We start from the raw sequence: 56,635 nt of genomic DNA, 5'->3' as shown, positions 1-56,635 counted from the left end.
TCGTTAAGTGAACTGGTAGACTCTCATTAAAGCGACAACGGTTCAAAGGTCGTTGAAAAACGACCTTTGATGCCATTCTTGAGCTTCAAACCAAACTCTGGGCTGCTGCAGCAAATTCGAGATGGAACGATGGTTCCGTTGATCTCGGGCTTGGCCCGAGATCAACGCGATGCGTCGGCATCTCGCCGGAGCACTTCACGATTTCGATACCGTCGCGAAGATCTGCCGGCCTTTGACTTCACTGCATTGCCCGACGAACTGGTAGCCCTTCGTCGGACCACGCTATATTGGTGACTATGCACAAGGTCGTAGGCCATCGGCACAATAGTTGTGTCGCGACCTAAATCCCTGGCGTGTCGGCCGCCTCCAATCGTCCTGCCGCAATGGCCTCCCTGAACAGCCGGTGATCCTCCGCATTCCGATCGCCATAGGCCCGCGCCCAATCGGCCAGCGCTTCGCGGAGGTCGTCGTGACGGTCGCGGCCGCAATAGCCGGCGATCGCCGCGGCGTCGCCGGTTCGGGCATGGGCCCGGGCCAGCAGCGCGCCGTAGGCCCAGGAGAAATAGACGAGCGGCTGCCCGCGCATGCAGCTGAGCGGGATCTCGCCCTTCATGTTCTTCATCTGGCGGACGTAGAACGGGCGGTCGTCGATGGTGGTCCAGCCGAGGAGCGGGTCGCCGACCGCCTGGAGCAGGCGCTGGCCGTAGATCACCCGCTCGCCCTCGTGCGAGGCATAGGGCTCGGGCATGCCGGAGACATAAGGGGCGTGGGCGGGGCGCACCGCCTCCTTGACCTGGAGGAAGAGCACGTCCTGGTCGGAGTTGCCGCAGAGCAGCGCGACATAGGCCCGGGTGCCGACGCTGCCGACCCCGACGACCCGGTGGGCGACGTCGACGACGTGGTAGCGGCTCAGCATGAACCGGCGCTCCCGCGGCAGGGTCTCGGCGTAGCGCTCCAAGCCGGCGGTCACCGCCTCGCGGGTCTCGTCGTCGACCCAGGTCAGGATCGGCGGGTCGTTGCGGAACCGCCAGCCGCCATCGACCCGCCGCTCGCCGATCCGGGCGAGCAGGCTCTTGTTGTGCCGCTTGCGCGCCTTCTCGACGGCGCGATGCACCACGTCGCGGGATTCGTCGTCGATCGTGATGCCGCTGAATTCCAGGTCCTCGGCCCGCGCCGCCCGGTGCCAGACGTCGAGGGGACCCTGCGGCGCCAGTTCGGTCATGGTGTGCTGGTAGCCGAAGGCCGCCGCGATCACCGCCTCGCGGCGCTCGGGCGCCGGCACGTCGAGATCGCGCGAGGCGACCTCGATGCTGGCGCAGAGCCGTTTCAGGTCCCATTCCCACGGGCCGATCGTGACTTCGTCGAAGTCGTTCAGATCGAGGACGATGTCGCGCTGGGGCGTGCCGAACAGGCCGAAATTCGAGATGTGGGCGTCGCCGTTCATCACCACGTCGATGCCGCTCGTCGGCGTGCGCGCGAGGTCCCAGGCCATCACGGTGGCGGCACCCCGCAGGAAGGCGAAGGGCGAACTCGCCATCCGGGCGACGCGCAGGGGGATCAGCCGCTCCTGGCGCCCGGCTTGCGCCTCCTCGATCAGCCGCACGGGATCAGGCCGGTCCTCCGGCACGGGGACCGGGCCGTGGCTGCCATGCGGGACCTTGGCCCGCAGGCCCTTGCCGGCGGCGCGACGCTTCTCCCACGGCTCGCCGGGCGTGCGCAGGTCGATATGCGGGAAGTCGGCCAGCGGCTCCAGCACGATGGCCTCGGACGGCACCTCGTCCTGGTCGCTCTCGTACGGTCTGTCGGAGGTGGGTCTGTCCATGGGGCGCGGCTCGTCGGCGGACCTTGATCCGGTCGTGGAAGTCAAACCTTGGCCGTGGGCGATCGTTCCGGGCGCCGGATGAAAACCCGGCGCCGCACGTGCTGTTAGCCCTGATGGTCCCGGGCCTCCTGAATCCGGTGCAGGAACTCGGCCGCCATCTCGCCGCGCCGGTCCGGATCGTCGCAGGGCCGGCGCAGGATCAGCCTTCCGTCCCGGGCGGTCAGGTCGTCGCCGAGCGGCATCGCGGCCGGTGCGCAGCCGGGGCGGAAATCGACCGCGAGGCCTTGCGGCCCGCCGGTGAGCCGGGCGATGCCCAGCGACAGGCAGGCGACCCGCAGATGGCCCAGCGTGACCAACGCCCGCACGCCGGAGGGAAGCGGCCCGAACCGATCCTCGACCTCGCCGCGCAGGGCCTCGACCTCCTCTGCGCTGCCGAGACGCAGGAGGCGGGTATGGAGGCTCAGGCGCAGCTCCGGCTCTGGCACGTAGTCTTCGGGCACGTCGCCCGCGAGGCCGAGGCGGATCTCCGGGGCCCAATCCTCCGCCGGCTCGCCCTTGGCGGCGCGCAGCGCCAGCTGGAGCAGGTGCTGGTAGAGGCCCAGGCCGATCAGCTTGACGTGGCCGGCCTGGTTCTCGCCGACGAGGTCGCCGGCACCGCGCAAGTCCAGGTCGCGGGCGCTGATGGCGAAGCCCGCGCCGAGGCGGTCGAGGGCCTCCAGCGTGCGCAGGCGCTTCTCGGCCGCGGGCGGCAGCTCGCGGTCGGGCCGGGTCAGCAGGTAGGCGACGCCCCGGCGCTGGCCGCGCCCGACCCGGCCGCGGAGCTGGTGCAGCTGGGCGAGGCCGAAGCGCTCGGCGTCGACGACCAGCATGGTGTTGGCCCGCGGCACGTCGAGCCCGCTCTCGATGATCGAGGTGGCGAGCAGCACGTCGCCCTCGCCGTCGGCGAAGCGCACCATGATCTCGTCGAGGTCCGACGGCTTCATCTCGCCATGGGCGACCACGGTATCGAGTTCCGGCACCAGCCGTTTCAGGCGCTCGGCCATCGGGCCGATCTCCTCGATCCGCGGGCAGACGACGAAGCTCTGGCCGCCGCGGCCCTTCTCGCGCATCAGCGCCGCCCGCAGGGTATCGTCGTGGAGCGGGGTGAGAAGGGTGCGGATCGGCTGGCGCACCGCCGGCGGCGTCGCGATGACGCTGAGCGACTTGAGGCCGACTAGGGCCGATTGCAGGGTGCGGGGGATCGGCGTCGCGGTGAGCGTCAGGACGTGGGCATCGCCCGCCATGGTGCGCAGGCGCTCCTTCAGTGCCGCGCCGAAGCGCTGCTCCTCGTCGATCACCACGAGGCCGAGATCCGCGAAGGCGACGCCGCGCCCGGCGAGCGCATGGGTACCGACGACGAGGCGGATCGAGCCGTCGGCGAGGCCCTGGCGCACCCGCTTGGCCTCCGCCGGGCCGGCGAGCCGCGAGAGCTGCGCCACCCCGATGCCGAAGCGGGCAAACCGCCGCTCGAAGGTGCGCAGGTGCTGGCGCACCAGCACCGTCGTCGGGGCGACGACGGCGACCTGCTTGCCGGCGAGCAGAGCCGCGGCGGCGGCGCGTAGGCCCACCTCGGTCTTGCCGAAACCGACATCGCCGCAGACCAGCCGGTCCATCGGCCGCGTGCCGGCGAGATCGGCGAGCGCCCCGTCGACGGCCTTCGCCTGGTCGGGGGTGAGCGGGAAGCCGAAGCCGGCGCCGAACCGCTCCATCTCGCGCTCCGGGGGCACCAGGGCGGGGGCACGCGCCTGCCGGCGCTCCTCCGCCGCCGCCAGCATGGCGCGGGCGGCCCGCGCGAGACCCGCCTCGGTGGTCAGCCGGCGCTTGGCCCAGGTGCCGCCCTCGAGGGTGTCGAGGGTGACGGCGTCCTCTTCCGAGCCGTAGCGCCAGATCCGGTCGGCCTGCGCCATCGGCACCATCAGGATCGCCTCGTGGGCGAAGCGCAGGCGCAGGGCCTCGGTGCGGCCGCCGTCGCCGGTGGCGATGCGCTCCAGCCCCTCGAAGACGCACAGCCCGTGGTCGCGGTCCACCGCCACGTCGCCGACGCGCAGGTCGACCTCGCCCATCGGCAGGATCACCGGCTGGCCGGCGCTCGGGCGGACCGAGGTGCCGCCATAGACGTCGGGCGCGGCGATCACCGTGACGCCGAGATCCGGCACCCGGAACCCCGCATCGAGGGGAGCGGGCAGGGCGAGGATCTCGCCGGGCTTGGCGGCGACCGCCTCCGACCAGTCGGCGACCGGGCGGACGCTGCGCTCCGCCGCCCGCGCGGCCTGGCGCGCCAGGCGCTTGAGCCCGGCGCCGTCGCCGCCGAGCACCACCCGCTCGCCGGCCTTCAGCCGCTCGCGCAGGTAGGCCGAGAAGGCCGTGCCCGGCCGGCGCTCGCGCAGGAAGGCCGGAACGGCGACCGACTCGGCATCCGCGTCGCTCGCCACCGCGATCTCGCGGGTCTCCCGCACCGTCTGCCACTCGGCGGCCGTCAGGTAGAGCGACACCGCCTTGCCGCGGGTCGCGGCTTCCGATGCGCGACCCTCGGCGATCTGCTCGAAGAAGGCCTCGGCGCGGGCCTCCGCCCCGGCCTCGACCACCAGGCGGGCCTCCGGCACGTAGTCGAGCACCGTGGTGAGGCGGCCGTAGAGGGTGGGCAGCTGGTGCTCCTGGCCGGTGAAGGGCCGCAGGCGCACCGGCGAATCCGGCGCCAGGACGATCTCGGTCGCGGGATCGACCACCAGGGTCCCGATCTCGTCGAGGGAGCGCTGCGATACCGGATCGTAGGTGCGGATCGCCGTGACCCTGCCCTCCGCATGCTCGATGCGGCAGGGGCGGGGGGCGGCGGCGGGAAACACGTCGATGGTCCGGCCGCGCAAAGCGACCTCGCCGGGCTCGTCGACCCGGTCGTCCAGGATGTAGCCGAGGCGCTGCATCTCCGCCGTGAGGCGGCCGGCCTCCAGGGCGTCGCCGGCCCGGATCTCGACCCGGGCCTCGGCCCAGGTCTCGGGGAGGGGCACCCGCTGGATCAGGGCCGGGGCGGTGGTGAGCAGGATGTCGGGCAGGTTGTCGGCGTCGGTGAGCCAGCGCAGCACGCCGGCCCGGGCCCCCATCGTGCCGCGGGAGGGCGAGGCGCGATCGAAGGGCAGGCAATCCCATTCCGGATAGATCGCGACGCCCAGCCCCGGCGCCAGGCCGCGCAGCAGGGCGGCGATCTCCTCGAGCCGGCGGGCGTCGCGGGCGACGTGGACGAGGGGCCGGCCCCGCTCGCGCAAGGAGAGCAACGCCACCGCGAGGGCGCCCGGCGGCACCAGCGGCGCTACGGCCTCCTCGACTGCCGCCGTCGCGCGCTGACGTACCTTGCGCTGTGCCATCGTTCCCCCGCTCCCGTTCTCTGGATCGGGAAACGCCCGGCGGCTGCGCTGGGTCCGGGCCGAGGCTGTCGCATGCACAGGAATGCGGTGGGGGAGTGCGGGGCCACCGGCCGATCCGAATGAGGCACCGCCTCCGTCCGAAAAAGAAGAAGCGCGGGCTCTCCCACAAGAGAGGCCCGCGCTTGATCGTTGAAAGATCGTGTCTCGGACGGTCTCGTTGCCGCCGGCGCCCGTGACGCGGCGGGGACGTATCCGCCCGCGACAGCGATCCGATCGCCCGGATCAGTACGTCCGGCCGGGCCGGGGGCGGGAGCCGCGCCGGCCGAGATAGGCGATCAGCTTCGGCAGGACGAAGAGCGTGAAGATCTTGCGCAGCATGGCGTGGTCTCCCTTCGGGTGGATGGGGTGAGTGTCAGCGCGATCGGCGGACGAGCCAGCCCGCCGCGAAGGCGAGGGCGGCGAGGCCGATGAGCGTGTTGGTCGGGTGCCCTTCGGCGTAACGCCGGGCGCGCTGGCCATAGGCCTCGCCGCGGCGACGAACCGCATGAGCGGCGTGGCGCCCGTCCTCGACGAGATGGTCGGCGCGCTCGCGGGCGGTGTGGGCGAAATCCTCGGCGCGCTCGCGCGCCTCGTCGGTGAAGTTGACGGCGCGCTCGCGCGCCTCACGGGCGAGATGGCGCCCGTCATCGACGAGGTCGTCCGCCCGGTCGCGGGCACGGCCATAGGCGTATTGCGCGCCGCCGGCCACCTGGTTGGCGGCGCCGCGGACCTGGCGGACGGGGTCGCCGGCAAGGCCGCCGAGCGCGGTCTGGACGCGGCCCTTCAGGTGACGGGACGCGCCGTTGAACTGGTCGCGGTTCATGCTGTCCTCCTGAGTGTCGGGTTGGCGGGGTGGCGGGACGATCCCACCACCCTGTGGAACACGGTCGGCGTTACTTGCGGCCGAGGAGGCTGTCGGCGGCGTTCTTCACGCCGTCCTTGACCTCGCCGACGGTGCGCTGGGCCTCGCCTTTCAGCTCCTGGGCCTTGCCCTCGGCGACGAGATGGTCGTCGCCCGTGACTTTGCCGATGCCCTGCTTGACGTTGCCGACGGCCTCGTTGGCCAGGCCCTTGAGCTTGTCGGTGGTGCTGCTCATCGAAAACTCTCCTGCTGCTGGAAGGTGAGGGGGGAGGGCTCCCGCCGTGGGCGGGAGCCGGGGAGGGATCAGACGCGGCGGGCGTCGTAGGTGGTCACCAGCTTCGGGGCGCCGAGGCGGCCACCGAAGAAGGCGGCGGCTGCGCCGAGCAGCAGCGCGATGGCGGCGTAGAAGGCGCCCTGCGTCGCGGCCGACTTGGCGGCGACGGCCGTGGCTTCGGCCTTCTGCTTGGCGGTGGCGACCGCCTGCTCGTACTGCTTCTGGTAGTCGTCGATCTGCGCCTTGGCCTGGTCGGGCGAGATGTTCTGCGCCTTGGCGAGCGCATCGGCGGCGCGGGTCTTGGCCTGCTCCTTCTGGGCGGCGTCGCCGGTCAGCACGGCGCGCACGGCGGCCACGGCGGCGTCACGGGCGGCCTGGGGGTCCTGGCCGGCGGCCTGCTGGCGCACCTTGTCCTCGATGCCCTCGAGCGGGTTCTGGACCTTCGACAGCGACGGGGCCGCGGCCTGGGCGGCGGTCTGCACCGTGCCGCCGACGAGGTTGCCGGCGCCGCCGAGCGCGCTCGACACGGTGCTCAGCGTGCCGCCGACGAGGCCGCTCGCCGCCGAGGTCACGAGATAGATCACCACCAGCGTCGTCACCGCCCAGGAGACGAGGCCGTGCAGGGCGGCCGCGCCCGGCAGCGGCTTGCCGGAGAGCCGGCCCGCGATGGCGCCGCCGACGAGCGAAGCGGCGATGCCCGAGACCACGAACCACAGGCCCGCGCCCATCGAGACGGTCGAGGCGGCCGGGTTGTCGGCGGCGTTCACGCCGACCGAGGACAGGCCGACGCCGACGCCCACGAGGTTGAGGATCACCTGCGTCACGAGCGCGGTCACGGCGCCGGCGAAGATGGCGCCCCAGGAGACCTGGTTGAGCAGGACCGCGCGGGTATCGGCCTGCGCCGCCGTGGCGAGGGGGGAGACGGGGGTCTGGATGGTCACGCTTCTACTCCGAGTCGTTCAATCGTCGTGGTTCAGGCATCGCGGGGGTGGCCCCGTGCGGTCTCGCCGCTCCGGGGCCCACTGCTCGCGAGGCGGTCGGGCCGCGATCAGTCGCGGTTGGCGTTGACGAGGAGGCCGAGGCCGAAGCCCACGAAGCCGGCGATCACCAGCGAGGCGAGCGGATACTCGGCGACCTGGTGGCCGACCTGCCGGGCGCCGTGGCGGAGGGAGCGGCTGCCGCGCTCGTAGACCTCCTCGGCGTAGCCCTGGGCCTCGTCGGCGTAACCCTGCGCGTTGCCGGCGAAGTCCCGCGCCCGGTCCCGGGCCCGGTCGGCGAGATCCTCGGCCCGATCCGCGGCGTGGCGGACGGTGTCCCGCGTCCGATCGGCCGCGTCGCCGGCATAATCCTGCGCACGGTCGGCGGCGTGGCGGACGCTGTCCCTGGCCTGGCCGTAGGCGTCCTCCGCCGCGCCCTGCGCCTCGCGGAAGCGGCCTTCGGCCGAGTCGCGGTGCGAGCCGGTCAGGTCGCCGACGACGCCCTGGATCTTGCCGCCGAGTTCCTTGGCGGCGCCGGTGATGCGGTTGGTATCGACCATGGGATTCTCCTCTGGTGTTCTCGGGGAAACGCGGCGCCCCGACGGGGCGCCGGATGACGGGTGTCGTCAGTCCTTGCGGGGCCCAGTCCCCTTCGGGGTGGGCTCCTCGTCCTTCTGACGCCGGCCCTCGGCCTCGATCCGGACATCGCCGGTGAGCTTGCCGATGGCCTCCTTCACCGAACCCTTGACCTTCTCGGTGCAAGGCTGGTCGGTGGAAGTCTTCGATGCGCGATCGGCCATGAGCACCTCGATGATGTGAGAAAACTCCGACCGGCCTGGAGATGTAGGCGCGTCGCGCATCGTCAATGGTAGGAAAGTACCAGTAGCCTGAACTTTAGCTACTGGATGCCTGGAGCGGGAAGCCGTGTTCGCGGCCCCACAGGATCACCTCCGTCCGGCGATGAACGCCGAGCTTGCGGTAGAGCGCGGCGCCGTGGTTGCGCACGGTGTTGCGCGACAGACCGAGCTTGCGGGCGATGCCGTCGTCGTCGAGGCCGCTGCAGATCAGGTTCAGGATCTGCCGCTCGCGCAAGGTGAGGTCCGGGATCGCGTCGTTCGGCGCCTCGCGGCCCGGGCGGCGCAGGTTGGCGAGCTTCTCGATCAGCCCGCGGCTGAACCAGGAGGTGTCGGCCATCACCGTCTCGATCGCGTCGAACAGCTCGCGCTCGGTGTGCTTGCGCTCGGTGATGTCCTGCAGGACCATCAGCACGAACCCCGCCTCGCCGATGGTCACCCGCTCGGCCGAGATCAGGCAATCGAGGTCGGCGCCGTTCTCGTGGCGCAGGCATACTTCCAGCCCCAGCGCGTAGCCGGTCCGCGCCAGCCCCTCCTCGAAGCGCCGGCGCTGCTCGGCCGAGACCCACAGCCCGAATTCCCCCGGAGCCCGTCCGACCACCCGGTCCTCGCCGAAGCCGAAGACCCGGGTGAAGGCCTCGTTGATGCTGGTGACGTGGAAATCCTCGGCGCGGGCGAGCAGGGTCGGCACCGGCGTCAGGCGGAACGCCTTGGCGAAGCGCTCCTCGCTCTGCCGCAGGGCCGTCTCGGCCTTCCGCCGTAGCTCCAGGTCGGCGAAGGTGAACAGCATGCAGGGCTCGTCGCCCATCTCGATCGGCTGGCCGGCCACGATCACGAACCGGCCGCCGCCATCGGGCAGTTCCAGCCGCGCCTCCATCTGGGGAATCGTGCCGCCCTGGTCGAGCCGCGAGACCGCGAGGTCGCGGTTGCGGGCATTGGCGCCAGCACGTCGACCTCGTAGACGCTGCGGCCGATCACGGCGTCGCGGGTATAGCCGGTCATCTCCAGGAAGCCGGCATTCACCTTGACGTGGCGCAGGTCGGACAGCCGCGTGATGACGGCCGGGGCCGGGTTGGCGTTGAAGGTGCGCTCGAAGCGGTCCTCGGCCTCGAACTGGTCCGACACGTCCTTGAGGATCAGCGCCAGGCAGCTCGGATTGCCCTCCCGGTCGGTCGCGACGAGGCTGCGCAGGGAATGCACGAAGCCGACATCCGGCTTGTCGGTGCGGGTCACCTCGACCACCACGTCGTGGAAGCTCTCACCGGCCACGACGCGCTCGATCGGGTAGCTCTCCGGGGCGCGGTGGTTGCGGTAGCGTAGGGCGAAGCGCTCCCGGTAGGCATCGACCGTCGGACCGATCTCGTCCAGGCTCTCGGCGCCGTGCATCGCGAGCGCGGCCTCGTTGGCGTAGGCGATGGTCTGGTCGGGCTCGACCAGAATCACGCCCTCGCTGAGGCCGGCGATGATCTGCCGGAGTTCATGCCTGTCGACGCCTGCGGTCACGGCTCGCTCGATCCTTCATGCTCGTGTCGCTGCCTTGCGAGGCAACGGAGCACAAACGGATCGCGCACCAGCCGGTTCCCGCAGGTAAGCGAGATTCACCGGTAAAATCGTATCATTGACGTAATTGCCGGCGATCAGAAATAAGTCCCATCATCACCGGACCGGCATGCTGCCCCACGGGACTAGGCCGCAGGGACACCCGGTCTAGTCCGATCTGCAGCTGGTTGACGGGCCCTACTCCGTGCAGACAGACCACGAGACGAGCGCAACGGTTGCCGCACCAGAGGCTGCGATCGCGGTGATCCCATCGCATCTCGGCGGCCTGCTGCGGGAGCATTATCCCGAGATCGTCGCGCTCGATGCCGGCTCGCGCCTTGGCGAGATGCTGGCGCGCCTGACCCGGGCGCTGGCGGCGGCCGACGAAGTGCCGGCGGCGTTCGGGCGCGAGCTCCTCGGCGCGGTGCCGCGCCTGCGCCGCTACGCCCTGTCCCTGACCCAGCACGGGGCCGACGCCGACGACATGGTGCAGCACACCCTGCTCAAGGCCTGGGAGCACCGGCGTCAGTTCGTCCCCGGCACCAGCCTGTCGGCCTGGCTGTTCGCGATCCTGCGCAACGGCTTCTTCAACGGCCGCCGCAAGTACCGCCTCGAAGTGGCGGATCCCGACGGGGCCCATGCCGCCACCCTGGCGAGCGCCGCCGAGCAGGAGCACCGGGCGTCCCTGCGCGACCTCCAGGGCGCCCTCGACCGGCTCGAGCCGGCGCAGCGCGAGGCGCTGCTCCTCGTGGCGGTCGAGGGCCTGTCCTACGAGGCCGCCGCCGGCATCATCGGCTGCCCGGCCGGCACGGTGAAGAGTCGCGTCAGCCGGGCGCGCGACCGGCTCGGCCAGGATCTCGGCCAAGATCTCGGCCAAAATCTCGGCCGGGATCTCGGTCGGGAGGCGGACCGACCGGTCCGGAGCCCGTCCGGCGCCGCCTGAGGGGCCTTGGCCCACCCACCGGTTTCGCCCGACGGGGCGTTCCCCATCGTTCCCGCGCTATCCCCCGAGGCGTGCGGAGCGGTCGCGGGCCGGGCACGGCATGGTTCCCCCGTCCGTGTCCGGTCCGTCGCGATCCATGCGTGCCGGGACTGCCCGGCCACCCCGACCAGAGGAGATCATGACCCCGTTCGCCCGCCCGTCCTCCGCACAGGCCCTGGTCCTCGCCGTCGCCGCATCGGTCCTCGCCGCTCCGGCCACGGCCGCGCCCAACCGCTTCGACGGCGCCTGGTCGGTCGTCGCCACCGCCGAGACCGGGAACTGCACCGGGCCGTACCGCTACCCGATCGTGATCCGGGGCGGCATCGTGGACGATGCCGGCGGCCACGGCGTCGATGCGTCCGGGCGCGCCACCGCCGACGGCCGCATCACCGGCACGATCTGCAGCGGGCTCGCCAGCGTCGCGGTCACCGGCACCCTGCGCGGCTCCGCCGGCAGCGGGCGCTGGACCCTCGCCGGGATCAGTCCCTGCACCGGGCGCTGGACGGCGCGGCGCACCGGGTGAGCGCCCGGCAGCGCCGATGCGCCGCACCCCGCCCGGTCCTTGATGCGATCCGGTCCCGCCCAAGAACGGGAGCAGCCTGCCCTTCGAGGGCGGGCGATCGAACGGGGCACGATCGAGGAGCGAGCGGGCGGATGCCGGGCTACCGACTGCGCGGGGCTTTCCGCGCCCCGGACGGGGCGATCGGAGCCCCGCTGATCGACGAGATCATCACCGCCGCGGACCGGCAGGAGGCCATCCGCCTCGCCAACGCCCGGGAGAGCCTGCCCGAGGACGAGCCGGTGAACGCCCTGTGGCTGGTCGATGAGCATGAGACCCTGATCTGGTCGTTGCGCCGCGCCGAACGGGAAGGCTGACCACGGTCCACGACAGTGGCGTGGGATCCGCCGGCATGGATTTTCCCATCCTCCCACCTCGTCCTGAGAGGCTGTTTGAGCCGGATCGTCTTCCATGAAGCCGGACGCAGAAGGGCATATCCTGCCCACGACCTCATCCTGAGGTGTCAGTTGATCGGAGACGGACTGACCTCGAAGGAGGGCTCCAGGGATCGCTGAGGTTTCCGGAGGGCTCCTTCGCGGTCAGCCGAGACTTCTGGAGCCCTCCTTCGAGGCTCCTGTCAGTCCTACCTCCGGACGAGGCCGCAGGTGGGACGGACGACCTGTGCCGGCGGATCGTCCCGCCGTGCTGGCTGAGGCCTCTCTGCACGGGAATGTGATTCACGCATGGTCGGACATCGTCCGTAGCTTCCGATGCACGGGCCGGGGGAGGGTGTCGTGGCGATGCGGCGCTTGATGAAGTTCCTGCACACGATGGGGGCGATCGGCCTGATGGGCGCGATGGCCTGCCTGATCGTGCTGCTGGGTCTCGCGCCTCCGCCATCCGCGCTGCCCGGCTATGCCCTGATGCGCGGTGCCATGGCGGCGGTGGCGACGTGGGTCTTCCTGCCGTCGCTGGCGCTAATGCTGGTCGCCGGATTGCTGGCGATCGCGCTCAACCGGGCGTTCCACCAGGCCGGATGGGCCTGGGTGAAGCTCGCGACCGGAATCCTGATGTTCGAGTACGGCTTCGTCGGCGTCCAGGGGCCGATGCAGCGGGAGGCGGAGCGCAGCGCGCAGGCCCTCGCGGGTCGGGTCGATCCCGCGACTTTGGCCGAATCGCTCGGCGCCGAGCGGGGGACCCTTTGGGTGCTCCTCGCCATCGCGACGGCGAACGTGGTCCTCGGGATCTGGCGACCCCGGATCCTGATCCGCGTCCGCTGACCCGCGGATCGTCAGCGGGTCGGCACCGGCTCCGCGCCGCGATAATCGTAGAAGCCGCGCTTGGTCTTGCGGCCGAGCCAGCCGGCCTCGACGTACTTCACCAGGAGCGGGCAGGGGCGGTACTTCGAATCGGCCAGGCCCTCGTAGAGCACCTGCATGACCGAGAGGCAGGTATCGAGGCCGATGAAGTCGGCGAGCTGGAGCGGGCCCATCGGGTGGTTGGCGCCGAGCCGCATCGCGGTGTCGATCGAATCGACCGAGCCGACGCCCTCGTAGAGGGTGTAGATCGCCTCGTTGATCATCGGCAGCAGGATGCGGTTGACGATGAAGGCCGGGAAATCCTCCGACACCGTCACGATCTTGCCGAGGCGCCTCACGAAGGCCTTGGCCGATTCGTAGGTCGGGTCCTCGGTGGCGATGCCGCGGATCAGCTCGACGAGCTGCATCACCGGCACCGGGTTCATGAAGTGGATGCCGATGAAGCGCTCCGGCCGGTCGGTCGAGGCGGCGAGCCGCGTGATCGAGATCGACGAGGTGTTGGTCGCCACCATCGTCTCGGGCCGCAGGGCCGGACACAGCGCGCTGAAGATGCTGCGCTTGATCGCCTCGTCCTCGGTCGCGGCCTCGATCACGAGGTCGCAGGGACCGAAATCGTCGAACGAATCGACCGCGAGGATGTGCTCGATCGCGGCGCGGCGCTGGTCCTCGGTGATCGCGCCCTTCGAGACCTGGCGCTGCAGGTTGCCGTTGACGGTGGCGAGCCCGTTCTTCAGGCGCTCGGGATCGCGGTCGTTCATCCGCACGTCGAGCCCGGCCAGGGAGCAGACATGGGCGATGCCGCTGCCCATCTGACCGGCCCCGATGATGCCGACCGTCTTGATCTCGATGCCCATCACACCCTGCCTTCCGCCACGCCGCGCCGAGCGTTCATATCACCGTGCCTTCGCAGATGCGAAGGGTTCCGAAGACGCTGCCCGGTTCCTGTCCCGCCCCCCGCGCGGCCTCGCGCGGGGGACGTATCCCCTCAGCCCTTGGCCTTGGCGATTTCCTGCTGGAGGTCCGGCACCACCTGGAACAGGTCGCCGACGAGGCCGTAATCGGCGACCTGGAAGATCGGCGCCTCCTCGTCCTTGTTGATCGCGACGATGACCTTCGAGTCCTTCATGCCGGCGAGGTGCTGGATCGCCCCCGAGATGCCGACCGCGACGTAGAGGTCCGGCGCCACGACCTTGCCGGTCTGGCCGACCTGCCAGTCGTTCGGGGCGTAGCCCGCATCCACCGCCGCGCGCGAGGCGCCGACCGCGGCACCGAGCGAATCGGCCAGCGGCTCGATCAGCTCCTTGAACTTGTCCGCCGAGCCGAGCGAGCGGCCGCCCGACACGATGATCCGGGCGCCGGCCAGTTCCGGACGATCGGACTTGGCGATCTCCTCGCCCTTGAACGACGATTTCGCCTCCGGCGCCGCGGCGGCGGCAGCCGCCTCGACCGGGGCCGCCGCGCCACCCTCGGGGGTGGCCTGGAAGGCGGCGGTGCGCACCGTGATCACCCGCTTGGCGTCGGTCGTCTGCACGGTCTGGATCGCGTTGCCGGCATAGATCGGCCGCTCGAAGGTGTCGGGGCCGACCACCTTGATGATGTCCGAGACCTGGGCGACGTCGAGGAGGGCGGCGACGCGCGGCAGCACGTTCTTGCCCTCGGTCGAGGCGGCGGCGATCACGGTGTCGTAGGCGGCCGCGAGTTCCGCCACCAGGGCGGCGGTCGGCTCGGCGAGCAGGTGGTCGAAGGCGGCGTCGGCCGCCACCAGCACCTTCTCGACGCCGTCGAGCTTGGCGACGGCCTCGGCCGCGCCTTGCGCATCGGCGCCGACCACGAGGGCGTGGACCGGGGCGCCGAGCTGCTTGGCCGCCGTCAGGGCCTTGGTGCTGGCGTCCTTCACGGCGCCGCCGGCATGCTCGACCAGCAGGAGAGTGGTCATGGCGTGTCGTTCCTTCTTATCGAGGGAAGCTCGTGAGTCCTCAGAGGACGCCGGCCTCGACCTTCAGCTTGTTGACGAGCTCGGCGGCGCTGGCGACCTTGACGCCGGCCTTGCGGCCGCCCGGCTCGACGGTCTTGAGCACCTTCAGCCGCGGGCCCACGTCGACGCCGAGCGCCTCCGGCTCGACGGTGTCGAGGGGCTTCTTCTTCGCCTTCATGATGTTGGGGAGCGACGCGTAGCGCGGCTCGTTGAGGCGAAGATCGGTGGTGACGATCGCCGGGAGCTTCAGGTTCAGGGTCTGCAACCCGCCGTCAATCTCGCGCACCACGTCGATGTTGCCCTCGCCGATCTCGAGCTTGAACGCGAAGGTGCCCTGCGGCCAGCCGAGAAGCGCCGCGAGCATCTGGCCGGTCTGGTTCGAATCGTCGTCGATCGCCTGCTTGCCGAGGATGACGAGATCCGGGCTCTCCTTCTCGACCAGCGCCTTGAGGAGCTTGGCCACGGCGAGCGGCTCGACGGCGGCGTCGGTCTTGACCAGGATGCCGCGGTCGGCGCCCATGGCGAGCGCGGTGCGGATCGTTTCCTGCGCCTGCTGCGGACCGATCGAGACGGCGACGATCTCGGTGACCTTGCCCTTCTCCTTGAGGCGGATCGCCTCCTCGACGGCGATCTCGTCGAAGGGGTTCATCGACATCTTGACGTTGGCGAGTTCGACGCCCGAGCCGTCCGGCTTGACCCGGATCTTCACGTTGTAGTCGACCACCCGCTTGACGGGCACCAGGACCTTCATGATCGTCGCATCCTTCAGGATGAAGGGGCGATCGTGGTCGGGCCCTCCCTCTGGCCGGCCCGCGATCATCCCCGATGGAGCAAGGTGGCGCGGACCGTAGCGGCCGATTTTCCGAATTGTCAACGCGCCCTGGAGGCCCGCCGCCCCACCGTTAAGTGCAGGTCTTACGCGCGGGTTTTTCCCGGGACCCACAGCACGTCGGCAGCACCGCCATCGTTGGCGACCCGGGCGGCAACGAACAGGAAATCCGACAGCCGGTTCAGGTACTGGATCGCCACCGGCGAGACGGTCTCGCCCGGCGTTCCCGCCAGGGCCACCGCCAGGCGCTCGGCCCGGCGGCAGACCGTGCGGGCGAGGTGGAGCGCCGCCGCGGCGGGCGAGCCGCCGGGCAGCACGAAGGAGCGCAAGGGGGTGAGGCCGGCATTCAGCGCATCGATCTCGCGCTCCACCCGCTCGACCTGGGCGGCGACGATCCGCAGCGGCTCGTAGGCGAGGGGCTCGCCGGTTTCCGGCGTCGCGAGGTCGGCACCGAGATCGAACAGGTCGTTCTGCATCCGGCCGAGCATCGCATCGAGGTCGCCGGTCGTGTGCAGGCGAGCCAACCCTAAGCAGGCATTGGTCTCGTCGACGGTGCCGTAGGTCTCGACGCGCAGGTCCGCCTTCGAGCGGCGCTCGCCGCTGGCGAGCGCGGTGGTGCCGGAATCGCCGGTGCGGGTGTAGATGCGGTTGAGGACGACCACGACAGGCTCCCTTCGGCGGGCGTACCCGCTCTCAGGCAGCGATTTCTAGCGCTCTCCCGTCGGAGCGCCAGCCCCGTCCCTGTGGAGGACAGTCGCCAGAAGGTATGGGCGCTCAGAGCATCTTCCGACGAAGCGGATACCGGTTCGCCACGGAAAATGCGGCAAACTCAAAGACCTAGAGAGCTTCGCGATGGCGACGCGATCGTGAGGCGCTCTAGAAGGTATAGGCGATCTTGCCGCCGAAATTGGTCAGGCCGCGATTCGTGACGCACAAGCCCGCATTCGACATGTGCTCGATCGTCGCCATGATGCTCCAGTGCTCGGTGAGCCGGAAGCCGACGCCTGCCGCCTCGCGGAACAGCGGGTTGCAGCCGAGCGCGTTGTAGGTCTTCGGCACGTCGGCCTTCGGGCCGGTATAGCCGTCATGGAAGCCGGCGCCGAAGAAGCCCTCGACGAAGATCCGGTCGGTGATGTCGAAGGTCCAGGTCGCGCCGAGATAGGCGTAGCTGGTGCGGCCATCGACGTTGTAGCTGCCGCCGACGGTCGGGCGCGGCACGAAGGCGGCCCAGAACCGGTCGAGCCCGGTGACCGGCTTGGCGAACAGCAACTCGCCGTTAATGTTGCTGGTGTTCTTCTCGTTGCTGCCCGGATCCTGGGCGGCGCCGCCGATGCGGAACTCCGAGACGATGCTGAGGGGCTGGACCGGGGGGCGGTAGACGGGCACCAGGGCAGACGGGTCTGCGGCCTGGGCGGCCGGAGCCGCGAGGACGACCGTCGTGGCGACCGCCGCGGCGAGGCTCGGAAGGGTTACGCGCATCTGTCGAACGGGTCCACCGCCCCGTTGCTGGGGCGACGGTCACCTTAACCAGGGGGCTGTGTCTCGTCTCGCCGCACAATCCGTCTCACCGTGGTTTTCCACCCCGTGCGACCACCCCGCCACAGTGTCCCAGGGTCAGCCGCCGCGCCACCACAGCACCCCCATGATGACCAGGATGGCGACGAGCTGGAGCACCACCCGCAGGCGCATGAGGCGCTGCGAGAGATTGGCGCTGCCGCCGCGCAGCATGTTGGCGAGCCCCAACAGCAGCACCACGGCGACCGCGAGGCAGGGGATGAGAACGAGGGTGTTGCCGGACATTCGGGTGAGGCTCGCGAGGTGGAACGGCCTGATAGGGCGGATCGGGGCCGTCCGGGGAGGCGGCTCCGCGACGCAGGAGCGCGAGACGGCGCCGGGACGCGTCCGCCGGGCCCCGGTCCGGCCATCGGTGCAATGATCTGTCCAGGCTCCCGAGCCGGCCTGGCGCTTCGTCCAAAAGTCATCGTCACAATTGTGGCGAGCGATGCTGCATCTCCTGTTCGTCGATCGCGGGCTTTGGTGTTGCGCAAATGCGATAGCCTCGAACAAGCCATCATGTTTGTGTGCCGCCACTGAGCCGATCCGGCGCGACCCTGCGTCCGACCGGCACGACATCCTAACCGGGCGGCGACCGCATGATCGGGCCGGCCCGACGATCCATGGGGGTTGTCCACGTGAAGTCCTACCTGCTCGCCGCCACGGGCGTCGTCGCGCTCGCGGGTGCCGCCCAGGCCGCCGACCTGCCGCGCCGCGTCGCGCCGCCGCCGGTCTACCCGGTGGCCCCGCCGGCCTTCACCTGGACCGGGTTCTATGCCGGCGTGAATGCGGGCGGCGCCGTCGGCGGCGACTTCAGCGCCTCGACGACCTCGCCGCGTCCGGCCGCCCTTCCGGCCTCCCGCGCCGAGGCCTCGGCCGCCGGCTTCGTGGCGGGCGGCACCGTGGGCTACAACTACCAGTTCACGCCCAACAACGGCTTCGTGGTCGGCGTCGAGGTCGATGCCAACTACGCCGACATCCACAACGAGTTCCGCGCCTCGGCCGGTGGCGCGAGCGCCAGCGGCGGCCTGAAGACCGACACCTACTTCGTCACCGTCCGCGGTCGCGTCGGCTACGCCTGGGGGCCGCTGCTGGCCTACGCCACCGGCGGCTGGGCCTTCACCGAGATCGGCCTGCGCGGCATCGCCACGGGACCGGGCCTCGTGCTGCCGGCCTCCATCAACGCGTCGGTCCCGGTCGACGGCTACACCGTCGGCGCCGGCCTCGAATACATGATCAGCCCGAACCTCTCGGTGAAGGGCGAATACCTCTACGCCGATCTCGGGCGCGACGTCCGCTTCCGTGCCTTCGGCACCCAGTTCGGCGCCCGCACCGGCCTCGACACCCACCTCCTGAAGGTCGGCATCAACTACCACTTCAACCTGTTCAACTGAGCCTACGGGGCCGCCGCGGCGGCTCCCTTTCGCTTCCTGGAACGATCACACGAAGAAGCGGCGCGGTCCCGGGAGGACCGAGCCGCTTCCTCGTTCCGGCTCCTCGTTCAGTTCCGCCGCAGCAGGCGCTCGAAGTAATCGAGCTCTTCCGCCGGGCGGCTCGGGTCGCCGAGCTTGCGGCGCAGCTCCTCGAGGATGCGCCGGGCCCGCTCGACGCCGGATTCCTCGGCGGTCGGCACGCGCACGCGGCCGTCGGAGAAGTCGCGGTTGCGGGTCGGGCGGCCGAGGGGGTCGTTGTCGCGGGCGCCCTGCCGGCCGGGCTGGTTGGGGTTGCCCTGGCCCTGCTGCTGCCCGTCGGCCTGCTGGCCCTCGCCGTCCTGGCCCATCTGCTGCATCTGCTGGGCCATGCCCTGCGCGCCGCGCTGCAGGCCTTCGAGGGCGCGGCCCTGCGCGTCGACGGCGGACCCGTCCTGGCCCTGGCCGAGGGAGTTCTCGGCCTCGCGCATCGCCTGCTCGGCATCGGACAGGCCCTGCTCGCCCTGCATGCCGAGTTCCTTCATCCGCTTCTGCAGGTCCTCGAGACGCTGTCGCAGGGCCTGCTGGCGGTCGCCGAGCCCCCCCTGCTTCTCGCCTCCCGGCTTCTGGCCCTGCTGGCCGGGCTGCTGGCCATCCTGGCCCTGGGGCTCGCCCCCGCGCGGGCCCTGCTGCCCGCGCTGGCCCTGCTGGCGCTGTCCCTGCTGGCCGGGCTGCTGCGGCTGGCCGCGATTGCCGAAGCGGCGCTCCTGGCCCTGGCGGAAGGTCTCGTCGCGCAGGCCCTGCTGCTCGCGCGCCATCGCCTCCAGGTCCTGCATCTGGCGGTTCATCTCGCGGGCGGCAGGATCGCTCATGCGCGAGTTGGGCTGGGCGGTCTGCAGGTTCTCCAGGATGCCGCGGAGCTGGTCGAGCAGGCGCTGGGCCTCCGCCACGTCGCCGCGCTTCATCGCCTCCTGCATCTGGTCGAGCATCTTGGAGAGGTCGTCCGGCGTCACCGTGCGGTCGGCCTGCTGGTTCGGCTGTCCGGGATTCTGCGGGTTCTGCTGCTGGCGCTGGGCGAATTCCTTCAGGAAGCGGTCCATCGCCTGGCGCAGATCCTCGGTGAGCTTGGCGATCTCCTGGTCGGAGGCGCCGCGCTCCATCGCGTCCTTGAGCCGCTCCTGGGCGGCGCGGAGGGCCTTCTCGGCATCCGAGAGGTCGCCCTCCTCGATCTGCAAAGCCATGGTCCAGAGGAGGTCGGCGACCTCCGTCAGCGCCTCGTCGGTCTTCGCCGCGCGCAGGCGCTGCACCGCCTCCCGGAGGCCGAGGAAGACGCCCCATTGCGGCGTGAACCGCTCGGGCGCGATCAGGAGCGCGTCGAGGGAGGTCTCGACCCGGGCCCGGCTGCCGTCCGGATCGAGGACGAGGCGGCGGCGCTCCTCGGCGAGGGAGCGTGCCAGCGGCTTGGTGAAGAACCGCCCCGGCAGGGTCATGGCGAGGGGGGCGGAGCGCCCCTCCTGGCCGGCCTCGTCCTTCGCCACCAGGGTCAGCAGCACCTTGGCGCCGGCCCACGGGTTGTCGGTGAGGTCGATCAGCGTGCGGGTGTCGCTGGTCCCCTGCGCGTCGGCCGGCAGGCTCAAGGCGAGGCGCGGCGGCGGCACCAGGCTGCGCCCCTTCGTCTGCGGCTCGACGAGCCCTTCCGCCGAGGCGATGCCGTAATCGTCCTTGGCCCGGTAGGCGAGGGTGAAGGTGCCGCGCCCGTTGGTTTCCGGCTGGCCCGCGAAGGCGATCTCCGGCGGCCGGTCGGGGATGGTCTCGATGGTCAGGCGGTGGGTGCTGGCAAAGCCCGTCTGCACCGCCACCTCGGCAGTGCCGCCGGTGAGGGTGAAGCGCTCCTCGCGCAGGTCGGGCCGGGCCGGAGCGGAGGCGGGCAGGGCCTTGAGGCCGGCGCCCGGCGTCACCGTCGCGTCGCCGGCCCCGGCGATGCGCACCACCAGCGTCGAGTTCACCGGCGCCCGCAGGCGCTGGCCCGCCTCCGCCAGGGTGACGATGAGCGGCGGCGTCCGGGTGTAGAGCGGCGGGTCGATCCAGCCGTCGACCCGGAACGACGGCGCGGCCGCGACCGGCCCGCGCCAGTCGAAGGCCGCGCGCAGGCGCTCGCCGGCCTCCGGCCCCGCCACGAAGGCGGCGGCGGCGGCGGCCAAGATCGCGCCGGCACGCAGCGCGAAGGGATCGCGCCGGGCCATCCCGGGCCGCGGGCCGGAGACCTTCAGCCGCGCCAGGGTCGCGGCGGCGCGGCTCCGGTGCAGGGCCCAGAGCGCGCGGGTGCCGGGATCGTCCTGGCCGAGCGCCAGATTGTCCTCGAGCGTCCGGGCCGGGCGGTGGCTGAGGCCCGCATCGCGGTCGATCCGGGCCAGCGCCTGATTCCGGGCGATCCGGCGCAGCCGCACGAGCGGCAGCAGCGCGGCGAGGAGGGCGAGGCCGAAGAGGGCCACCCCGGCCATGCGCCAGGCCGGCCCGGCATCGAGCCACAGCCCGAGCCACGAGACGGCGAGGAACACCAGCAGGACGGCGAGGCCGCGCCACAGGATCGGCCAGGCCTGCTCCCACAGGGTGACCCGCCCGGCCCGCACCACCAGCCGATCGAGCCCGGCGCGCACCGGATCGGCCCGGCCCTCCGGGGCGGGGCTGCGTTGCGCGCTGTCCGGCTCGGCCTTCATCATGCCCTGCTTCCCGCTGGTCCCGTCGGGGACGGGCGAAGGGGGCAGGCTAGCATGCCGGCGACGAGGGGCCAGCGGGTCAAATCGGCTCAGGCTGGCCCTTGCGCGCCCTGTCCGCCTCGGGGGCGTGCGGCACGCCCCCGCTCTGCCGCGCCGCCGCCTCGCGCAGGGGCTGCGCGGCGGAGCGGGCCTCGGCCAGGGTCGCCTGGTGCTCCGCGGCGACGCGGAACGCGCGGGCGACCACGGCCTCCGCGCGGGTGAGAAGTGTGCCTTGGCGATGTCCTTGGGGTGCCATGTCGTCAGCTCCTCCCGGATGACAGGCCGGGACGTTAGCCGGAGAGGACTGGCCGCCCCGTTCGGAAATTCTCTCGCATTTTAGCGATCGCCGCCGCCCGGGGGCGGGGACGGGCGTTCCGAGATTCCCTGCCCGCACGGGACAAGGAAAAGGGACAAGGGAGACGCCGCTCCTCGGACCGGGCAGCCCGAACCGTCACGGATGCAACACCGCCCCCTTCGTCGCCTTGTCGACATCCTTCTTCGGACCGTGGAGGGCGAGGCCGACGAGGTCCGGCGCGTCGGCGGGCTCACGGGCGAACACCTCGCGGTTGGCGGCGTCGTGCCCGGTCTCGAACATTGCCCGGACATAGGCGCTGCGGATGAGGTCGCGCTGGATCGCCTGCTGCCAAGCCCGCCGGAGCATCTCGGCGTCGGCGGCGAAGACGAGGATCGGCTGGCCGAGCAGGCGAGCGTGGCAGCGGCCCGCGGCGTCCCTGTATGGCTCGCCCATCGCCTCGGGCACGGCGCCGGCGATCCCGGTCGCCAGGAAGGCGGTCACGTTGAGCTTCTGCCACACGGCCAGGTCGTCGCGGACCAGGATGGCCACCTTGGTGTCGAACATCGGGCTCTCCCTGCGGGTGATGGCGGGCAGGGCTAGCCGAGGGTGGGGACGGCGTCTGGAACGTTCGTGCGCCCGCTCCGGTAGACCGACGGCGTGAGGCCGTAGGCACGGCGAAACCAGCGGCCGAGATGACTCTGGTCGGAGAAGCCGGCGGCGGCCGCGGCCTCGGCCGGCGGCGTTCCGGCGCGCAGGAGCGCCCGGGCCCGGGCGAGGCGGATCTCGACCAGGCAGGCATGCGGCGAGGTGCCGAAGCGCCGCCGGAAGGCGCGGGCGAGCTGGAACCGGTCCGCGGCGCCGGCGGCCTGCGCGAGGGCGTCGAGGCCGAAGGTCGCCGCGGCATGCGCGCGGATGAAGTCCATCGCCCGCTCGGCGATCACCGGATCGCCGTCGGGCGGGGGCGGGGCGGCCCCGGCACCGAGATGGCGGCGCAGGTGCCCGGCGAGATCGTCCAGGACGGCATCGGTCGCCAGCGGAGAGTCGGTGCCGAAGACCGCGCGGCAGGCCCGGGCGATGGCGCCGCCGAGATGCCGGTCGTCGGCGAGCGTGCGACGAAAGCCGATTCCGGCGTCGCTGCCGCCCATCCGGCCGCGCAGCCAGTCTTGCGGCAGGTACAGCATGCTGTAGCGGAAGCCCGGCTCCCGCAACGCCTGGCCGTCATGGCGCTCGCCGGGCTCGATCAGAATCACCCGCCCGGCGACGCTCTGCCGGCGCGCGCCGCGGCAGTAGAAATCCTGGATGCCCTCATGCGTCACCCCGACCAGCCACTCGTCGTGGTGGTGCATGTCGTAGGCATGGCCGAGGAACCGCGCCGTCACCGCCTCGATGCCGCTCGCCGCGTCGCGCCGGAGATGGAGAAAGTCGCGGGGCGGCGCACCCTTCGCACCCTCGCTCACGCCGCCTCCATCCGCACCGCCCGCCCGACCGCGAGCGCCAGCACCAGCCCGACCCCGATCACCGGGATCACCAGCGCCTCGAGCCCGTAGCCGCGATAAACGAAGCCCCCGACGACGGCGCCGCCGACCAGCGCCAGCCAGGTGCAGGCATCCGGCACCCAGCCGAGGGCCGGGCCGATCCGCGTCGCGGCCTGGGCCAGGGTGTGGCTGAGGCTGAACAAGGTGCCGGTCACGAAGGTGACGCCGGGGCGGAAGCCCGCGCTCCGGCGCAAGGCCGCGTTCTGCGCCCCCATGGCGGCGGCGAGCAGCGGCGCCACCGGACCCTGCGCCGGGCCGAAGGCGAGGGACAGCGCGACGACCAGGAGCGCGGCCTCGACGCCGAGCACGGCCGCCGGCCCCCAGCGCCCGGGCATCCGCAGCGAGACCAGGCTGCCGCAGAAGCCCCCGATGAGGAAGCACGCGAAGAGGAGAGCGATCTCCCAGGCGACCGGGTGGCCGGCCTGGGACAGCGAGACCGCGAACTGGGTCGAGTTGCCGCTCATGAACGAGGTGTAGAGCCCGTCGAGCCGCAGGAAGCCGACGGCATCGACGTAGCCGGCGGCGGCGGTGAGCAGCAGGCCGCCGGCGATGTCGAGGGGAGGGGTGTCGCGCATCGGGAGGGGGGTGTCAGGTTGCGGGGCCGGCACTCTCCTCCGTCAGGGCGCGCCGCACCAGCATCAGGTCGGGGTCGGAGGGGTCCGTCCTTACCGTAAAGCCGAGCTTGCGGCACATCGCCAGCATGGTGGTGTTCTCGCGCAAGACCTGGCCCTCGACGTGGCGAAGGCCCTCGGCCCGGGCCCAGTCGAGCATCAGCCCCATCAGCGACCAGCCGAGGCCGAGGCCCTTGAGGTCGGAGCGGACCAGGATCGCGTATTCCCCGGTCTCGTGGTTGGCATCGGCGTGCAGGCGCACCGCCCCCATCATCGTGCCGGTCGCCTCCTCGATCGCCACGAAGGCGATGGCGCGGGCGTAGTCGAGCTGGGTCAGGCGCGCGAGGAAGGCGTGGCTGAAGTCGCGCACCGGCGCGAAGAAGCGCAGGCGCAGGTCCTCGGCGCTGACTTGGCGGAAGAAGGCCTCGAACAGCCCCTCGTCCTCGGCGCGCACCGGCCGCACCAGGATGTTCTGGTCGTCGAGGGTGATGCGGCGCTCCCAGGCGCCCGGATAGGGCCGCACGGCGAAGCGCGCATGGCTCGGGCCGGCTCCCGCATCCCGCCGCCGCTCCGGCGGCAGGGGGGCGACCGCCGCGCGGGCATCGAGCGCGATGACGCCGTCGCGGTCGGCCAGCAGCGGGTTGATGTCGAGCTCGCGCAGTTCCGGCAGGTCGGCGGCGAGCTGGCCGAGCTTGACCAGCACCAGGGCGACCGCGGCCTCATCCGCCGCCGCCACGTCGCGATAGGCCTTGAGCCGGCGCGCCACCCGGGTCCGGCCGATGAGGTCGGCGGCGAGCCGCCGGTCGAGGGGCGGGAGCGCCAGCGCCCGGTCGTCGATCACCTCGACGGCGGTGCCGCCGCGGCCGAACACCACCACGGGGCCGAAGACCGGGTCGTCGACGAGGCCGGCGATCAGTTCGCGGCCTTGCGTCCGGCGCAGCATCGCCTGGACGACGAAGCCGGTGACCCGGGTTCCGGGCCGCTCCTGCGCCACCCGCGCCAGGATCTCGGCCGCCGCCTCCCGCACCGCCGCCTCGCTTGTCAGCCCCAGCCGCACGCCGCCGACATCGGATTTGTGCAGCACGTCCGGCGAGGCGAGCTTGAGCGCCACCGTGCCGCCCGCCGCGATGATCGGCCAGGCGGCCTCGGCGGCCGCGTCCGCGTCGGCGGCGAGGGTCACCGGCTGGGCCGGGATACCGTAGGCGGCGAGAAGGTCCGTCATCTCGCGCGGGTCGAGCCAGGTCCGCCCCTCGGCCAGCACGCCATCGACGATCATCCGGGCCGCGCCGGCATCCGGCACCAGGTCGGCGGGAAGCATCGCCGGGGTGGTGGTGAGGTCGTCCTGCGCCTCGCGGTAGCGCACCAGGTGGGTGAAGCCCTCGACCGCGTCGGCATCGGTGGCGAAGCGCGGGATGCCGGCCTGGCTCAGGATCTCGCCGGCCGCCTCGTCGCCGACGGTGACGGCAAAGACCGGGCGGGCGCGAAAGCTCTCCTTGCGGCCGTGCTTCACCGCCTCGACGATCGCCTCCGCCACCGCGGCGCCGCCCGACAGGGCCGTGGGCACGTTGATGACGAGCACGGCGTCGTTGTCGCGATCGGCGATCAGCGCCTCCAGGGCGGCGGCGTAGCGCGGCCCGTCGGCATCGGCGCCGATATCGACCGGGTTGCGCCAAGCCTCCGGGCGCGTCCCCGGCACTCCTGCGGCGAGCCGCGTCCGGGTCTCGTCCGACAGGCCCGCCAGGGTGCCGCCGAGATCCATCAGCCGGTCGACCGCGATCGCGCCGACGCCGCGGCCATTGGCCAGGATGGCGAGGCGCCGGCCCGGGAAGGGGCGCTGGCGCCCCAGCGTCTCGACCGCCGAGAACATCTCGTCGAGGTCCTGCACCCGCAGGAGGCCCGCCCGCCGGAAGGCGGCGTCGTAGACCGCATCCTTGCGGGCGAGGATGCCCGTATGGGTGGCGGCCCGGCCGTCGATCGATCGCGCCGTGTCGTGCCGGCCGGAGCGCAGGACCACCACGGGCTTCGCCCGCGCCGCGGCCCGCGCCGCCGACATGAATTTCGGCGCGTCGGCCACGCTGTCGATCGAGAGCAGGATCGCCCGGGTGCGGATGCAGGTGGCGAAGTGGTCGAGGCAATCGGCGATGTCGACGTCGATCGCGTTACCGAGCGACACGATGCCCGAGAAGCCGGTGCCGCGCGCTTGCGCCCAGGCGACGATGCCCGCCGCCACCGTGCGCGACTGCGAGATCAGCGCGAGGTCGCCGGGAAGCGGCGCCCGGGCGAGCAGGCTGGCATTGAGGGCCGCATGCGGCACCGCGAGCCCCATGCTGTCGGGCCCGACGAGGCGAAGGGAATGCCGCCGCGCCGCCGCCCGCGCGGCCTCCGCCAGTGAATCCGGCCCGCTGCCGAGGCCGGTGGTGATGATGACGGCCGCGCCGCAGCCCCGGCGGCCTGCCGCCTCCACCACCTCCGGCACGGTCTCGGGCGGCGTGACGATCACCACGAGGTCGGCGGGCTCGGGCAGATCGGCGAGGTCGGCGAAGGCCTGCACGCCGTCGACGCTGTCGTGGCGCGGGTTCACCGGCCAGATCGGGCCGGCAAAGCCCGCCTCGCGCAGGTTGCGCAGGATCGCGGCGCCGAACGCGTTCGGCCGCGCGCTCGCGCCGACGAGCGCCACGGAGCGGGGGCTGAGGAGCCTGTCGAAGCGATAGGTGCTCATGAACGTCCAGGTTCCGGGTCGGCGACGGCGGGCGGCGCGGATCGGCCAGTGGCCCGTCACAGGTAGGGCGGGGCGGTCCGCAGGTCACGGGAGGCTCCCGTCGCAGGGTTGTCCGGGGAGGGCCACGACCCCCCCGTACGAGGTCGCCCATGACGGGCATGAGGGCGGGCGCGAGGGCGTGCATGGACTATGGTGCAATGCAATATGTTTCTATTGCGCCGCATCATAACGGGTGTTCTACTGCGGTCTCCCGGCAGATCCCGGCTTTCCGGATGCGCTTCCCGCGCCGGACAGAAAACCTGGACCACCGATGCGATTCCTCACCTTCACCGCGCTCGGTCTCGTTCTCGCGACGGCGGCCGGCGCCTCCGAGCTGAACCCGCGCCAGTCCCACAGCCTCGATCTCGGCCCGGTGCGCGGCTCGGCCTACTACACCGTCGAGAAGGACGGCCTGCGGGTCGTCGCCACCCTGGCGCCGGCGGAGGCCGGTGCCGCGACCCCGCTGCGGGTCATCACCACGCTGGCCTCCGACCAGGTCGTCAGCTTCTCGGTGCCCGGCACCCAGGACGGCGCCGCCGCCTCGGTGGCCTTCGCGCGCCGCGGCAACCGGGTCGAGGTCGCCTCGACCGGCTACTGAGCCCGATCGGCATCCCCGCGGACCGTCGGATCCGCGGGGAGCGCCCCTGCCGCTGCGGCGCGCGCGCCGCTTGTCTTGTCCGCCGATCTTTGCCACCTGTCCGCCGGTCTTTCAGACCGACTTCGCGCACGGGCCCCAAGGATCACGCCATGCCGACCCTCTCCCCCTTCTGGCGCAACGGCGCGCTCGCCCTCGGGCTCATGCTGCCCGGCACCGCGCTCGCCCAGGCGCCGGCCGCGGCGCCCGCGGCCACCCCGGCCCCCGCCCAGTCGCCCGACACGGTCGTCGCCAAGGTCAACGGCGCCCCCATCACCGCCGGCGACCTCGCGGTGGCCGCGGACGACCCGGCCCTGTCCCTGCCCGGCGTCGACGAGGCCCAGAAGAAGGGCCTCCTCGTCGACTACATGGTCGACCTGAAGATCGGCGCCCAAGCAGCCGAGAAGGCCAAGATCGCCGACAACCCGGACTTCGTCCGCAAGCTCGCCTACTTCCGCGACAAGCTCCTCCTCGACGAGTACCTGGAGCGCGAGGCCAAGAAGGCGGTGACGCCGCAGGCCGAGCGGGCGCTCTATGACGAGACCGTCAAGGCGATGAAGCCCGAGGAGGAGGTTCACGCCCGCCACATCCTCGTCGAGAACGAGGCCGAGGCCAAGAAGATCGCCGCGCGCCTGAAGGCCGGCGAGGACTTCGCCAAGGTGGCGGCCGAGACCTCGAAGGACCCGGGCTCGAAGGCCGAGGGCGGCGATCTCGGCTGGTTCACCAAGGAGCGGATGGTCGCGCCCTTCGCCGATGCGGCGTTCAAGATGGAGGCCGGCAAGATCTCCGATCCGGTCAAGACCCAGTTCGGCTGGCACGTCATCAAGGTCGAGGAGAAGCGCACCAAGCCGGTGCCGAGCTTCGACGAGATGAAGGAGCAGGTCGAGGCCTACCTGACCCGCAAGACGCAGCAGGATCTGATCACCAAGCTGCGCGAGGGCGCCAAGATCGAAAAGACCGCGGCGGCCCCGGCGGCTCCGGCGACGGCGCCGAAGGCGGACGAGAAGAAGTAAGAGATTCGATCTCGGTTGAAAGAAAGCCCCCGAGCGCGCAGCGTCCGGGGGCTTTTCTATTGGGCTCACCCTGCTGACGATAATCGAGCGACGGATTTCTCATCCTCCACGTCATCCCGGGGCTCGTCGAAGACGAGAACCCGGGATCCATAACCGCTGGCGTGAAAGAAAAGAACTGAAAACGTCCCGCTTCATCCTGACGCGTCAGCGGTTATGGATCCCGGGTTCCGCTTGCGCGGCCCCGGGATGACGTAGTGGATATCAATTGCGTCGAGCGGATCGAGCAGGTTTCTATCCGTGTGATCCGTCCATTAGGGGCGGAAGTCTCCGCCCCCCAAAAAACCTACCGCAGCACCTGCGACAGGTTCGGCCCGCGCAACGCCGCCAAAGCCGCCATCCGCACCGGCGCGTTCGGCGCGCCGTACAGGTCGTACCCGCCCTTCCGCTGCACGATCTCGAAGTAGAAGCGCTCCTCGAACGGCGTCGTATAGAATTGCAGGAACTCGCCCTCGCCGACGCGGTCGTAGAGGATGCTTAAGGCCTGCATGCGGGCGATGGTCGCGTCGTCGAGGCCGAAGCGGGCGGCGACGTCGTCGTAGTAGTTGGCCGGGATCGGCAGCAGGGTCGCGCCCGCCGCCTTCAGGCGCTCGGCCGCCGCGAAGATGTCGTCGGTGGCGAGCGCGATGTGGTGGACGCCCGCGCCCGCGAAGCTCGAGACCAGGCGGGCGGTGGCGGTGTTGCGGCTCTCCGAGATGTTGAGCGGCAGCCGCATGGTGCGCTCGGCATTCGACATCGCCTTGCTGCGCACCAGGCCGTAGGGGTCGGGCAGTACCACGACGTCCTCCGGCTCGAGGCCGAGCACCGCGCGGTAGAACAGCACCCAGGAATCGAGATGGCCCTCGGGCAGGGCCTGCGCGACGTGATCGACCCGGGTGAGCAGGCCCGCCGGCTCCGCGCCCTCGTCCATCACGAAGTCGCGCTCGAAATCGGCCCCGGTCGTCGGGTCGGTGAGGATGATCAGGCTGCCGTCGGGGGCGCGGATCGACGGGAACGCATTCTCGTCCGGCCCGATCCGGCCGCCGAACCGGGCGGCGCCGTAGGATTCGGCCCGGCCCAAGGCGGCGAGCGCGTCGTCGGTGGCGATGGCTTGCGCGCAGACCGAGGGGCCGTGCATCAGGAAGTAGGACGAGGCGAAGGAATCCGGCTCGCGGTTGAGCACGATGCGGATCTCGCCCTGGCCGTACAGCGTCACCGCCTTGCTGCGGTGGCGGCCCAGCCGCGTGAAGCCGAGCTGGCCGAGGAGATGCGCGAGCGCGCCCTCGCAGCGCTCGTCCACCGCCACCTCGATGAAGCGGTGGCCGGCGATCGCGGGCGGCAGCGGCGGATCGAACAGCTCGACCCGGCGGCGGGGCCGCTTGGCCGGGGAGGGCGAGAGAGCCGCCGCCTCGTCGGTGCGGCGCACCTTTTCTTCCAGGAAGAGCAGCGAGCGGTGGCCGTCGGCGGCGGTCTGGCGCGGCGGCGCGGCGCGCATGTCGTCGTTGAAGATCTCGAGCGAGATCGTGCCGGTATAGCCGCAGGCGAGCACCGCCTGAAGGAAGCCCGGCACGTCGAGGTCGCCCTGGCCCGGCAGGCAGCGGAAGTGGCGGCTCAGGGTGAGCGGGTTCATGCCGATGCGCGGCGCATCCGCCAGCTGGACGAAGAATACCCGCTGGCCCGGCAGGGTGGCGATGCCCGACCAGTCGTCGGGGAGCGCCAGGGTGTGGAAGCTGTCGAGGATCAGGCCGAGATGCGGGTGGTTCGCCCGCTCGACGATGCCCCAGGCCCGGTCGAAGGTGCGCACCTTGGTGCCCCAGGACAGGGCCTCGAAGCCGATCTTCAGGCCTCGTTTCGCCGCCCGCTCGGCGAGCTGGTAGAGCTGGTCAGCCATCCGGGCGTCGTCGTCGGACACCTCGGTGCCGACGTTGGAGCAGACCAGGATCAGCGGCGCGCCGAGTTCCTCCATCAGGTCGAACTTGCGCTCGGCCCGGTCGAGGTTGCGCTTCAGCTGCTCGTCCGACACGCCCTCGAAATCGCGGAAGGGCTGGAACAGGTCGATCGACAGGCCGAGGTCGGAGGCGTAGCGGCGCACGTCGCGGGCCGGGCCGGTATGGAACAGGAGGTCGTTCTCGAAGATCTCGACCCCGTCGAAGCGGGCCGCCGCGATCGCCTCCAGCTTCTCGATCAGCGTGCCGCTCAACGACACCGTGGCGATCGCCTTCCTCATCGCGTTCTCCCGTCCGCTTGTCCGCCGGCCCTCCATCGCAAACGGGGCCGGCTCCGTCGAGCCCGAAGCGGCGCCGGCCGAGCCGCCGTCATTCACGCTTGACGTGAACGTACCGGTTAGTACATTTGGCTTCAAGCGCGTCGTAATCGCGCCATCCGAGGAACGTTCGAGAGAGGAGCCCCGCGATGGGCGCTGCCCCCACCGCCATCCTGGCCGGCCTGATCGGCAACGGGATCCAGGCCTCACGCACCCCCGCGATGCACGAGCACGAGGGCGACGCGCAGGGCCTGCGGCTTCTCTACCAAAAGATCGACCTGGAAAAGCTCGGCCTCGGTGCCGACGCCCTGCCGGAGCTTCTGACCGCCGCAGAGCGGATGGGCTTCTCGGGCCTCAACATCACCCATCCGTGCAAGCAGGCGGTGCTCGTCCATCTCGACGACTTGTCGCCCGATGCGGCGGCGCTCGGCGCGGTCAACACCGTGGTCCTGCGCGACGGCAAGCGGGTCGGCCACAACACCGACTGGTGGGGCTTCGCCGAGGCGTTCCGGCGCGGCCTGCCGGACGTGGCGCTCGACCGCGTCGTGCAGCTCGGCGCGGGCGGGGCCGGCGCGGCGGTGGCCCACGCGCTCCTGACGCTGGGGGTGCGCGACCTCGTCCTTAACGACATCGATCCCGCCCGTGCCGCCGCGGTCGCGGCCTCGCTCTGCGAGCGCTTCGGCGCCGGCCGGGCGCGGGGCTGCACCGACCTCGCGGCGGACGTCGCTGCCGCCGACGGCCTCGTCCACTGCACGCCGACCGGAATGGACAAGTATCCGGGCCTGCCGCTGCCGGCGGAATACCTTCACCCGACGCTGTTCGTCGCCGAGATCGTATATTTCCCGATCGAGACCGCGCTCCTGCGCGAGGCCCGGCGGATCGGCTGCCGCACCCTCGACGGCGGCGGCATGGCGGTGTTCCAGGCGGTCGAGGCCTTCCGCCTCATCACCGGCCTGATCCCGGACCCGGAGCGGATGCTCCGCCACTTCGCCGAGCTCGGCCGGACGGCCTGAGACCTGTCCCATGCGAACTATGCGGTCCGAGCCAACGGGCCCGACCCCCTCTCTCCCCCACAGGAAACGCCCGATGACCTCCACCGTCTTCCCGGCGACCGCCGCCGCGGCCGCCGAACCCGATGCCGTGAAAACTCCCAAAAAGGCCGCGCTCGCGAGCTGGATCGGCAGCGCGGTCGAATACTACGACTTCTTCATCTACGGCACCGCCGCGGCGCTGATCTTCCCGAAGCTGTTCTTCGCCCCGAACAATCCGCAGGCGGCGGCGATCGCCTCGTTCGCGACCTTCGGCGTCGCCTACATCACCCGGCCCCTCGGCGCGGTGGCGCTCGGCCATATCGGCGACCGCTTCGGCCGCAAGAAGGTGCTCACCTTCACGCTGCTCCTGATGGGCCTGTCGACCTTCATGATCGGCTGCCTGCCGACCTACGACCAGCTCGGCATCCTGTCGCCGATCCTGCTGGTGATCGCCCGCCTGCTGCAAGGCATCTCGGCCGCCGGCGAGCAGGCCGGCGCCAACTCGATGACCCTCGAACATGCCCCCGCCCACAAGCGCGCCTTCTTCACCAGCTTCACCTTGAGCGGGACGCAGGCCGGGCTGATCCTCGCGACGCTGGTCTTCCTGCCGATCACCCAGATGCCCGAGGCGCAGATGCTGTCCTGGGGTTGGCGCATCCCGTTCTTCCTCAGCGCCCTCGTGGTCGCGGTCGGCTTCTGGGTCCGCCGCACCCTGCCGGAGACCCCGGTCTTCGAGAAGGAGCAGGAGGAGCAGAGCCACGCGAAGGCGGAGCTTCCGGTCGCGGTGCTGTTCCGCACCCAATGGGCCGACGTGCTGCGGGTGATCTTCGCCGCGCTCGTCTCGGTGGTGAGCACGATCTTCAGCGTCTTCACCCTGTCCTACGCGGTCAACACGATGCAGATCGACCGCTCGACCATGCTGACGGTCTTGATCCTCGCCAACGTGGTGGCGCTCGGCGCGATCCCCGCCTTCGCGGCGCTCGCCGACCGGATCGGCCGCCGCCCGGTCTTCATCTTCGGCGCGCTGGGCTCCGCGGCTTTGATCTGGCCCTACATGTGGGCGATCAGCCAGGGCAACATCCCGCTGATCTTCACCTTCGGCATCCTGCTCTCGGGCGTGGTCTACAGTGCCGCCAACGGGGTGTGGCCGTCGCTCTACGGTGAGATGTTCGACACCAGGGTCCGCCTGTCGGGCATGGCGATCGGCACCCAGATCGGCTTCGCACTGGGCGGCTTCGCCCCGGTGATCAGCGCCGCGCTGCTCGGCACCGGCCCGACCGGCTGGGTCCCGGTCGCGGTCTTCGTCACCGCCACGGCGGCGATCGCCGCGGTCTCGATCTTCACCGCCCGGGAGACCTACCGGACGCCGATGGAGAGCTTGGGCAAGCGCTGACGCCCAAGGTCGATCCTCCTCGACCGATCCTGAAACCACCGGGTCATTCCGGGGCCGCGACAGAGGAGCCCGGGACGACCCCGAGAGGCGGCAGCGGCATCGCGTGATTAAGTTAAAGAGCAGGGCCCGCCACCTCTACCGAGGCGGCGGGCCTGTCTCGTCATCGCCCGATCAGAACCGGTAGGTGAAGTTCCCCTTCACCGCGTGGTCCTGCGCCCGCTCGCCGGCCTGTCCCGTATAGGACACGCCGAGCGTCGCCGCCGGGGAGAAGGCCCAGTCGAGGCCGGCTTGCGCCACGAGGGCGTCGCGGTTGATCGGCACGCCGGCGACCAGGAAGCCGGTCTGGCCGGCCCCGAAGGCAAGGAGAGCCTTCGGCACCACGTCGCCATAGGCCCGGCGCCAGCCGACGAGACCGGTCAGGGTCACGGGCAGGTCGGCGAAGAGCCGGGTCGAGCCGCGTAACCCGACCGTGGTGGCGGCGAGGTCGTTGTCGCGGCCGAGACCGGACAAGGCCGCCGGGCCGCCGCGCTCGGTGAAGGCGTCCTGGCCGATGCGGATCGCGGCGGCGCCGACGAAGGGCTCGATGACCGCCGCCCCGAACGCCACCCGGTAGCCGATCTCGCCGAAGACCTGCGCGGTGATCCCGCCGTAGCGGGCCCCGAGGCTCTGGTTGAAGCCCGGCGCCAGGATGCTGCGCCGGAGCGACAGGCTGTTGCCGCCGGCCACGCCGCCGAAGCGCAAGGCGACCGGTCCGAGCGTCGTGCCGGCATAGAGGCCGCCGAAGCCGCTCTCGATCACCCCCGAGGAGGCGCGGCCGGTCACGTCGAGGCTGGTATTGGTGTAGCCGCCGGCGAGGCCGAGGCGCCAGCCGCCGGGGAACCCGCCGAGATCGATCCGGGTGTCGGCGCCGAGCACGAAGCCGCTGATCTGGCGCGACAGCGAGGCGGCGTTGCCGTCGCCCGGGTGCGGCCGAAGGCACCGAAGCCCTGGCCCCAGAGTGCGTAGGCGCGCGGTTCGACGAGCTGCGCCGGCACCTGGACCGGCGGCGCGGCCCGGCCCGGCAGGTCGGCCGAGTAGGCCGCCGGCAGGCTGGGCGCCGAGACGCCCGGGAACACCGGTGCGTCGGACGGCTCGCCGCGGCGCAGGCGGTCGAGGATCGCCTCACGGACGAAGAATGCGGTCTCGAACTGCGCCGTCGCCGCGCTGGCATGGATCTCGCCCGACAGGGAGGCGAAGGCGGTGCGCGCCGCGCCCGGATCGGTGTTGACCAGCACGGTCTCGTAGAGCGGGTTGCCGGCGCCCAGGGCTTCGATCGCCCCGCCCGTCACCGCCTGGTTACGGGTGGCGCCGACCGACGCGAAGGTGGTGGCGTTGCGCCCCAGCGTCAGGCCGACGTCGCGCGCGTCGTAGTCGAGGTTCGCTCCGATGAAGGTGTAGCCCGGCGTCACGGCGTCGAAGCGGCCGGTGATCTCGTTGTTCGACCGCAGGATGACGGTGCGCTGGCCGAGCAGGCTCCGCAGGGCGCTCGGAGTGAGGCCGTCCGACCCCTCGGACGCGACCGTGACCGTGCCGCCCTCGATCCGGACCGCTCCGAAGACGAAGGCACGGTCGCTGCGTCCCGCTGCGACCTCGACGGCGTAGCGCGAGCCCGGAGCGAAACTGAGATCGCGATCGACGAGGAGCGTGGCGAGTCCGCCCCTCCCGGGGGAGAGCGTGCCGCCGGAACCGACATTGACCGAAGCGAGGAAGAAGCCGCTGCCGCCGAGCGTGCCGCCGGCATTGACGTTCGTGACCGATCTAACCGACCCGTCGACCGCCAGAAGGCCGCCATTCACCTCCGTGCTGCCGGTATAGGAGTTGAAGCCGCTGAGGATCAGGGTGCCATCGCCGGCCTTGGTCAGGCCGCCCTGGTAGGTACGGCCGAGGAAGGCTTGGTCTCGTGCCTCCCGGTAGGTGTATTCGACCCGCTGGTCGGCGGTGGCGCCGGCCGGCAGGCCGTTGCTCCAGCCGCGGGAGGCCTTGTCCCGCAGCCAGATCCGATGCTCGGCATTGTCCTCCTCCCAGCGCCGAGCGAGCGCTACGTCGGAGATGTTGTTCGACCAGGTATCGACCGTGCCGCCCGGCAAGGTGGCGACGAAGCGGCCGAGGAACTGGCCCGGACCGTTCATCGCCCGGCCGAGATCGATCTTGCCCCAGCCATACGTCTCGTTCGGCAGTTCCGGCCGGAGATCGCCGAGATGGGTCGCGGTGGTGAGCAGCACGTCGCGCGTCTGCTCGTTGGTCATGTAGGGGAAGCGCTCCATCACCAGCGCCAGCGCGCCGGTGACGTGCGGCGCCGCCATCGAGGTGCCGCTCTTGGTGCCGTAGCCGGCCACCCCCGTCGTCGAGGTCACGGTGCTCAGGATGCCGCGGCCGGGTGCGGCGATGCACCAGTACTTGGCGAGCCCGCAGCGGTTGAACGCCGTGCCGTCGTCGATGGTGAGGCCCGACGCCGCGATCCAGCGCGATTCGAGGTCGGGCTCGAAATAGGGCAGGGCGGCGCGCACGGTCGGGTTGTTCACCCCGGCATTGCCGGCGGCGAAGACCATGATCGTGCCGCTCTGCCGCGCGGTCTCGGCCACCGCGTCGAGCCAGTCGAGCCGGCCCTGGAACTTGGCGTAGCCGGCGGCGACCCCGGCGAGGGTGCTGTAGCTCTCGCCCGGCGGCGGGCTGCCCCACGACGAGTTGATCACCCGCGCACCGGATGCCGCCAGGTTGCCGTAGGCGGCCTTGAAGTAGTTGTAATCCTGGTTGGCGCCGTAGATCGACGAGTCGGTGGCGTTGGTGTTGGTGGCGAGCAGGGTGGCGCCGAAGGCGACGCCGTGCATGCCGGTGCCGTCGCGCCGTGCCACGATCGTGCCGTCGACATGGGTGCCGTGATCGTCGTTGACGCCGCGGATCCAGGTGCCCGGCACCGAGAACGGCGCGCCCGCAGAGAACAGGTCGCTGCGCACGCCCGCGGCGGTCTCGTAGCGGTAGCCGTTCGCCAGGTAGGTGCCCTGGACCGTGAGCGGCGTCACCTGTCCGGTGAATTCCGGATGGGTGGCGAGGAAGCCCGAATCGACCGAGCCGACCACGACGCCCCGGCCGGTGATGCCGCGGGCATAGGCTTGGTCGGCCCGCATCGAGGTGAGACCCCAGTCACCCAGAAATTCCGGCGTACGCCAGCTCGCCGCGTTGCCGATGCGTCCCGGATCCTGGTACCCGGACGATTGCGCCAGCGCGGCGTAGGAGATCGTCGAGCAGAGGAGCGAGAGCAGGCCGCGGGCCGCCACGGTCTTCCCCCTCGATAGTGTTAGCACTTTCATCAAGACGCCTCATTCCGGCTGCGGGCTTTGCAGTCTTCTTCTTTTCCGGGTTTTCGCGCGAGCGCTGGGGACGATGCTAGCCCCGAGAAAGCCGGATTGATGCCATCGTCGGCTCATAACCGTGCCTTTCCGGATGGCCGTGGCGGAAACATCACGAAACACTGCATCCGTCCCCGTATCGGATGGAACAGATACTCTGGTGGAGCATTGGCCGGGGGATTCACCGCGAGGTGCCGGCATGACCCAGCAGATCCCGATCGACCCCGACTGCGTCGCCGACGCCCCTGCCGGCCCGGACGGTACCCATGCGATCCGCCCTGATCTCGCCTACCAGCGCCACGTCCTCGTCAACGTCGCCTATCTCGGCCCGCCAGGGGCGGGCGACCGGGGCTGGGTGCTGGTCGATGCTGGGATCGTGGGCTCGCGCGGCGCGATCGAATCAGCGGCGGCGGCCCGTTTCGGGGCAGGCGCCCGTCCGGCCGCGATCGTGCTCACCCACGGCCATTTCGACCATGTCGGCGTGCTGGAGGAGCTGGCGGAGGCCTGGGACGTGCCGGTCTGGGCGCACCCGCTCGAGCGGCCCTATCTCGACGGCAGCGCCGCCTATCCGGCCCCGGATCCGAGCGTCGGCGGCGGCCTCGTCGCCCGGCTGTCGCCGCTGTTCCCGACCCGTCCCGTCGATGTCGGCGCCCGTCTGCGCCTCCTGCCGGACGACGGCAGCGTGCCGCCCCTGCCGGGCTGGCGCTGGATCCCCACGCCGGGCCATTCCCCCGGCCATGTCTCGCTCTGGCGCGCCGCCGACCGGACCTTGATCGCCGGCGACGCCTTCGTCGCGACCGCGCAGGAATCGGTCTACGCCGTCGCCACCCAGGCGCCGGAGATGCACGGCCCGCCGCGCTACCTCACCACCGACTGGGATGCGGCCGGCCGCTCGGTCGAAACCCTGGCGCGGCTCGAGCCCGAACTGGCGCTCACCGGCCACGGACGGCCGCTGAACGGCCCAGGGCTCCGCCAGGCCCTGCACGCGCTCGCCCGCGACTTTGCCGCGGTGGCGGTGCCCGAAGAGGGGCGCTACGTCGGCTCGCCGGTTCGTGCCGGCGACCCGGACGCGACCCGCACGCCCTGAGCGGGTGCCGTCCCCGTTCTCCACACCCCGCCGGCCGCCGGCTCCCACCGCGCTCAAGACAGCTTGACCGAACCGATCCCGTCGTGGCTTGTTCACTTTATGTTCTAACGTGAGTCGGCCTCGGCCGGCGCCGTGCGGGGATGAATCATGAGCTACGAGCCGGCGGAACGACGGGACGGACGGGCGCCCGGCGTCGAGACGATCGCGACCGCATATCTCGCGGCCGCGGGAGGCGATGCCGCTCTCGCCCTGCGCCGGGCGATCGCCGACGCACTCGCCGACCTCGGCGAGGCCGAGCGGCGCACCCGCCAGCAGGACCGGCTGATCTCGCAAGGCTACGTGCGGGCGGGGAGAGGCGGCCGGTTCACGCTCTGACGCAGGACCCGAGACGCCACCTCTCGCGGCCCGTCTCCTGCGCCCTTGCAACCCATCCCCGCCCATACGATCCTGCCGCCCTACCGGGAGGAACGCCCTTGTCGCTCAGCTTCGGAATCCTCGTCTTCCCGCAGGTCCAGCAACTCGACCTCACCGGACCCTACGAGGTCTTCGCCTCGGTGCCGGACAGCGCGGTCCACCTGATCTGGAAGACCGGAGAATCGGTCCCTTCGGCCACCGGGCTGCCCTTCGTGCCGACCGCGACCTTCGAGACCTGCCCGCCCCTCGACGTGCTCTGCATCCCGGGCGGCAGCGGGGTGAACGCTCTCCTCGAGGACGAGGCGGTGCTGGATTTCGTGCGGGCGCGGGCGGCGGAGGTCCGCTACCTCACCTCGGTCTGCACCGGGGCGCTGGTGCTCGGCGCGGCCGGGCTGCTGACGGGCAAGCGGGCCACCACGCACTGGTACGCGCACGATTTCCTCTGCCGCTTCGGCGCGGTGCCGGTGCAGGACCGCGTGGTGCGCGACGGCACCCTGATCACCGCCGGCGGCGTGACCTCGGGCATCGATTTCGGCCTCGCGGTGGTGGCGGAACTCCTCGGGCGCGAGGAGGCCGAGACGGTTCAGCTCACCCTCGAATACGCGCCGGCCCCGCCCTTCGGATCCGGCACCCCGGCCGAGGCGCCGGACGCGGTGGTGGAGCGGGCGAAGAAGCGGCTGTCCGGCTCGCGGGCGGCCCGGGAGGCGATCATCGGGCGGATCACCTGAGTCGCTCCCCGACCGGATTCGATCCCGACAGCCGGCAGCGGGCAACCCTGCCGATCGGCCATCTCGAGCCGACCTCGTCGCGTCGAGCTCCGCTGTGCGGCCCCCGAACGATGCGGCGGGCCCGATCTCCGACGATGCCAATCGAGCAAGCTCCGACACGACGGAAAAGTCGATCATTGCCGGCCTCTCGCCGGCGCCCGAGTTTCGCTGCAAGCGAGACTGGAGCGTCTTGACGACGACGGGGATGCCGGCTCGTCGCAGAAAATGCGAAAAAAATCGAAGACTGGAGGAGCGTCGCGATTGCGGCGCGATCGTGCCGTGATCGAGCGGGAGAACGGTCGAACTCGGCCCGTCGAGCCAGCCTTGCGCTCAGAGCCTGTTTGAGCAGGACTTCTACCCAAGACTTGAGGCGGGCGGGATCATCCTACCCTCTAACCTCATCCTGAGGTGCGAACGACGTGAGCCTCGAAGGAGGACTCCACAAGCCTATGCGATCCCTGGAGCCCTCCTTCGAGGTAAGTCGATCTGCGATCGCGTGCGATCTCTGATCGCCAACACCTCAGGATGAGGTAGAAGGGTAGGATATTTCCTGATTTTTCTCAGTTTTTGTTAAATCAACTTGCTCAAACAGGCATCCCGCCTGCCTCGATTCTTGTGTGGAAATCCTCCTCAAACAGGGGCTCACACCTTCCGCTCGCTGCTCGGCGGCCGGCCGAAATGGTCGACGTAGGATTTCGAGAAATGCGAGGCCGAGGTGAAGCCGCATTCGATCGCGATCGACAGGAGCGGCATCGCAGTCTGGCGGATCAGGTGGCGGGCGTGTTCCAGGCGAATACGCAGGTAGTGCTTGGCCGGTGAGCGCCCGAGATATTTCAGGAACAGGCGCTCCAGCTGCCGCTTCGAGAGATGGACCGACTCGGCCAGGTCCTGGCTGCCGAGCGGCTCGGCGAAGGTCTTCTCCATCAGGCCGACGACGTGCAGGAGCTTGGGATGCGCCACGCCTAGGCGCATCCGCAGGTCCATGCGCTGGCGCTCGCCCGATTCGCGGATGCGGTGGTGGATGAGCTGGTCGGCGACGTCCGCCGCGATGTCCGCCCCGTGGTCGCGCACGATCAGGGACAGCATCATGTCGGCCGCCGCGGTGCCGCCGGCGCAGGTGAAGCGGTTGCGGTCGATCTCGAACAGGTCGGAGCCGATCTCGAGCCCGTCATGCTCGGAGGCGAGGCTCGCCTGGTTCTCCCAGTGGATCGTCGCCCGGTAGCCGTCGAGGAGGCCGGCCTTCGCCAGCACGTAGGTGCCGGTACAGACCGCGCCGATCGCGCCGCCGCGGATGCAGGTCCGGCGCAGCAGCGTCTGCAGCGTCCGGTGATCCCGGCGCTGGATGTCGATGCCGCCGCAGACGATGGCCATGTCGAGGGCGGGCTCGAGGGCCTGCGCTTCGCCGAAGCTGCCCGCGACCTGAACCTCGACGCCGTTGGAGGCGGTGCATCGCGTGCCGTTCTCCGACCACAGCGAGTAGCGGTAGAGGTCGCGCCGCGCCGCCCGGTTGGCCAGGCGCAGCGGCTCGATCGCCGACGAGAACGCGATCATCGAGAAGTTGTCGACGAGCAGGAAACCGACGGACGTCATGTCGTCGGTGACGGCGGCGCTGGCCGTCGCCGTGGGACCGACCGTCCCGACAATGCCCACCGTCCCGGCCGTCATCGTCCGATCCTCCGTCAGATCGTCACCGTCTCGACATGCGAGAATGACTCCAAGGAAGGTCTGGTGGCAAGCGCCTTCGTGTCCCTAGGGCAGCCGCGACGGCGGTCACCCCCGTCCGGCCGCAAATTCCGTTCAAGTCGCAAATCCCAAACTCGCGGTCGCCAGCGCGCAAGCCCCCAGCCGCCGGCGGCCCGATGATCCCTCATCACAGCGAGGCCGACCGATGCGCCGATTTTCCCTCTCGTCGCTGCTCACGGAATCCCTGAAGGGGCACCGGGGTTGGGGCCGCCAGTGGCGGGACCCGCAGCCGAAACCCGCCTACGACGTCGTCATCGTCGGCGGCGGCGGCCACGGCCTCGCGACCGCCTATTACCTCGCCACCGTGCACGGCATCACCAACGTCGCGGTGCTCGAGAAGGGCTGGATCGGCGGCGGCAATACCGGCCGCAACACCACGATCATCCGCTCGAACTACCTCTACGACGAGAGCGCCGCGCTCTACGAGCATGCGCTCAAGCTCTGGGAAGGCCTGTCCCAGGAGCTGAACTACAACGTCATGTTCTCGCAGCGCGGCGTGCTGATGCTCGCCCACAACCTGCACGACGTGCAATCGTTCAAGCGCCACGTCTATGCCAACCGCCTCAACGGCATCGACAACGAGTGGCTGACGAAGGAAGAGTGCAAGGAATTCTGTCCGCCGATCGACATCTCGGGCAGCCTTCGCTACCCGGTCCTCGGCGGCGCGCTCCAGCGCCGGGCCGGTACCGCCCGCCACGACGCGGTGGCCTGGGGCTATGCCCGCGGCGCCGATGCCCGCGGCGTCGACATCATCCAGAACTGCGAGGTGAAGGGCATCCGCCGCGACGCCTCCGGCGCCGCGATCGGCGTCGAGACCACGCGCGGCTATATCGGCGCCAAGCGCATCGGCGTGGTGGCGGCCGGCCACACCTCGACCGTGATGGCGATGGCCGACGTGCAGATGCCGCTCGAGAGCTACCCGCTCCAGGCGCTGGTGTCGGAGCCGGTCAAGCCGATCTTCCCCTGCGTGGTGATGTCGAACGCCGTCCACGCCTACATCTCGCAATCGGACAAGGGCGAGCTGGTGATCGGGGCGGGCACCGACCAGTACACCTCCTACAGCCAGCAGGGCGGCCTCCACATCACCACCCACACGCTGGATGCGATCTGCGAGGTCTTCCCGCAATTCACCCGGATGCGGATGCTGCGCTCCTGGGGCGGCATCGTCGACGTGACGCCCGACCGCTCGCCGATCATCGGCAAGACCCCGGTCGAGAACCTGTTCGTCAATTGCGGCTGGGGCACCGGCGGCTTCAAGGCGACGCCCGGCTCGGGCCACGTCTTCGCCCACACGCTGGCCACCGGCACGCCGCACGCGATCAACGCACCGTTCACCCTCGACCGGTTCCGCACCGGTCGCCTCATCGACGAAGCGGCCGCCGCCGCCGTCGCGCACTGATTTTCGATCACACCGACGCGACGAGGCTCCCGATGCTGCTGATCGCCTGCCCTTATTGCGGCAACCGCCCGGAGACCGAGTTCCGCTGCGGCGGACAGGCCCATATCGCCCGGCCCATCGAGCCGGCGGCGCTCTCCGACGCGCAATGGGCCGAGTTCCTGTTCGTGCGGGACAATCCGCGCGGGGTGCATGCCGAGCGCTGGAACCACGTCCATGGCTGCGGCCGCTGGTTCAACGCGCGGCGCGACACCGTGAGCGACCGCTTCATCGAGACCTACAAGATGGGCGAGACGCCCAAATCGCAAGAATCCACCTCCACACAGTCGACCCCCACTCAGGCAGACGCGAGGGCGTGATGGCACAGCCGTTCAGATTGTCCCGCGGCGGTCGCATCGACCGCACGCGCCCGGTCCGCTTCACCTTCAACGGCCGCACCGTCGAGGGCTTCCACGGCGACAGCGTCGCCTCGGCGCTGCTCGCCAACGGCATCCACCTCGTCGGGCGCTCGTTCAAGTATCACCGCCCGCGCGGCATCCTGAGCCACGGCCCCGACGAGCCGAGCGCGCTGCTCTCGGTCGATCGCGGCCCCGGCCGGATCGACCCGAACAACCGCGCCTCGGTGGTCGAGGCGAGAGACGGGCTCAAGACCCTGTCGCAGAACCACTGGCCGTCGCTGGAGCACGATATCGGGGCGGTCAACGACCTGCTCTCGCCGGTCTTCGTCGCCGGCTTCTACTACAAGACCTTCATGTGGCCCCGGAAGTTCTGGGACAAGGTCTACGAGCCGTTCATCCGTGCCGCCGCGGGCCTCGGCAAGGCCCCGGCCGTGCCCGATCCCGACCGCTACGCCAACCGCCATGCCCATTGCGACGTGCTGGTGGTCGGCGCCGGTCCCGCGGGCCTCGCCGCGGCGCTCGCCGCCGCCCGCACCGGCAAGCGGGTGATCCTCGCCGACGAGGGCCCGGAGCCCGGCGGCACGCTGCTGCACGACGTGAATGCCGAGATCGACGGCCGCCCCGCCGCCGAGTGGCTGAGCGCGACGCTCTCCGAACTCGATTCCCGCGAGAACGTCATCCTGCTGCCGCGGACCACGGCGTTCGGCTACTACAACCACAACCACGTCGCGCTCGCCGAGCGGATCACCGACCATCTGCCCAATCCCGGCACGGCGCCGCGCGAGCGGCTGTGGCAGGTCCGGGCCGGCGAGGTGGTGCTGGCCGGCGGCTCGCACGAGCGTCCGCTGGTCTTTGCCGACAACGACCGCCCCGGCATCCTGCTCGCCGAGAGCGCGCGGGTGTTCATCAACCGCTACGGCGTCGCGCCGGGCCGGCGGATCGTGTTCGCGACGAGCGGCGCCTCGGCCTATGCGGCGGCCCTCGACGCCAAGGCGGCGGGCCTCGCCGTGACGCTCGTCGACCTGCGCAGCGAGTCCGAGTGCGGGCCCGAGCTGGCACGCCTCAAGGCCGCCGGTGTCGAGGTCCTGACCGGCCACACCGTGATCGCCGCGAAGGGGACCAAGCGGGTCACCGGCCTGGTCGTGGCCCCGGTCGACCGGGCCGGGCGCTGCGGCGCCCACCGTGTCCTCGAGTGCGACTGCGTCGGCATGTCCGGCGGCTGGACACCGGCCGTCCACCTGTTCTCGCAATCCCGCGGCAAGCTCGCCTATGACGAGCGCCTCGACGCCTTCCTGCCCGGCACCTCGGCGCAAGCCGAGCGCTCGGCGGGCGCGTCGAAGGGCACCTACGACCTCGCGGCTGTGCTCACCGAAGGCTTCGCCGCCGGTGCGGCGGCGGCCGGTTCGGACGAGCGCAAGAGCTTCACCGCGAGCCCGACGCTCACCGGCTTCAAGCCGGTGCGCGCCATGCCGACCGATGCCGACCCGACCAAGGTTCGGGCCTTCGTCGACTTCCAGAACGACGTCACCGCCAAGGACATCAAGCTCGCGGTGCGCGAGGGCTTCCACTCGATCGAGCACGTCAAGCGGTACACCACGACCGGCATGGCGACCGACCAGGGCAAGACCTCGAACATGAACGCGCTCGGCATCGTCGCCGGGCAGCTCGACAAGACGCTGCCGGGCGTCGGCACCACGACCTTCCGGCCGCCCTACACCCCGGTGACCTTCGGCACCCTGGTCGGCCCGGCCCGCCACGCCCTGTTCGATCCGATCCGCACCACGCCGATCCACGACTGGGCCGAGGAGCACGGCGCAAAGTTCGAGAACGTCGCCCTGTGGCGCCGCGCCTGGTATTTCCCCAAGGCCGGCGAGGGCATCCACGCGGCGGTCGCCCGCGAATGCGAGGCGGTGCGCAAGGGGGTCGGCATCTTCGACGCCTCGACGCTGGGCAAGATCGAGGTGGTCGGCCCCGACGCGGCCGAGTTCATGAACCGCATCTACATCAACCCCTGGCTGAAGCTCGAAGTCGGGCGCTGCCGCTACGGGCTGATGCTGAAGGAGGACGGCTACATCCTCGACGACGGCGTCGTCGCCCGGATCGCGCCGGATTGCTTCCACGTCACCACCACGACCGGCGGCGCGCCGCGGGTGCTGGCTCACATGGAGGATTACCTCCAGACCGAGTGGCCGGACCTGAAGGTCTTCCTGACCTCGACCACCGAGCAATGGGCGGTGATCGCCCTCCAGGGGCCGAAGGCCCGCGAGGTCATCGCCCCCCTCGTCGACGGGATCGACCTGTCGCCGGAGGCCTTCCCCCACATGGCGATGCGCTCGGGCACGATCTGCGGCGTGCCGACCCGGCTATTCCGGGTCTCATTCACCGGTGAACTGGGCTTCGAGATCAACGTGCCGTCCGACCATGCGCGTGCGGTGTGGGAGGCGATCTGGGAGGCCGGGCAGCCCCACGGCATCACCCCTACGGCACCGAGACGATGCACGTCCTGCGGGCCGAGAAGGGCTACATCATCATCGGCCAGGAGACCGACGGCACGGTCACCCCGGACGATGTCGGCTTGGCCGGCATGATCGCCAAGGCCAAGAAGGACTTCGTCGGCAAGCGCTCGCTCGCCCGGCCCGACGTGGTGGCGAGCGGCCGCAAGCAGCTCGTCGGCCTCGTCACCGACGATCCCAAGCTCGTCCTCGACGAGGGCGCGCAGATCGTCGACGATCCGGGCCAGCCGATCCCGATGCGGATGCTCGGCCACGTCACGTCGAGCTACTGGAGCCCGAATTGCGGCCGCTCCATCGCCATGGCCCTGGTGGCCGACGGGCGCGCGCTCCAGGGCCGCCCCCTCCACGTCACCACGCCCGAGGGTTTTGCCCAAGTCACCGTCGTCGATCCGGTCTTCTTCGATCCCAAAGGCGAGCGCATCAATGCTTGAGGCTCTGTACCGCACCGCCCGCGCGCTGCCCCTCGGCCGCAGCAAAGCCGCCGACCCGGCCCACTCCGGCGTCCAGATCCAGCCCGCCGGCGCCGAGGCGCGCTTCGCGCTCCGGGTCCGCGATGCCGGCGCCTCGGCCGCCGGTCTTTCGCTCGACGGGCCGATCAACTCGCTGCGGGGCAATGACCGGCGCTGGATCGCCCGTCTCGGGCCCGACGAGTGGCTGGTCGGCTGCGACGAGTCGGAGGCCGACCACCTGCCTGCCGCCATCGCGGCGGATCTCGGCGAGAGGGCGCACGCGATCGTCGACGTCTCGCACCGCAACGTCGGCATCGACGTGAGCGGCCCGCTCGCCGCGGCCGTCCTCAATGCCGGCTGCCCGCTCGATCTCGGCGACGCGGCCTTCCCGCCGGGCTCTGCGACCCGCACCCTGTTCGGCAAGGCGGAGATCGTGCTGATCCGTCATGACGGCGCGACGCCGCGCTACCGGGTCGAGTGCTGGCGCTCGTTCGCCGTTTACGTCCACGGCCTCCTCGCCGAGGCCTCCCTCGGGGTCGGCGAAACGGCCCGGCGATGATCAGCGCCTTCGATCTGTTCAAGATCGGCATCGGCCCGTCGAGTTCGCACACGATCGGGCCGATGGTGGCGGCGCGCCGCTTCCGCGACCGCATCGCCCCGCGCACCGACGTGGCGCGGGTGACGGCCGAGATCTTCGGCTCGCTCGCCTGGACCGGGCGGGGCCACGGCACCGATGGGGCGATCGCGCTCGGTCTCCTCGGGCACGACCCGGCGACCATCGACCCCGACCGGGTCGCCGGCTACACGCAAGCGCTGGCCGAGACCGGCGAGACCGGCCTTCCGGGCGTCGCCTTCGCGCCGGATACGGATCTGATCTTCAACTTCAAGGACCTGCTGCCGCGCCATACCAACGGCATGCGGTTCCGCGCCCACGCTGCCGACGGCGCGATCCTCGACGAGGTGGTGTGCTACTCGGTCGGTGGCGGCTTCGTCGAGAGCGAGGGCGAGGCGGTCGATGCCGGCATTGAAGCGGTGGCGGTGCCGCACCCGTTCGACAGCGGCGCCGACCTCCTGGCGATCTGCGCGGCGACCGGCCTCACCATCCCGCAGGTGCAGCGCGAGAACGAGCGCGCGCTCCGCTCCGACGCGGCGATCGATGCCGGGCTCGACGCCATCCGCGACGCGATGCTCGCCTGCATCGCCCGCGGCCTGTGGATGGACGGGGTTCTGCCCGGCGGCCTCAAGGTCCGCCGCCGTGCCCGGCGCCTGCATGCGACGCTCGACGCGAACCGGCTCTCCAACAGCCGGCCGGCCCACGAGGTGATGGACTGGATCAGCCTGTTCGCCCTGGCGGTCAACGAGGAGAACGCATCGGGCGGCCGGGTCGTGACGGCGCCGACCAACGGGGCGGCGGGCATCGTGCCGGCGGTCCTGCGCTACATCGTCGATTTCTGTCCCGGCTGGACCGAGGAGCGCGGCCGGGACTATCTCCTGGCGGCAGCGGCGATCGGCGGCCTGATCAAGCGCCGCGCCTCGATCTCCGGCGCCGAGGTCGGGTGCCAGGGCGAGGTCGGCTCGGCGGCGGCGATGGCGGCGGCGGGGCTCGCGACGGTGCTCGGCGGCTGCCCGCGCCAGGTCGCCAACGCCGCCGAGATCGCGATGGAGCACCATCTCGGCATGACCTGCGATCCGGTCGGCGGGCTGGTCCAGGTGCCCTGCATCGAGCGCAACGCCTTCGGGGCCAACAAGGCGGTCGCGGCGGCGTCCCTCGCGCTCCACGGCGACGGCGTGCATTTCGTCAGCCTGGACCAGGTCATCGAGACGATGCGCCAGACCGGGCACGACATGCAGGACAAGTACAAGGAGACCTCGCTCGGAGGGCTCGCAGTGAACGTGGCGGCGTGCTGACGGGTATTCTGTGAAGTTATAGTATTTCCTCGGCGCAATCGTGCAGAGAACCGGAACGGTCACCGCGCCTGAACCCTCCACCTCCGCGCAGGGCTATTCGGGAAAGGTGTAGCGCGCCTCCCCTCTCCCGTGTGGGAGAGGGGTCGGGGGTGAGGGTGGCTCGACTTCCGTGTAAAGCGGAGAGCGTCGAGCTGCGCAGCTCAATGGTTCAGGGTCACTGCGGAAACCGAGCCACCCTCACCCCCGGCCCCTCTCCCACTCGGGAGAGGGGAGACGCGCCACAATTTTCCCCGGACAGACCTGCACAGAGGGGGACGGTTGCAGCGCGGCGACCGTGGTCTTTCAAAGACCACCCGAAACAAGCACTCACGCGCCGTCGGCGCGCACCTCCGGCAGGGCGAACGGCGTCACCTCGTGCCCCTCGTCCCGCAGGGCCGCGACGAGGTCGCCCGGGACCAGGTTGAGGGTCCGGGTGCTCACCAGCGGGTGGACGTTGATCCGCGCCTCGTCGAGCAGGCTGTCCTGGAGTAAGACCTTGACGCTGCCCGGCGCGGCGTTGAGGGCGGCGAGCGGCGAGACGGCGCCACTCTCGACGCCGAGCTGCTCGCGCAGCGCGTCGGCGCTGGCGAAGGACAGCCCGCCCTTCGCGCCGAGCACCGATCGGAACGCCTTGAGGTCGACGGCCGCGTCGTGGTGGAGCGTCACCAGGAAGTAGGTCTTCTTGTTGTCGCGCAGGAAGAGGTTCTTGGTGTGGGCGCCGGCGATGTCGCCGCAGACCGCCATCATCGCCTCGACCGTCAGGACCGGCGGGTGTTCGAACAGCTTGTAGGCGATGCCGCGCTCGCGCAGCCGGGCCAGGAGGTCGTCGGGAGTCAGGGGCATGGTTTCCTCGGGATGACGGGATGAAGCTCAGCGGCGGGCGGGCGCCACGACGCCGATCCCGCGCAGATAGGCCAGAATCTCCCGCGCCGCCTCGTCCGGATCGGGGTCGACGAGGAGGCGGCCGCTCGCGGCCGCGCCGGACTCCCCCGTCGCCGCCTTCAGGCGCTTGGCGGCCGAACCTCCCGTCGGGGCGCCCTTCACGAGCTTCGGACGACGCCGGTAGGGCCGTTCCTCGACGGGGATGGCCGGAGCGGGATCGGTGGCGGCCGGGTCGATCGGGCCGAGCGACTCGATGGATCCGCGCCGCGCCAGGCCGAAGGCATAGGCGAGGGGGCCGGAGCGTCGGGATGCACGGTCGCCACGACGGGCCCGCGCACCACGACGCGTCGCAGGGCGCCGCGGCCGAGGCTCTGGTCGAGGCACAGGGTGCCGGCCTCCGCGCCGGGCGCGACCGAGACCACGTCGGGGATCAGCGGCCGGCCGAGCGCCGCGGCCAGCGCATAGGGAACGATCCCGCTCTCGTCGCCGCCCTGGCTGCGCCGGCCGGCCACGACGAGGTCGGGTGCCGTCGCGGCGAGCCGTGCGGCGAGAGCCGGCACCGGATCGGCGCCCTCGCTGAGCGCCACGTGCTCGATGCACCCGAGGCCCTGCCCGAGGGCGTCGGCCACCGCCGCAACGTCCGGTCCGGCATGGAGGCCGTAGGCCCGCCCGAGTCCGGCGGCGATCCGGATCGCCTGCGCCTCGAGCCGGGGCAGCACGGCCGCGCCGGAGACCGGATGGCGGCCGGCGGAGAGAAGCACGGCGATCTTCACGAGCGGTCCCCCGCCTCCTGCGCTTGCGATTCCTGCGCTTCCCGGGCCAGCAGCCGCAGCAAAGCCGGCATGACCTCCTGCGCGTCCTTCACGACCGCGAGCCCGGCCCGCTCGATCATCGCCGCGTGCAGGTCGGTGTTGACCGCGACCACGTGCTCGCAGCCGGCGACGCCCTGGAGGTGCTGCGGCGCGCCGGAGATGCCGAGGGCGAAATAGCAGGTCGCGGCGAGCACCGTGCCCGAGGCGCCGACCTGGGACTGGCGCGGCATCAGCCCGGCATCGCACAGGACGCGGCTGGCGCCCGGGGTGGCGTGGAGCGCCGCGACGAGCTGCCGGAACGCGTCGAGGTCGTGGATGCCGTTGCCGGCCGAGGTCACGAACTCGGCGAGGCCGAGCGGTACCGTCGCCGGATCGGCCGGGATGCGCTCGGCGGACAGGATCGCCGAGGGCGGTGCGGAGGCCGGGGCGAGCTCGACCGGGAGCGGCCGTGCCTCCCTGGGTGCGCCGGCATAATCGGCGACCGCGTCCGGCGCCACGCTGGCGAGGAGGCCGGGCGCGGCCCGCTGCTCGACCCGGCGCCCGCGGGCCGGGCGCACCAGGCCATTGGCGGCGACGACCTCGGCATTGTCGAAGAGCGACGCTCCCATCCGCACCGCGACCCGGCGGGCGAGATCGCCGCCGTCGAGGGATTCGGGGAACAGGACGTGACGCGGGGAGACGATCGAGAGCGCCGCCGCGACCCAGGCGGCGCGCTGGTCGGGATCGGCCCCGGCTTCCTCCAGGGCGAGATAGCGGTCGGCACCGGCCGGCCCGCAGGCCTCGCAGGGCCCGAGCGAGACGACGACCACACCGCCCTCGCGCCCGGCCAGGGCCCGGGCGGCACCGAGAACCTGGCGGTCATGGGCCGAGAGGCGGCCCCCGGCGGCGTCGGGCACCACCGCCACCAGGAAGGCGGGATCCTCGATCACCAGGATCTTCGGCCCGCCTCCGGGAGCGGACGCGGCCGGGCCTCGGCGACGACCGGCATCGCGCTGCCGACGATCTGGCTCAGATCGTAGCGTGGGCGATTCGCCCCGGGGATCTGCTGGCCGGCGCGCTCCGTGCGGGGATCGCGGCGAGGGCGACCGCCCGCGGCTTTCGCGGTCCGGTCGTAGCGCGGACGGTTGCCGCCGGCGATCTGGATCGCCGCCCGCTCGGCGCGGGGATCGCGACGGGGCCGGGTCATCGTTCCGCCTCCACGGCCTGGAGCAGCAATTCGGCGATGTCGCGAATCTCGGCCTCGCGGTCGGTCACGCCCTCCAGCATCGCGGTGCAGGACGGGCAGGCCACCGCCACGATGCCCGCCCCCGTCTCCGCGGCCTGGGCCATGCGCAGGTCGGGGATGCGCCGCTCGCCCGGGATGTCGCTCACCGGCGCGCCGCCGCCGCCGCCGCAGCACATCGCCCGCTTGCCCGAGCGGGCCATCTCGACCCGCGACAGGCCGATCGCGTCGAGGATTGCGCGGGGCGCCTCGGTCTCGCCGTTGTAGCGCGCGAGGTAGCAGGGGTCGTGGTAGGTCACCGAGAGGTCGGGCAGCCTCCGGGGTGCGAGCGTGCCGGCCCGGATCAGCTCCAGCAGCAGGGCGGTGTGGTGCATCACCGTGTAGTGCCCGCCGAAGGCCGGGTACTCGTTGCGGAGCGCGTGCAGCGCATGCGGGTCGGCGGTGACGATGCGGGTGAACCGGTACTTCGCGAGCATCGCGATGTTCTCCCGCGCGAGCCCCTGGAAGGTCGCCTCGTCGCCGAGCCGGCGGGCGAGGTCGCCGGTATCGCGCTCTTCCGCCCCCAGCACCGCGAAATCGACGTTCGCGCGGCGCAGGAGCCGCACCAGCGCCCGGAGCGTCCGGCCGTAGCGCAGGTCGTAGGCGCCCTCGCCGAGCCAGAGCAGCACGTCGGCCTCATGGCGGTCGGCCATCAGCGGCAGGTCGAGGCCTGCGGCGAAGTCGGTGCGGGCGGCGAGCGGGCGGCCGCCGGGGTCGCCGGCCTGGCGCAGCTCGGTCACCGGGCCGATCGCCTTCTCGGGTAGAGCCGCACGCTCAAGCGTCTGGTAGCGGCGCAAGGAGACCACCGCGTCGACATGCTCGATCATCATCGGGCATTCCTCGACGCAGGCCCGGCAGGTGGTGCAGGACCACAAAGTGTCGGGATGGATGCGGGCCTCGGGCCCGATCAGCCCGGCGAGGGGGCCGCGCTCGCCTTGCCCCTCGCGGCCGCCCGGATAGGGATTGCCGGCATAAGGCGGCTCAGCCGGATTGAGGCCGGCGACGAGGTCCTGGATCAGGCGCTTGGGGTTGAGCGGCTGGCCGGCGGCGAAGGCCGGGCAGGCGGTCTCGCAGCGGCCGCAGGACACGCAGGCATCGTAGGAGAGCAGCCGGTTCCAGGTGAAGTCCGCCGGCATCTCGGCGCCGAGCCGCGGGGCCTCGAGGTCGAGGGGCTGGAGCGCGGTGTCGGGCCGGCCCTCGAACCGGCCGGGCCGGGGATGGGCGGCGAGATGCAGCGCCCCGGCGACCGCGTGGCGCATCGGACCCTGGCGCACCTCGAAGGCGAGGCCCAAGCCGCCTGCCGCCGCGAGCGCGAGGGTGAAGGGCAGGGCGATCCCGCCGGCACCGAGCGCCAGCAGCAGGGCGGTGAGCGTGCCGCCGACCGCGTAGGCGAGGAGCAGGAGGGGCAGGATCTGGAAGCGCCCGGCCGAGAGGCGCTTCTGCTTTGCAGGATAGCGGCGGGCGCCGACGAGGATCGAGCCGGCGGCGGTGACCGCGAAGGCGAGCGCCACGAGAAGCCAGTAGGCCCGGGAGCCGGCGAGCGGCGGCAGGATCGCCAGCGCCGTCAGGAGCGAGGCGGCGAGCAGCCCGCCCGCCACGACGGCATGCATCCGCGAGGCATACGAATCCCGCGCCACGACGTGGTGGACATCGACGAGGTAGCGGCGCGGCACTTGCGCGAGGCCGTGGAGCCAGGCCACCGGCGCGGCCGACCCGACCCGCCAGAGCGCCGCGCGCCGGGCGGTCTGGACGAGGGCCAGGGCCGCCATGGCCCAGACGAGGCCAGGAAACACCGTGGTCAGGGGCATGAGGCTGTGCATGACGGCGGGCCTAGGGGCTTGGCGGTACGATGGAATTCATGCCTGCGGGCGGCACCGCCGCCTGACCCTCCCCCCTCTGCGGGGGAGGGTGGTCCCTGCGTCAGCAGGGGCCGGGAGAGGGGACGCCGCTTCCAGAGAGGTCGCGCGCTGCATGAAGAGCGCCACACCCGGCGCCGTCGCGCTGCCTCTCTCCCGGCCCCCTTCGGGGGCGACCCTCCCCCGCAGAGGGGGAGGGTTGGCGTCGCGCTGCCCGCGTTCTATCGGTCCACAGGACTCAGATGTCCTTGCACAACCGCAGCGCATCGTAGATCGCCGCATGGATGTTGCGGCCGGCCACCGCATCACCGATGCGATACAGCGCGTAGCCCTTGGACAGGTCGAAGGGCTGCGGCTCGCCGCGCAGCATCGCCTCCTGGTCGGTCTGGCCGCGATTGACCGACGCGCCTTTGAGCCCGTGATAGAGCGCGTCGACCGGCAGGGTGCCGTGATCGACCACGATGCGGTCGACGACCCGCTCCTCCTCGGCATCGGTCATGGTGTTGCGGAGCGCCGCCACGAACCGGTTGCCCTCCGGATAGATCTCGATCAGCTCCATGTTCGGCGTCATCACGACGCCGAGCTTGTAAAGCTCGCGCAGGTGGATCGGCTGGTTGGTGGTGCCGACCTCCTCCGCCACCATGCGGTCGTGAGTGGCGACCTCGACGAGGCAGCCGCGCTTGGCGAGCAACTCGGCGACGGACGAGGCGTTGTGCTGGCCCATCTCGTCGTAGAGCAGGACCGAGCCGGTCGGCTCGACCGCCCCCGACAGCACCTCGGCCGTCGTCACCGCGTGCTGCGCCGCGCCCTTGGCATGGCCGCGGGACGGCGTGCCGCCGGTCGCCACGATGACGACGTCCGGCGTCTCGGCTAGAACCGCGGCTTGCGTCGCCTCGGTGTTGAGCCGCAGGTCCACCCCGAGCTTCGTCACCTGCGCCACGAGCCAGCGCGGGATGCCCGACATCGCCTCGCGCCAGCCGGCCTTGGCCGCGAGCCCGATCTGGCCGCCGGCCTGCCCGCTCTTCTCGAACACGACGACCGCGTGACCACGCTCGGCGCAGACCCGGGCCGCCTCGAGCCCGCCGGGCCCGGCGCCGATCACCACGACGCGCCGGCGGACATCCGCCTTGCGGATCTCGTGCGGCATCGTCGCCTCGCGGCCGGTGGCGGCGTTCTGGATGCAGAGCGCGTCGCCGCCGACATAGATCCGGTCGATGCAGTAGCCGGCCCCGACGCATTGGCGGATGTCGTCGGCCCGTCCCTCGGAGAGCTTTTTCACCAGATGCGGGTCGGCGATGTGGGCGCGGGTCATCGCCACCATGTCGACATGGCCTTCAGCGACGGCGCGCGCCGCCGTCGCCAGGTCGGTGACGCGCTGGGCGTGGAAGACCGGAACGTCCACCTCGCGCTTGATCGCGCTCGGCAGGAACAGGAACGGGGCCACCGGGAACGACATGTTCGGCAGCGAGATCGCGTGGGCGATGTGGTCGCGCGCCTGCCCGCCGAGCACGTTGAGGAAGTCGACGAGGCCGCGCTTGGCGTATTCGGTCGCGATCGTCAGGCATTCCTCGTGGGAGAGTCCGTCGGCGATCATCTCGTCGCCGGACATGCGGATGCCGATGACGTAGTCGTCGCCGGCCGCCGCCCGCATCGCCTCCAGCACCTCGATGCCGAAGCGCATCCGGTTCTCCAGGCTGCCGCCATACTTGTCGGTGCGCTGGTTGACCGACGGCGACCAGAACTGGTCGATCAGGTGGCCGTGGGCGGCCGAGACCTCGCAGCCGTCGAGCCCACCCTCGCGGCAGCGGCGCGCGGCCTCGGCGAAGCTCTTCACCACCCGGGCGATGTCCTCTTCCTCCATCTCCTTCGGGATGGTGCGTGAGGCGGGCTCACGCCGGGGCGAGGGCGAGAGGGTGGGAAGCCAATGCTCGGTGTCCCACTTGGTGCGCCGGCCCATATGGGTGAGCTGGATCATCAGCTTCCCGCCATGGGCGTGGACCCGGTCCGAGAACTCCCGGAAATACGGGATCACCGAATCGTCGGCGACCGAGATCTGGTTCCAGGGCGCGGCCGGGCTGTCGGGGGCGACCGAGGAGGAGCCGCCGAACATGGTGAGCCCGATGCCGCCCTTCGCCTTTTCGGCGTGGTAGAGCTGGTAGCGCTCCTGGGGCTTGCCGTCGCGGCCGTAGCCCGGCGCGTGGCTCGTCGACATCACCCGGTTGCGGATGGTCAGGCCCTTGATGGTCAGCGGCTTCAGCAGCGCGTCGGCATTGGCGATCACGGGACGACTCCCGAAGGCAAGGGACCGGGGGAATTGGGCCAAGATTTTCGAAGGTTGGACGAGCCGTCAGCGCTCCACGACGAGGTCGCTCGTCGGCTTGGAGCAGCACAGCAGGGCCATGCCGGCATCGATCTCGCGCTGGCGGATGCCGCCGGCATGGGTCATCGCGACGGTGCCCTTGGCGACCTTCGACTTGCAGGTGCCGCACAGGCCCTTGGCGCAGGAGGAGGGCAGGCGGATGCCGGCCTTGCGGGCGGCGTCGAGGATCGTCGAATCCTCCGGGCAGTCGAGCACCCGGCGGGTCTTGGCGAACTCGACCCGGAAGGTCCTGACCGCCGGAGCGGTCTCGGCTTCGGCCAAAGATTCAGCATCGAGCGTCCGGGCGGCATCCGCCGCCGCCTGCTGCTCGGCCTCGGGCAGGGCGCCGAAGTCGAAGCTCTCCTCGTGGTGCCGGGCCATGTCGAAGCCCGCGTCGCGCAGCATCGCGCGCACGGCATCCATGTAGGGCTTCGGCCCGCAGACGAAGACCTCGCGCTCGCGGAAATCCGGCACCGCTTCGCTGAGGATGCCGAGGGAGAGGCGGCCCTTCGGCCCCGCCCACGCCTCGTCCGGCGCATCCGCCTCGCAGATCGCATGGAAGCGGAACCCCGGATCGAGCCGGGCCATCGTCTCGAGCTCGCCCCGGAACACGATGTCGGCCGGGCTGCGGGCGGAATGGACGAAGGCGACGTCGCGGGGCTCGCCGAGATCGTGGAAGGTGCGCGCCATCGCCATCATCGGCGTGACGCCGCTGCCGCCGGACAGAAGCAGGTATTTTTGCGCCGGATGGGTGAAGCAGGAGAAATCGCCCATCGGGCCCAGCGCCCGAACGGTATCGCCGGCCTTCAAGGTGTCGTGGAGCCAGTTCGAGACCGGGCCGCCGGGCACCCGCTTGACGGTGATCGACAGGGCGTGCGGCCGCGTCGGCGCCGAGGAGATCGTGTAGCAGCGGTTGATCGTCTCGCCCCCGATCTCGAAGGCGAAGGTCAGGAACTGGCCCGGCGCGTAGGCGAAGCGCCGGGGCTCGGCCGGGGCCAGGACGAAGGTCTTCACGTCGTGCGTCTCCTGGCGCACGGCGAGGCAGACCAGGGCGTCGTCGGCCTCCGCATCCCAGGAGGCTGAGGCCGCGAGACGCGCGGCGGCCGGTTCGGTGGAGGCGGGGGCCGAAATCATGGTGCTAGCGCCCCAGATGCGCGGCCATGCGGCCGACATACCAGTTGCAGAACTTCTCCACGAGCATTTCGGTGTTCGGCGAGTAGGGGCCGGGCTCGTAGGCCGGGCTCGCGACGCCCTGCTGGCAGATGCCGACGAGCTCGCTGTCCTGGTCGTTGGTGGCTTCCCAGACGCCGATCAGGTTGGCGAGGTCGTAATCGACGCCCTCGACCGCGTCCTTGTGGACGAGCCACTTGGTGCGCAGCAGCGAGCGCTCGGCATCGAGCGGCAGCACCGAGAAGGTGACGATGTGGTCGCCGAGGAAGTGGTGCCAGGAATTCGGCTGCGTCCAGACCGAGAGACCGCCGAGCTTGGCGTTGGTGAAGTCGCCGAGCAGCTTCCTGCAGGCGGCCTTGGTGTCGAGGGTGTGGGATTCGCCCTCGCCGTCGAGGGGCAGGCGCTCGGTGCGGAACGCCGTCACCATCGTGTCGAGCTCGTCGATCTCCCGCGACGGCAGGCCGTCCGCCTCCCACTCGCCGTGGCGGGTCTTGAGCAGGCAGCCGTAGCGCTCGGCTTGAGCGCGGTCGTGCTCGTCCATCTCCTCCGGCGCGAAGCCGAAGCCGTAGGCGAAGAGCGGCACGGTCAGCTCGGGATGGTTGGCCCCGCAGTGATAGCACTCGCGGTTGTTCTCCATCGTGAGCTTCCAGTTGCCCGGCTCGATGATGTCCTTCTGGAACGCCACCTTCGTGTCGCGCACGTTGTGCGGCGCGATGTAGGGGCCGAGACGCGCCGCCATCTCGTCGAAATCGGACGGGGCTTCCTGGGACAGGCAGATGAAGAGCAGGCCTTCGAGCGAGCGGAGATGCACGGGCTTGAGGCCGTGGCAGCCCTTCTTAAAATCCGGACCCATGTGCTCGGCATGGATCAGGTTGCCGGTGAGGTCGTAGGTCCAGGAATGGTAGCGGCAGACCAGGTTGCCGACCGTCGACTTCTCGTCGTGGACCAGGCGCGCGCCGCGGTGGCGGCAGACGTTGTGGAAGGCGCGGATCTCGTTGTCGTCGTCGCGCACGATCGCGACGGAGGTCTTGCCGATGTCGACGACCATCACGTCGCCGGCCTCCGGCACGTCGGGCTCCACGCCGACATAGATCCAGTGGCGCCCGAAGATGACCTCCATGTCGGCCTCGAAGATCTCGGGGCTGAGATAGAACGGGGCCGGCAGGGTGTAGCCAGGGCGGCGCTCACGCAGGAGGCGCTGCAGCGGGGTCGGCGTCACGTCGAGCATGGGGCCTCGCAAGGCATATCGAGCGAGGACGACTATCCCCGCCGGACCGGCTCTCCGCTGCCGTGCCAGCGACATTCCGTTGGCTCGCTGCGACGCCCGCGGATCCTCCCCTCGACGCCCGGACTTCCGGCTTCAGGACAGCCCTCGCGTCCGGAGCCTCACGCCACCAGGCGGATGGCGGGTGCCGGCGCATCGCAGGCGTAACGGCGGCAATGCTGGAGGTACCCCACCTCGTGCCGACCAGCGAGTTCGACCACGCTCGACCACAGCCAGGATGGTGCCTCCCCGTCGCAGCCCCTCGTGACCTCCG

Annotated in this window: 45 protein-coding genes and 4 pseudogenes (1 of these 49 running past the window's edge); 17 read left to right on the top strand and 32 right to left on the bottom strand. The window is 71.1% G+C overall.

What is annotated here, in order from left to right; translation table 11 throughout:
- Positions 1-340: 340 nt before the first annotated feature.
- The 8 genes and pseudogenes from F1D61_RS01250 to F1D61_RS01215 form a co-directional block, all read right to left on the bottom strand.
- Positions 341-1,822 (bottom strand): DUF2252 domain-containing protein, encoded by a 1,482-nt coding sequence (locus tag F1D61_RS01250; protein ID WP_203156173.1) that lies wholly within the window; start codon positions 1,820-1,822, stop codon positions 341-343.
- 104 nt (positions 1,823-1,926) lie between these two features.
- The gene (locus F1D61_RS01245; protein ID WP_203156172.1) at positions 1,927-5,220 is read right to left on the bottom strand and encodes a helicase-related protein; all 3,294 of its coding nucleotides are present in this window, start codon (positions 5,218-5,220) and stop codon (positions 1,927-1,929) included.
- Between the two features lie 412 nt (positions 5,221-5,632).
- Positions 5,633-6,082, bottom strand: a complete 450-nt coding sequence (locus tag F1D61_RS01240; protein ID WP_203156171.1) for a CsbD family protein — start codon at positions 6,080-6,082, stop codon at positions 5,633-5,635.
- A 70-nt stretch (positions 6,083-6,152) separates the two neighbouring features.
- Entirely contained in the window at positions 6,153-6,356 is a 204-nt protein-coding gene (locus F1D61_RS01235; protein ID WP_203156170.1) for a CsbD family protein, read from the bottom strand.
- 68 nt (positions 6,357-6,424) lie between these two features.
- A complete protein-coding gene (locus tag F1D61_RS01230; RefSeq protein WP_203156169.1) occupies positions 6,425-7,336 on the bottom strand; it encodes a PhnA-like protein in 912 nt (303 codons plus the stop codon).
- Between the two features lie 107 nt (positions 7,337-7,443).
- Positions 7,444-7,932: a CsbD family protein gene (locus F1D61_RS01225; protein ID WP_203156168.1), complete on the bottom strand. Its 489-nt coding sequence runs from the start codon at positions 7,930-7,932 to the stop codon at positions 7,444-7,446.
- Between the two features lie 66 nt (positions 7,933-7,998).
- Positions 7,999-8,172, bottom strand: a complete 174-nt coding sequence (locus F1D61_RS01220; protein WP_203156167.1) for a CsbD family protein — start codon at positions 8,170-8,172, stop codon at positions 7,999-8,001.
- 94 nt (positions 8,173-8,266) lie between these two features.
- Positions 8,267-9,729: pseudogene (locus tag F1D61_RS01215) on the bottom strand (helix-turn-helix transcriptional regulator).
- Positions 9,730-10,027: 298 nt separating this feature from the next.
- Here F1D61_RS01215 and F1D61_RS01210 point away from each other — a divergent pair.
- The 4 genes from F1D61_RS01210 to F1D61_RS01195 all read left to right on the top strand — a co-directional run bounded on the left by F1D61_RS01210 (position 10,028) and on the right by F1D61_RS01195 (position 12,526).
- A complete protein-coding gene (locus F1D61_RS01210; protein ID WP_246775664.1) occupies positions 10,028-10,708 on the top strand; it encodes a sigma-70 family RNA polymerase sigma factor in 681 nt (226 codons plus the stop codon).
- Positions 10,709-10,886: 178 nt separating this feature from the next.
- Positions 10,887-11,270 carry a hypothetical protein gene (locus F1D61_RS01205; protein ID WP_203156166.1) on the top strand — a complete coding sequence of 128 codons (384 nt, stop codon included), beginning with the start codon at positions 10,887-10,889 and terminating at the stop codon, positions 11,268-11,270.
- A gap of 131 nt (positions 11,271-11,401) precedes the next feature.
- The gene (locus F1D61_RS01200; protein WP_203156165.1) at positions 11,402-11,623 is read left to right on the top strand and encodes a hypothetical protein; all 222 of its coding nucleotides are present in this window, start codon (positions 11,402-11,404) and stop codon (positions 11,621-11,623) included.
- Positions 11,624-12,046: 423 nt separating this feature from the next.
- On the top strand, positions 12,047-12,526 hold the full coding sequence (locus F1D61_RS01195; RefSeq protein WP_203156164.1) for a hypothetical protein: 480 nt from the start codon (positions 12,047-12,049) through the stop codon (positions 12,524-12,526).
- Between the two features lie 11 nt (positions 12,527-12,537).
- Here F1D61_RS01195 and F1D61_RS01190 read toward each other — a convergent pair whose 3' ends face one another.
- From F1D61_RS01190 to F1D61_RS01165, 6 genes are all read right to left on the bottom strand, one after another.
- On the bottom strand, positions 12,538-13,419 hold the full coding sequence (locus F1D61_RS01190; protein ID WP_203156163.1) for a 3-hydroxybutyryl-CoA dehydrogenase: 882 nt from the start codon (positions 13,417-13,419) through the stop codon (positions 12,538-12,540).
- Between the two features lie 131 nt (positions 13,420-13,550).
- A complete protein-coding gene (locus F1D61_RS01185; protein WP_203156162.1) occupies positions 13,551-14,501 on the bottom strand; it encodes an electron transfer flavoprotein subunit alpha/FixB family protein in 951 nt (316 codons plus the stop codon).
- 40 nt (positions 14,502-14,541) lie between these two features.
- On the bottom strand, positions 14,542-15,291 hold the full coding sequence (locus tag F1D61_RS01180) for an electron transfer flavoprotein subunit beta/FixA family protein (protein WP_203156161.1): 750 nt from the start codon (positions 15,289-15,291) through the stop codon (positions 14,542-14,544).
- A 164-nt stretch (positions 15,292-15,455) separates the two neighbouring features.
- A complete protein-coding gene (locus F1D61_RS01175; RefSeq protein ID WP_203156160.1) occupies positions 15,456-16,031 on the bottom strand; it encodes a cob(I)yrinic acid a,c-diamide adenosyltransferase in 576 nt (191 codons plus the stop codon).
- A 214-nt stretch (positions 16,032-16,245) separates the two neighbouring features.
- A complete protein-coding gene (locus F1D61_RS01170) occupies positions 16,246-16,848 on the bottom strand; it encodes an acyloxyacyl hydrolase (protein ID WP_203156159.1) in 603 nt (200 codons plus the stop codon).
- Positions 16,849-16,983: 135 nt separating this feature from the next.
- Positions 16,984-17,169 carry a twin transmembrane helix small protein gene (locus tag F1D61_RS01165; protein WP_203156158.1) on the bottom strand — a complete coding sequence of 62 codons (186 nt, stop codon included), beginning with the start codon at positions 17,167-17,169 and terminating at the stop codon, positions 16,984-16,986.
- 377 nt (positions 17,170-17,546) lie between these two features.
- Between F1D61_RS01165 and F1D61_RS01160 the strand changes: the two genes are divergently transcribed.
- Positions 17,547-18,317 (top strand): outer membrane protein, encoded by a 771-nt coding sequence (locus F1D61_RS01160; RefSeq protein ID WP_203156157.1) that lies wholly within the window; start codon positions 17,547-17,549, stop codon positions 18,315-18,317.
- Positions 18,318-18,424: 107 nt separating this feature from the next.
- On the opposite strand, the gene F1D61_RS01155 is transcribed toward F1D61_RS01160, so the two are convergent.
- The 6 genes from F1D61_RS01155 to F1D61_RS01130 form a co-directional block, all read right to left on the bottom strand.
- Complete coding sequence (locus tag F1D61_RS01155; protein WP_203156156.1) at positions 18,425-21,052, bottom strand: TIGR02302 family protein; 2,628 nt, start codon at positions 21,050-21,052, stop codon at positions 18,425-18,427.
- A gap of 76 nt (positions 21,053-21,128) precedes the next feature.
- Positions 21,129-21,344 (bottom strand): hypothetical protein, encoded by a 216-nt coding sequence (locus F1D61_RS01150; RefSeq protein ID WP_203156155.1) that lies wholly within the window; start codon positions 21,342-21,344, stop codon positions 21,129-21,131.
- Positions 21,345-21,539: 195 nt separating this feature from the next.
- Positions 21,540-21,947 (bottom strand): DUF2000 family protein, encoded by a 408-nt coding sequence (locus F1D61_RS01145; protein WP_203156154.1) that lies wholly within the window; start codon positions 21,945-21,947, stop codon positions 21,540-21,542.
- 32 nt (positions 21,948-21,979) lie between these two features.
- Positions 21,980-22,840: a helix-turn-helix domain-containing protein gene (locus tag F1D61_RS34750; RefSeq protein WP_203156153.1), complete on the bottom strand. Its 861-nt coding sequence runs from the start codon at positions 22,838-22,840 to the stop codon at positions 21,980-21,982.
- Positions 22,837-23,493: a YoaK family protein gene (locus tag F1D61_RS01135; RefSeq protein WP_203156152.1), complete on the bottom strand. Its 657-nt coding sequence runs from the start codon at positions 23,491-23,493 to the stop codon at positions 22,837-22,839. Before F1D61_RS01135 ends, F1D61_RS34750 begins: the two co-directional genes overlap by 4 nt.
- A 13-nt stretch (positions 23,494-23,506) precedes the next feature.
- A complete protein-coding gene (locus F1D61_RS01130) occupies positions 23,507-26,248 on the bottom strand; it encodes a bifunctional acetate--CoA ligase family protein/GNAT family N-acetyltransferase (RefSeq protein WP_203156151.1) in 2,742 nt (913 codons plus the stop codon).
- A 310-nt stretch (positions 26,249-26,558) separates the two neighbouring features.
- On the opposite strand from F1D61_RS01130, the gene F1D61_RS01125 reads away from it, so the two are divergent.
- Positions 26,559-26,885, top strand: a complete 327-nt coding sequence (locus tag F1D61_RS01125; protein ID WP_203156150.1) for a hypothetical protein — start codon at positions 26,559-26,561, stop codon at positions 26,883-26,885.
- 149 nt (positions 26,886-27,034) lie between these two features.
- The gene (locus F1D61_RS01120) at positions 27,035-27,934 is read left to right on the top strand and encodes a peptidylprolyl isomerase (RefSeq protein WP_203156149.1); all 900 of its coding nucleotides are present in this window, start codon (positions 27,035-27,037) and stop codon (positions 27,932-27,934) included.
- Between the two features lie 343 nt (positions 27,935-28,277).
- Here the strand turns inward: F1D61_RS01120 and F1D61_RS01115 are convergent, their stop codons facing one another.
- Entirely contained in the window at positions 28,278-30,197 is a 1,920-nt protein-coding gene (locus tag F1D61_RS01115; protein WP_203156148.1) for a bifunctional sugar phosphate isomerase/epimerase/4-hydroxyphenylpyruvate dioxygenase family protein, read from the bottom strand.
- A gap of 185 nt (positions 30,198-30,382) precedes the next feature.
- Here F1D61_RS01115 and F1D61_RS01110 point away from each other — a divergent pair, with 185 nt between their 5' ends.
- Together F1D61_RS01110 and F1D61_RS01105 are read left to right on the top strand one after the other, a co-directional pair.
- On the top strand, positions 30,383-31,246 hold the full coding sequence (locus F1D61_RS01110) for a shikimate dehydrogenase (RefSeq protein ID WP_203156147.1): 864 nt from the start codon (positions 30,383-30,385) through the stop codon (positions 31,244-31,246).
- 73 nt (positions 31,247-31,319) lie between these two features.
- Complete coding sequence (locus F1D61_RS01105; RefSeq protein ID WP_203156146.1) at positions 31,320-32,657, top strand: MFS transporter; 1,338 nt, start codon at positions 31,320-31,322, stop codon at positions 32,655-32,657.
- 171 nt (positions 32,658-32,828) lie between these two features.
- Here the strand turns inward: F1D61_RS01105 and F1D61_RS01100 are convergent, their stop codons facing one another.
- Together F1D61_RS01100 and F1D61_RS01095 are read right to left on the bottom strand one after the other, a co-directional pair.
- Complete coding sequence (locus F1D61_RS01100; RefSeq protein ID WP_203156145.1) at positions 32,829-33,572, bottom strand: autotransporter outer membrane beta-barrel domain-containing protein; 744 nt, start codon at positions 33,570-33,572, stop codon at positions 32,829-32,831.
- A complete protein-coding gene (locus F1D61_RS01095) occupies positions 33,476-35,971 on the bottom strand; it encodes an autotransporter serine protease (protein WP_203156144.1) in 2,496 nt (831 codons plus the stop codon). Before F1D61_RS01095 ends, F1D61_RS01100 begins: the two co-directional genes overlap by 97 nt.
- 271 nt (positions 35,972-36,242) lie before the next feature.
- Between F1D61_RS01095 and F1D61_RS01090 the strand changes: the two genes are divergently transcribed.
- The 3 genes from F1D61_RS01090 (at position 36,243) to F1D61_RS01080 (ending at position 38,272) form a co-directional block, all read left to right on the top strand.
- Complete coding sequence (locus tag F1D61_RS01090) at positions 36,243-37,130, top strand: MBL fold metallo-hydrolase (RefSeq protein WP_203156143.1); 888 nt, start codon at positions 36,243-36,245, stop codon at positions 37,128-37,130.
- 147 nt (positions 37,131-37,277) lie between these two features.
- Entirely contained in the window at positions 37,278-37,505 is a 228-nt protein-coding gene (locus F1D61_RS01085; protein ID WP_203156142.1) for a hypothetical protein, read from the top strand.
- A 98-nt stretch (positions 37,506-37,603) separates the two neighbouring features.
- The gene (locus F1D61_RS01080) at positions 37,604-38,272 is read left to right on the top strand and encodes a DJ-1/PfpI family protein (RefSeq protein WP_203156141.1); all 669 of its coding nucleotides are present in this window, start codon (positions 37,604-37,606) and stop codon (positions 38,270-38,272) included.
- Between the two features lie 681 nt (positions 38,273-38,953).
- Here F1D61_RS01080 and F1D61_RS01075 read toward each other — a convergent pair.
- Positions 38,954-39,901, bottom strand: a complete 948-nt coding sequence (locus F1D61_RS01075; protein ID WP_203158863.1) for a GlxA family transcriptional regulator — start codon at positions 39,899-39,901, stop codon at positions 38,954-38,956.
- Positions 39,902-40,199: 298 nt separating this feature from the next.
- On the opposite strand from F1D61_RS01075, the gene F1D61_RS01070 reads away from it, so the two are divergent.
- The 5 genes and pseudogenes from F1D61_RS01070 (at position 40,200) to F1D61_RS01050 (ending at position 46,718) form a co-directional block, all read left to right on the top strand.
- Entirely contained in the window at positions 40,200-41,453 is a 1,254-nt protein-coding gene (locus F1D61_RS01070) for a sarcosine oxidase subunit beta family protein (RefSeq protein WP_203156140.1), read from the top strand.
- A 32-nt stretch (positions 41,454-41,485) separates the two neighbouring features.
- Positions 41,486-41,809 (top strand): sarcosine oxidase subunit delta, encoded by a 324-nt coding sequence (locus tag F1D61_RS01065; RefSeq protein WP_203156139.1) that lies wholly within the window; start codon positions 41,486-41,488, stop codon positions 41,807-41,809.
- Positions 41,809-44,792 (top strand): annotated as a pseudogene (locus tag F1D61_RS01060) (sarcosine oxidase subunit alpha family protein). The gene F1D61_RS01065 and the pseudogene F1D61_RS01060 overlap by 1 nt, the downstream one beginning before the upstream one ends.
- Positions 44,785-45,369: a sarcosine oxidase subunit gamma gene (locus F1D61_RS01055; RefSeq protein WP_203156138.1), complete on the top strand. Its 585-nt coding sequence runs from the start codon at positions 44,785-44,787 to the stop codon at positions 45,367-45,369. Before F1D61_RS01060 ends, F1D61_RS01055 begins: the two are co-directional and overlap by 8 nt.
- A complete protein-coding gene (locus F1D61_RS01050) occupies positions 45,366-46,718 on the top strand; it encodes an L-serine ammonia-lyase (protein WP_203156137.1) in 1,353 nt (450 codons plus the stop codon). The genes F1D61_RS01055 and F1D61_RS01050 overlap by 4 nt, the downstream gene beginning before the upstream one ends.
- A 366-nt stretch (positions 46,719-47,084) precedes the next feature.
- Here the strand turns inward: F1D61_RS01050 and F1D61_RS01045 are convergent, their stop codons facing one another.
- The 8 genes and pseudogenes from F1D61_RS01045 to F1D61_RS01010 form a co-directional block, all read right to left on the bottom strand.
- Positions 47,085-47,600, bottom strand: a complete 516-nt coding sequence (locus tag F1D61_RS01045) for a prolyl-tRNA synthetase associated domain-containing protein (protein WP_203156136.1) — start codon at positions 47,598-47,600, stop codon at positions 47,085-47,087.
- A 27-nt stretch (positions 47,601-47,627) separates the two neighbouring features.
- Positions 47,628-48,412, bottom strand: a pseudogene (locus F1D61_RS01040) (electron transfer flavoprotein subunit beta).
- Positions 48,409-49,637: pseudogene (locus F1D61_RS01035) on the bottom strand (electron transfer flavoprotein subunit alpha/FixB family protein). The pseudogenes F1D61_RS01040 and F1D61_RS01035 overlap by 4 nt, the downstream one beginning before the upstream one ends.
- A complete protein-coding gene (locus F1D61_RS01030) occupies positions 49,634-51,532 on the bottom strand; it encodes a DUF3483 domain-containing protein (RefSeq protein ID WP_203156135.1) in 1,899 nt (632 codons plus the stop codon). Before F1D61_RS01030 ends, F1D61_RS01035 begins: the two are co-directional and overlap by 4 nt.
- A gap of 274 nt (positions 51,533-51,806) precedes the next feature.
- Positions 51,807-53,849, bottom strand: coding sequence for an NADH:flavin oxidoreductase (locus F1D61_RS01025; RefSeq protein ID WP_203156134.1), 2,043 nt, complete (start codon positions 53,847-53,849; stop codon positions 51,807-51,809).
- 66 nt (positions 53,850-53,915) lie between these two features.
- On the bottom strand, positions 53,916-55,061 hold the full coding sequence (locus F1D61_RS01020) for a hybrid-cluster NAD(P)-dependent oxidoreductase (RefSeq protein WP_203156133.1): 1,146 nt from the start codon (positions 55,059-55,061) through the stop codon (positions 53,916-53,918).
- Positions 55,062-55,065: 4 nt separating this feature from the next.
- Positions 55,066-56,325: an aromatic ring-hydroxylating oxygenase subunit alpha gene (locus F1D61_RS01015; RefSeq protein ID WP_203156132.1), complete on the bottom strand. Its 1,260-nt coding sequence runs from the start codon at positions 56,323-56,325 to the stop codon at positions 55,066-55,068.
- 158 nt (positions 56,326-56,483) lie between these two features.
- A protein-coding gene (locus tag F1D61_RS01010) for a DUF2252 family protein (RefSeq protein WP_203156131.1) crosses the window boundary here: on the bottom strand, positions 56,484-56,635 show its 3' portion. 1,069 nt of this gene lie beyond the right edge of the window; only the last 152 of its 1,221 coding nucleotides appear in the window; the start codon falls outside the window, past its right edge; the stop codon is at positions 56,484-56,486.

It is taken from the genome of Methylobacterium aquaticum, from assembly GCF_016804325.1.
In the GTDB taxonomy this organism is placed as follows: Bacteria; Pseudomonadota; Alphaproteobacteria; order Rhizobiales; family Beijerinckiaceae; genus Methylobacterium; species Methylobacterium aquaticum_C.
This window is presented reverse-complemented; position numbering and strand designations above follow the sequence as displayed.

Bases quoted from the DNA above. Each gene is read 5' to 3' on its own strand.
- F1D61_RS01065 (WP_203156139.1), top strand. From the start codon at position 41,486: ATGCTGCTGATCGCCTGCCCTTATTGCGGCAACCGCCCGGAGACCGAG.
- F1D61_RS01020 (WP_203156133.1), bottom strand. From the start codon at position 55,061: ATGATTTCGGCCCCCGCCTCCACCGAACCGGCCGCCGCGCGTCTCGCG.
- F1D61_RS01130 (WP_203156151.1), bottom strand. From the start codon at position 26,248: ATGAGCACCTATCGCTTCGACAGGCTCCTCAGCCCCCGCTCCGTGGCG.
- F1D61_RS01200 (WP_203156165.1), top strand. From the start codon at position 11,402: ATGCCGGGCTACCGACTGCGCGGGGCTTTCCGCGCCCCGGACGGGGCG.
- F1D61_RS01160 (WP_203156157.1), top strand. From the start codon at position 17,547: ATGGGGGTTGTCCACGTGAAGTCCTACCTGCTCGCCGCCACGGGCGTC.
- F1D61_RS01015 (WP_203156132.1), bottom strand. From the start codon at position 56,325: ATGCTCGACGTGACGCCGACCCCGCTGCAGCGCCTCCTGCGTGAGCGC.
- F1D61_RS01245 (WP_203156172.1), bottom strand. From the start codon at position 5,220: ATGGCACAGCGCAAGGTACGTCAGCGCGCGACGGCGGCAGTCGAGGAG.
- F1D61_RS01055 (WP_203156138.1), top strand. From the start codon at position 44,785: ATGCTTGAGGCTCTGTACCGCACCGCCCGCGCGCTGCCCCTCGGCCGC.
- F1D61_RS01150 (WP_203156155.1), bottom strand. From the start codon at position 21,344: ATGGCACCCCAAGGACATCGCCAAGGCACACTTCTCACCCGCGCGGAG.
- F1D61_RS01090 (WP_203156143.1), top strand. From the start codon at position 36,243: ATGACCCAGCAGATCCCGATCGACCCCGACTGCGTCGCCGACGCCCCT.
- F1D61_RS01145 (WP_203156154.1), bottom strand. From the start codon at position 21,947: ATGTTCGACACCAAGGTGGCCATCCTGGTCCGCGACGACCTGGCCGTG.
- F1D61_RS01050 (WP_203156137.1), top strand. From the start codon at position 45,366: ATGATCAGCGCCTTCGATCTGTTCAAGATCGGCATCGGCCCGTCGAGT.
- F1D61_RS01030 (WP_203156135.1), bottom strand. From the start codon at position 51,532: ATGCACAGCCTCATGCCCCTGACCACGGTGTTTCCTGGCCTCGTCTGG.
- F1D61_RS01110 (WP_203156147.1), top strand. From the start codon at position 30,383: ATGGGCGCTGCCCCCACCGCCATCCTGGCCGGCCTGATCGGCAACGGG.
- F1D61_RS01125 (WP_203156150.1), top strand. From the start codon at position 26,559: ATGCGATTCCTCACCTTCACCGCGCTCGGTCTCGTTCTCGCGACGGCG.
- F1D61_RS01135 (WP_203156152.1), bottom strand. From the start codon at position 23,493: ATGCGCGACACCCCTCCCCTCGACATCGCCGGCGGCCTGCTGCTCACC.
- F1D61_RS01120 (WP_203156149.1), top strand. From the start codon at position 27,035: ATGCCGACCCTCTCCCCCTTCTGGCGCAACGGCGCGCTCGCCCTCGGG.
- F1D61_RS01190 (WP_203156163.1), bottom strand. From the start codon at position 13,419: ATGGGCATCGAGATCAAGACGGTCGGCATCATCGGGGCCGGTCAGATG.
- F1D61_RS01105 (WP_203156146.1), top strand. From the start codon at position 31,320: ATGACCTCCACCGTCTTCCCGGCGACCGCCGCCGCGGCCGCCGAACCC.
- F1D61_RS01180 (WP_203156161.1), bottom strand. From the start codon at position 15,291: ATGAAGGTCCTGGTGCCCGTCAAGCGGGTGGTCGACTACAACGTGAAG.
- F1D61_RS01070 (WP_203156140.1), top strand. From the start codon at position 40,200: ATGCGCCGATTTTCCCTCTCGTCGCTGCTCACGGAATCCCTGAAGGGG.
- F1D61_RS01170 (WP_203156159.1), bottom strand. From the start codon at position 16,848: ATGCGCGTAACCCTTCCGAGCCTCGCCGCGGCGGTCGCCACGACGGTC.
- F1D61_RS01250 (WP_203156173.1), bottom strand. From the start codon at position 1,822: ATGGACAGACCCACCTCCGACAGACCGTACGAGAGCGACCAGGACGAG.
- F1D61_RS01085 (WP_203156142.1), top strand. From the start codon at position 37,278: ATGAGCTACGAGCCGGCGGAACGACGGGACGGACGGGCGCCCGGCGTC.
- F1D61_RS01195 (WP_203156164.1), top strand. From the start codon at position 12,047: ATGCGGCGCTTGATGAAGTTCCTGCACACGATGGGGGCGATCGGCCTG.
- F1D61_RS01045 (WP_203156136.1), bottom strand. From the start codon at position 47,600: ATGCCCCTGACTCCCGACGACCTCCTGGCCCGGCTGCGCGAGCGCGGC.
- F1D61_RS01185 (WP_203156162.1), bottom strand. From the start codon at position 14,501: ATGACCACTCTCCTGCTGGTCGAGCATGCCGGCGGCGCCGTGAAGGAC.
- F1D61_RS01235 (WP_203156170.1), bottom strand. From the start codon at position 6,356: ATGAGCAGCACCACCGACAAGCTCAAGGGCCTGGCCAACGAGGCCGTC.
- F1D61_RS01220 (WP_203156167.1), bottom strand. From the start codon at position 8,172: ATGGCCGATCGCGCATCGAAGACTTCCACCGACCAGCCTTGCACCGAG.
- F1D61_RS01165 (WP_203156158.1), bottom strand. From the start codon at position 17,169: ATGTCCGGCAACACCCTCGTTCTCATCCCCTGCCTCGCGGTCGCCGTG.
- F1D61_RS01115 (WP_203156148.1), bottom strand. From the start codon at position 30,197: ATGAGGAAGGCGATCGCCACGGTGTCGTTGAGCGGCACGCTGATCGAG.
- F1D61_RS01240 (WP_203156171.1), bottom strand. From the start codon at position 6,082: ATGAACCGCGACCAGTTCAACGGCGCGTCCCGTCACCTGAAGGGCCGC.
- F1D61_RS01205 (WP_203156166.1), top strand. From the start codon at position 10,887: ATGACCCCGTTCGCCCGCCCGTCCTCCGCACAGGCCCTGGTCCTCGCC.
- F1D61_RS01155 (WP_203156156.1), bottom strand. From the start codon at position 21,052: ATGATGAAGGCCGAGCCGGACAGCGCGCAACGCAGCCCCGCCCCGGAG.
- F1D61_RS01075 (WP_203158863.1), bottom strand. From the start codon at position 39,901: ATGACGTCCGTCGGTTTCCTGCTCGTCGACAACTTCTCGATGATCGCG.
- F1D61_RS01225 (WP_203156168.1), bottom strand. From the start codon at position 7,932: ATGGTCGATACCAACCGCATCACCGGCGCCGCCAAGGAACTCGGCGGC.